This window comes from Nonomuraea sp. NPDC049141 (assembly GCF_040648415.1).
Lineage (GTDB): Bacteria > Actinomycetota > Actinomycetes > Streptosporangiales > Streptosporangiaceae > Nonomuraea.
In genome coordinates this window covers 766,102-819,024 of sequence record NZ_JBEZDR010000003.1, presented here as the reverse complement: position 1 = coordinate 819,024, position 52,923 = coordinate 766,102, and the positions used below count along the sequence as shown (strand labels likewise).

The window sequence follows — 52,923 nt, the reverse complement described above, 5'->3', positions numbered from 1 at the left end:
AGCGTTACATCGCCCGCGACATCTACCGGATCATCCGCCACCCACAGGACTCCAAGGCCGCCCCTTGAACTGCTTGACATCCATAGGGGCATCAAGCTCACCCCGGACGGATCGGACTGGGACGAGGACGCGATGACCGTCGATCGCGGAGACGGCAACGCGGACCTCGCCCCCGGCGGATGGATCTGGCCGGGGCGCGGCCTGTTCCGGGTGCAGGCCAGGGAGCACCATCCCGACTACGACAACGGCTGGAAAGCGGCGCCGCAGAATCGCAAGGACATCTTCGAAGGCACGGTGAACGTGCACTGGAAGGTCGGCGCGAAGCTGAAGAAGAGCGCGAAGTGGGGGGAGGGACTCGCCGCGCGGACAGGCGACATGGAGATCGCCCTGGACGACAACACCAACAGCAAGATCATGGCGAACTTCAAGGCCGGCGCGTACGTGAACATCCGCGCCGCCAACACGATGAAGTTCTACCAGCAGATGGAGGCCGTCCCGACCGAGCACCCACTGCAGAACCTGCACATGCGGCAGCAGATCTTCAAGATCACGGCGGTCAACGGCAAGACCATCACGCTGGACAAGCCGCTGGAGTTCGACGTGCCGGTCAACTCCACCTCCGATGGTTCGAAACCCATTCCCGGGCTCGACAAGCCCTTCGACTCCAAGGCGTCGCCGATCGTCGATCCGGTCCTGGGAGTGGGGATCGAGAACCTGTACTTCACCCAGGACCTGCCCTCCGAGGAGCCAGCCTCGGCCAGCCACAACTACGGCAACATGGATCCGGCCGGGGAGATGCATGGCATCGTGCTGAAGTGGGCGATCAACGGGTGGATCAAGGGAGTCCGGTCGTACATGACCGGTTCCCACGCCATCGTGACCGAAGAGGCCAAGAACCTTTCGGTGATCAACAACTACCTGGAAGGCGCCTGGAACAAGGGCAAGGGCGGCAACGGCTACTTCCGCGGCTCCCGCGTCTGGGACTCGGTGTACGCCGGCAACGCCACCCGTAACCTGCGGCACTTCACCTTCCAGTGGTCCTCGTCCGGCAACGTGGCCATCGGCAACGACTTCGACTCCGACCTCAACCTGCACGGCGGCTGGGAGCGCAACAACATCTTCGAGCTCAACCGGGTCAACACGCCCTACGGGCACCGGCCGGGCAGTTGTTACAGCAACTGCGGCGACGAGGGCGGGAGCCCACCGGACGACTCGCAGTGGTACCCGATCTGGTGGGCCGCCGGGAAGAAGGCGGTGAAGTGGTCGGGATCGTCCGGCTACAACAACATCTTCTTCAACAACATCATGAAAAAACAGCTCGATTCGAGCAATAACGCATCCATCACCTACTACCCCGACCGCACGAGGATGTACTCCTTCGGCAGCACGCTCATCGACGGCACGCTGCCGACCTGGAAGCATCTCGCCGGACCGGCCAGCGCCGGACCGATCGCCAACTGGTCCGGCTACGAGCGGGACGACTTCTGCACGGGCGACCGCGGGGTGTGGTGCGAGCCCTTGAGCGGCAAGTCCTTGTTCCTGAACAACGTGCCGTCGTCGTGGCCGGACAACTCCAACTAGCACTTCCGGTGAGGCCATCACGTGACCAAAAATCACGTGGTGGCCTCTTGACGTGGGCCGATGTGCATGAGGTACATTCCTCGGAAATAGTCTGGGAAGTTCCCAGACTAGTAAGGGAGTGTCCTAAGTGGAACAGCGCGGGGGAAGCCCCCAGCTGCTGCGCCGGATCAATGACCGCGCGGCGCTGCTGGCTCTGCTCGATCGAGGGCCGCTGACCCGATTGGAGCTGGAATCACACATCGGCCTGTCGAAACCGGCGACAGCCGACCTCCTGCTCCGGCTGGAGGAGAGCGGTCACGTACGGCGCGCGGGGCTCCGTGAGGGCGGCAAGGGGCCGCGCGCGCAACGCTGGGCGGTCAACGGCGCGCTGGCCCACGTGGCGGCGGTCGACCTCACCCCGCGCACGGTGGACATAGCGGTGTCCGACATCTGCGGGGAGATCGTCGCCGAGCATCGATACCGTCCCGTCGATGAGGCGGACCTCGACGTCGATGATCTGTGCCGCGCGGTCTCCGTCGCCGCCGGCGAGGTGGGCCTGACCACCGGGCAACTCCACCGGGTCGTCGTGGGAGTGCCCGGCTCCGTGGACGCGCGCACCGGGCACCTGCACTTCGCCCCGCACCTGCCGCCGTGGCAGGGCTTCGACGTCCTGGATCGGCTGTCCGGATCCCTTTCCACGTCAGTGGCCGTCGAGAACGACGTCAACCTGGTCGCCCTCGACGAGATGGCGGTCGGCCAAGCCGTCGGAGTCGACGACTTCGTACTGATCTGGATGGGGCGCGGGATCGGTGCCGCGGTGGTCTCGGGCGGGCGTTTGTTACGGGGCTCCTCCGGCGGCGCCGGCGAGATCGACTGGATGCCCTGCCCGCCCACCGGCGTGACCGGCGGCCGGCGCATCGGTGACGTGCTCGGCACCAGGGCGGTCCTGGAGCTGGCCCACGCGCACGGGCTCGCCGGAGACGATCTGGAGAAGCTGCTCGCGGAGGACCTCGGCACGGACCCTGTAGCACGGTCGGCCTTCCTCCGGGACCTGGCCCGCCGGGTGGCGCTGGCCGTGGCGGGTGTGGTGTCCGTGGTCGATCCCGCGCTGGTGGTCCTCACCGGCGACATCGGCCGGGCCGGCGGCAGCGTCCTGTGCGGCCTGGTCACCGAGGAACTGGGCGAACTCGTCCTTCCCCGCCCAAAGATTCAACCGAGCCTGCTGACCGGTAACCCGGTTCGCTCAGGCGCGCTGCGGCTGGCATTGGCCGCGGCCCGCGAAGAGGTGTTCACAGTAACCCCGACCCCTTGACCTGACCATGGCGGCGGGTCAGCAGTTCACCCCCCTTGGAGGGTATCAATGCGACGAATCGGTGTCGCGGCGGCGTGTGCGGCATTCGCGCTCCTGGCGAGCGCGTGCGCCCCGGAGACGAGCTCATCGGGTACGGCCAATGCGCCGAGCGCCGGCGAGAAGGTCTCCCTGAGCGTCTGGAGCAAGTTCAGCGGTCGCGAGCTGGGAGTGCTCCAGAAGGTGCTGGACGGTTTCCAGGCCAAGCACCCGAACATCACGGTCAAGAACCAGGGAAGCCAGGACGACGACAAGGTCGCCCAGGCGATCAGAGGAGGAAACCCTCCAGACGTCGCCATCTCCTTCTCCACCGACAACATCGGCCAGTTCTGCTCCGGCGGCGCCTGGCAGGACCTCAAGGACTACATCGCCCGCGACAAGGTGGACCTGAACCAGCTTCCCGCCGCCACCCGCGCGTACACCGAGTTCAAGGGCACGCGCTGCGCGATGCCGCTGCTCGCCGACGTCTACGGCCTCTACTACAACAAGGCGATGTTCGCCAAGGCCGGCATCAGCGCGCCCCCGAAGACGATGTCGGAGCTGTTCGAAGCCGCGAAGAAGCTGACGGTGCGGAACCCCGACGGATCCATCAAGGTCGCCGGGTTCGTGCCCACGATCGGCTTCTACGCCAACCACGTGCAGATGTGGGCGGCCAGCTGGGGCGCCCAGTGGGCGGGCCAGGACGGAAAGTCCACCCTCGGCACCGACCCCCAGTGGCAGGCGATGCTGGAGTGGGCGAAGAAGTTCACCGACTTCTACGGGCGCGACAAGCTGGCGAAGTTCACGGCCGGTCTCGGCCAGGAGTACTCACCGGACCATGCCTTTGAAAAGGGGCAGATCGCCATGGCGATGGACGGTGAGTTCCGCACCGCCTTCATCGAGGCGGAAGCGCCCAAGCTGGACTACGCCACGGCTCCGTTCCCGGTCGCGGACAACAAGCCCGACCTGTACGGCGGCGGCTACACCACCGGAACGATCATCGGGATCCCCAAGGGCGCCAAGAACGCCGGTGCCGGCTGGGAGCTGGTCAAGTATCTGTCGACCGACCCCGGCGCCCTGCAGGAACTGGCCCATGGCCTCAAGAACGTCCCGTCCACGGTCCCCGCGCTGCAGGATCCGACGCTGCAGAAGGACGTCCACTTCAAGACCTTCCTCGACATCTTCGCCAACCCGAACCTGGCCACGAACCCGGCCAGCGCGAACGGCGGCGCCTACCTCAAGTCCGCCGAGGACTTCGCCATCTCCTACCAGAGCGGTGGCGTCCCCGACCTGAAGGCGGGACTGGCCAAGACGGGCACACAGATCGACGCCGACGCGCAACTCGGCAGCTGACCGCTGATGACCGCCGCACCGCACACCACGCACGTGGCCGGATCCCCCTTCACCAGGTGGATCCGGCCGCGGCCGGGACACTGGATACGGCCACTGGCCTTCATGGCACCGGCGCTGGCCGGATTGGCGCTGTTCGTCGTCTACCCGCTCGTCGCGCTGGTCTACTACTCCTTCACCCGCTACGACCTGCTCAACGCTCCGGTGTGGGTCGGGCTGCGCAACTACGTCTTCCTGCTCTGGGGCGATCCGCTGGCCCGCAAGGCGGCCTACAACACCGTGTGGCTGGTCATCGTCATCACCGTGCTCCGCCTGGTCTTCGCCACCGGAGTCGCGGCCGTGCTGGTCCGGGTGAGAAACGGCGCGGGGCTGTTCCGGACGCTGATCTACCTGCCCGCGCTGGCTCCGCCGGTGGCGGCCACCCTGGCCTTCACCTTCCTCTTCAATCCCGGCACCGGGCCGGTCAACACGGTGCTGAGCTGGTTCGGCGTCTCCGGGCCACTGTGGTTCAGCGACCCGGCGTGGGCCAAACCCGCGTTGACCCTGCTCACCCTGTGGGCCTCGGGCGAGCTGATCATCATCATCATGGCGGGGATGCTGGACGTGCCCGGCGAGCTCTACGAAGCGGCGTCCCTGGACGGCGCGGGCTCGATGCGGCGGTTCTGGCACGTCACGCTTCCGGCGATCGCGCCGGTGCTCGTCTTCGGGGTGATCAACTCCATCATCCTCGGGCTGCAGTACTTCACCCAGGCGGTGGTCGCGGCCTCGGTGGCCTCCGGGTCGGCCGACATCGCCGGCAGCCGGCGGGTCATCGGCTACCCGGACAACTCGACGCTGACCTTCCCCGTCTGGCTGTACCAGCAGGGGTTCCACTACTACAACATGGGCTACGCGTCAGCCATGTCCATCGCCCTGTTCGTGGTCTCGACGGTGTTCACCGTGTTCTTCGTGCACCGTCTACGCCGTGCTTCCCATGCCGAGGAGATGGCGTGATGGCCACGCTCACCACCACCACAGACCTCGCCACCGGCCCGGCGTCCCGGCGCGGACCGGCGCGCCGCCGCCGGTCGAACCGGCGTGGCCTCATGCGCTGGATCGCGGTGCACAGCGTCGCGCTGGCCATCGGGCTGATGTTCGTCCTGCCGCTGGTCTTCGTCGCGCTCACCGCGTTCATGTCGGACCGGCAGGCGCTGACGGCCGATCTGTGGCCGCGGTCCTGGCATCCGGCGAACTTCGCGGCGGTGTTCAACACCGCGCCGCTGCTGAAGTACCTGGGCAACAGCATGATGTACTCGCTGCTCGCCACCGCCGGGATGCTGTTGTCCAGCGTCCCGGCCGCCTACGCGCTGGCCCGGATGCGCTGGCGGGGCCGCCAGGCGGTGTTCCTGGTGATCATCGCCGCCATGATGATACCGCCGCAGGTCCTGTCGGTCCCGCTCTACCTGCTGTGGGCCCGTTTCCACCTCACGGGCACCCTGTGGCCGCTGATCCTGCCGTACTTCCTGATCGACGCGTTCAGCATCTTCCTGCTGCGGCAGTTCTTCCTCACGGTCCCGCAGTCCTACCTCGACGCCGCCCGCGTGGACGGCTGCGGCGACCTGCGGACGCTGCTGCGGGTGCTGCTCCCGATGACCCGGCCCGGCATCGCGGCGATCTCCCTGTTCTGCTTCATGTACACCTGGAACGACTATTTCGGGCCGCTGCTGTACGCCGGGGAGAACCCGGACCAGTGGACCCTGTCGCTGGCCCTGGCCTCGTTCCGGGGCGCGCACCAGGTGCAGTGGAACCTCACCATGGCCGCGACGGTCGTGGTCATGCTCCCGGTCATCCTCCTCTTCGTCCTCGCTCAGAAGTCCTTCGTCCGCGGCATCACCTTCACAGGAGTCAAGGGTTGAAACTCACCATCGTCGGAGGCGGCTCCACCTACACCCCGGAACTGGTCAGCGGGATCGCCCATCAGTACGCCGATCTCGATGTCGAGGAGATCGCGCTGGTCGACCCGGACACCGAGCGGCTGGAGGTGGTGGGCGGGTTCGCGCGCCGCCTCCTCGATCACGCGGGTCATCCGGCCAAGGTGCGCCTCACCGCCGATCTCGAGGCCGGTGCCGACGGGGCCGCCGCCGTGCTGCTCCAGCTACGCGTCGGCGGCCAGGCCGCCCGCGTGACGGACGAGACCGTGCCGCTGGAGTGCGGCTGCGTCGGTCAGGAGACCACGGGTGCGGGGGGCCTGGCCAAGGCGCTGCGCACGGTGCCGGTGGTCCTCGACCTCGCCGAACGGGTGCGGCGGATCGCCGGCGAGAAAGCCTGGATCGTCGACTTCACCAACCCGGTCGGCATCGTCACCCGGGCGCTGCTCGACGCCGGTCACCGTGCGGTGGGGCTCTGCAACGTCGCCATCACCTTCGAGCGCTGGGTGGCCGGGAAACTGGGTGTCGCGCCGGAGACGATCGCGCTGGACCACGCCGGGCTCAACCATCTGACCTGGGTGCGGGCCGTGCGCGTCGACGGCGTGGACGTACTCCCCCGGCTGCTGTCCGAGCATGCCGACGAACTCGCCGAGCACGTCGGGCTCCCCGCCGAGGTGATGCGCCGGCTCGGCGCCGTGCCGTCTTACTACCTGAAGTACTACTACCGTCACGACGCGATCGTGGCCGACCGGCGCGGCCCGTCGCGAGCCGAGGCCGTGAGCGAGATCGAGCATCAGCTTCTTGAGCTGTACCGCGATCCGAGCCTGGTCGCCAAACCGGCGTTGCTGGAGCAACGGGGTGGCGCCTACTACTCGGAGGCGGCGGTGCGGCTGGTGGCGTCCCTGCTGGGCGACAAGGGAGATGTGCAGGTGGTGAACGTCCGCAACGGCTCCACCCTGCCGTTCCTGCCCACCGACGCCGTGGTCGAGGTCCCCGCCCGGATCACCGGCGCCGGCCCGGTCCCCCTGCCGGTGGCTCCGCTGCCGCCGGCCATCTCGGGGCTGGTCGCGCACGTCACCGCGTACGAGAGCCTCGCCCTGGAGGCGGCGCTGCACGGCGGCCGTGACCGGGTGTTCGACGCGCTGCTGGCGCACCCGCTCATCGGCCAGATCGACCAGGCGGAGACCCTGGCCGACCGGCTGGTCGCCGTCAACCGTGACTTCCTGCCCTGGGCGGCGGCGTGATCGACGGAGTGCTGGCGATCGACGGCGGCAACTCGAAGACGGACGTCCTGCTCGTCGCGGCCGACGGCACGGTGCTGTCACGGGTGCGCGGTCCCGGGGCGTCGGCGCAGCAGATAGGGGTCGCCGCCAGTGCCGCCACCCTCGACGCGCTGGTCCGGCAGGCGGCGCGGCGGTTCGATCCGGCGGCTCGTGCCCCGTACGCCCGGCACACCGCGGCCTACCTCGCCGGAGTCGACTTCCGCCGGGAGCAGGAGGCGCTGACGCGGGAGCTGGCCGTGCTGGGCTGGTCCGAGGAGATCACCGTCGACAACGACATCTTCGCGCTGCTGCGCGCCGGCACCCCCGGGCATGGGGTCGCCGTGGTCTGCGGGGCGGGCATCAACTGCGTCGGTGTGGCGCCGGACGGCCGGACCCTGCGGTTCCCCGCGATCGGCCGGCTGTCCGGCGACTGGGGCGGCGGTTCGTTCCTGGGCGACGAGACGTTGTGGCGGGCGGTGCGGGCCGAGGACGGTCGCGGCCCCGACACCGCGTTGCGGGGGGCGGTGGCCGAGCACTTCGCCGTGTCCTCGGTGGCCGACCTCGTCGAGCGACTCCACTTCGGGGAGGTCGGCCGCGTCCGGCTCCAGGAGCTCAATCCGCTGCTGCTGGCGACCGCGAGCGCCGGCGACGCCGTGGCCAGGGAGGTGGTCGACCGGCTGGCCAAGGAGGTGGTCCTGCTCGCGTCGGCGACGCTGCGCCGGTTGGATCTGCTGCACGTTCCGGTGGACATCGTGCTGGGGGGCGGCGTCCTCGCAGGTGGCGATCGGTACCTGCTCGACCGCATCCACGCCGGTTGCGACCGGGCGGCACCGAAGGCGACGGTCCGGGTGGTGGAGGTGCCCCCGGCCGTGGGCGCCGCGCTGCTGGGCCTGGACAAGCTCGGCGCGAGCGCCGACGCGGAACACCGTCTGCGCGGCTCCTACCGGTAGCCGCCTGCCTTCAGGCATCCCGTGAGCGAAACACGGCGAACGCCACGGCCAGCAGCAGTGCGGTGCAGGCGGCCATCAGCCCCAACCCCACCCAGGGAGTCAGCCGGTCGGGGTTCTGCACGGTGGTGGCGACCTGGAGACCGGCCGAGATGGGCCAGTACGTCATCAGCACCTCTCCGGCCTCCTCGGGCAGGAGCCTGGGACCGATGATCGGGATGAGGAAGTTGACCGCCACCAGCACCGTGACCGCGATCATCGTGCCCCGCAGCAGACAGCCCAGCGCCACGCCCACCAACCCGACCAGCCCCCAGATCAGCCCCATCCCGGCGACGGCCCGCAGCACCCCGGGCTGGCCGAGCGTCGCGCTGGGGGCACCGGAGGCGGCGATGGCCGCCTGCCCGAGAAGGAACGCGGCGAAGCTCGCGACCTCTCCCGCGATCAGGGCGATGCCGCCGAACAACCCGGCCTTGGCGGCCAGCAACCGTCCTCGCCGCGGCACCACGCTCAGGCTCGTCCGGATCATCCCGGTGACGTACTCCGAGGTCACCACCAGCACACCCAGCGCACCCACCACCGTCTCGGCGAACAGGAACCCGCCGTACATGCTGATGTTCGTCGCGTCGAACACGCCACTCGCCCCCGACGCCCGGTATCCCTCGCCCGCGCGGTAGGCGGTGAGGCTGCCGAGACCCGCCATGAGCACCACGGCGATCAGCAGGGTGGACAGGTTCGACGGGATCGTGCGGAACTTGGTCCACTCCGAGTGGAACGTGTCCGCGATGCTCGCCCTCATGCCACGACCGCCTGGTACTCGATGCTGTCACGGGTCAGGTTCATGTACGCCTCCTCAAGGGAGAGCCGTTGAGGTGTCAGCTCCGAAAGCGCCACCTCGGCCTCCGTCGCGACCTTGCCGATCTCTCCGGCCTCCAGCCCGGTGACGACGAGCGCGGCCTCGGGGCCCGGCTCGACGGAGGCACCCGCGCCGACCAGGCGGCGGGTGAGCAGTTCCTGGTCATCCGCGCGGACCAGCACGCCGGAGCTGTGCCGGACGAACTCCCGCATCCCGACGTCCGCGATCAGCCTGCCCCTGCCGATGACGACGAGGTGATCCGCGGTGAGCGCCATCTCGCTCATCAGATGGCTGGAGACCAGGACCGTACGACCCTCGTCGGCCAGCCCGCGCATCAGCTCGCGGATCCATTTGATGCCTTCGGGATCCAGCCCGTTGACCGGCTCGTCGAACAGCAGCACCCGCGGATCACCGAGCAGCGCCGCCGCGATGCCGAGCCGCTGGCCCATGCCCAGGGAGAACGTGCCGGACCGCTTGCGCGCCACCGATTCCAACCCGACCAGGCGCAGCACCTCGTCCACCCGTTTCTCCGGGATCGCGTTGGTGTGGGCGAGCCAGCGCAGGTGGTTGCGCGCCGTACGCGTGCCGTGCACCGCGCGGGCGTCCAGGAGAGCGCCCACTTCGCGCATCGGCAGCGGTGCGTTCACATAGTCGCCGCCGTTGACCGTCACGCTGCCCCCGTCCGGCCGGTCAAGGCCGAGGATCATCCGCATGGTCGTGGATTTGCCTGCTCCGTTGGGCCCGAGAAAGCCGGTGACCCGGCCCGGCTCGACGGTGAACGTCAGCCCGTCCACGGCGGTCTTGCCGCCATAACGCTTGGTCAGCCCCTCAAGCGCGATCATCTCTCAGCCCGCTCACTCGTTGTCATGCTCCGAGGATCACCGGTGCGCGTCGCCACCGGAATCCACCGATCGGTTGATGCGGTGGCCGTCCCGCCCTCTACGATCACGTGGGTGGGAGATCAACTCAGCGGCGTGCTTGCGCCCCTGTATCTGCTCGCGGGCGCTCCGGGCGCCGGGAAGACGACCTTGCTGCCGTACCTGCTGCGGGCGGCGGACGGGTTGGTGGTCATGGACTCCGATGAGCTGCTGGAGGACGGCGCGCTGCTCGGGGTGCCCATCGCGGTGCCGGAAGCCGCGCCCGTGTGGCCCGCGTACGACCGGATGTGGACGCGCATCGTGACCATGGTGCGGCGGGCCGGGCATCCGGTGCTGCTGCTGTCCCCGATCCCCGATCCCGGGGAGGTCGCCCCGGCGGGACGGTGGCACGAACCGGCTCATTGGGCCCTGCTGGACTGCCCCGACGAGGTGCGGCAGGACCGGCTGCGAGATCGCGGCTCACCGCGGGAGTGGACCGAGGAGGCGCTGGCGGACGCGGCGGAAGGCCGCGCGCTGATCCCGACGGTGTTCCACAGCGGGGACGAGGACGTCGCCGACCTGGCGGCGCGGATCCTCTCGTGGATGCGCGGCACTCAGGGGCGGCCCGGAATCCGGGCTTCGTGAGACGCTGACGGCGTGCGGATCGCGCTTCTTGGTGAGCTGGCGTTACGCGACGACGACGGCGTGCGGCTGCGCAGGCTTGATGTGCTGCCGGGCGCCATCGACGGCTACCTTGCGCTAGCCCGGCGCATTGACGCATCCGCCTGAGCCTGGAGGCTCGGCCAGTGCAGGATGCCGCTCCTATCACCACGGCGATCTACACCAACCGCACCCTGGGCCGGGCGGCTTTGTGCGAGCTACCGATCTTCCCCCTGAACATAGGTGAGCCAGGTGGTGGCCACGGGAAGGACCGCCTGAACGATGGTCGCGGCCGCGTGGATCACCACCATCTCCGGTGCGCTGCGCCAGGTCGGCCCCGCGACCGCGACCAGCTCGCGCGGGCAGGAGCGATCAGCCAGTGGCGGGGGTGAGGACACCGTCCAGCGCGTCGAGCGAGTGACCGGCGGCCAGCACCGTGCGGGTCTCGTCGACCAGGAACACCCGGGGGAAGGCCTTCACCCCGAACGCCTTGGCGAGCGGCCCGCCGTCCACATCACCGTTGACGATCTTGGCCACCGGGGAGAGCAGGTCGAGCAGGTCGCCCATCTGATCGGGCAACCCCGCGACCACGGCGATCACCCCGTCCCGCCCGGCGGCCAGCTCGGCGAACTTGGGCGCGAGCTCCTTGCAGGGCGCGCACGAGGGAGAGAAGAAGCCGATGAGGGTCCGCCCACCCAGAGAGGCGGCCGTCAGCGTCTCGCCCTCGCTGGTCGTGGTCTCGAACTCGGCCGCCACCTCGCCGGCCTCCAGCCCGAGCCCCGGGTTGCCGGACCGCTCGTACAGGCCGTCGAGCCGCTGCGTGTGATCGCGCAGCCTCCGGATGACGCCGAGCATCAGCACCAGGTTGAGCACGGTCAACAGAGTGAGGACCAGCACTGCCGCCCACAGAGCGAAAACCATCACGATCTCCTCATCACGAACACATCGCTGATGTCACGGCATGCCGCGGTCCCAGCGGAGACTCCGGGCGCGGCGACAGCAGTGAATTTCGCATTTTTCTATGATGAGACCCGGGAATGCCTGAAATGCGTTTTGGCGACATGTAGGCATGAATCCAGAGCGCTATATGCGCTGGTCCGCTACCCCGCGCTGCACCTCGTTCCGGGCCAGAGCGTGGCAAGCGAGCGGCCCCATCACTCCTTTCCGAACGCGGCGGGCTCTTGATCACCACGGAGTCAAGCAGCGGGGCAATCGTCCGTCAAGACCTCCAAAAGGTGAATTATCGGGCCGCCGAAATTTCCCCAGGTCCTTTCGGTGGTACGGCGTTCAACTTCCGCACGCGGGGCCGCGCCGGGCCGCCGAAGCGGGTGGGCGCCAGAGGGTCGACACTCCAGACGGCCGGCCGGTGGGTCGCGGGGAGGCCCCGGCGTAGTGTGGGAGTATGACGATCATCGTTACGGGGGCGTCGGGGCTGCTCGGCGGGCTGTTGGTCGAGGCGCTTCGGGGTCAGGGGCAGCGGGTTGTCCGGATGGTCCGGCGGCCTCCGGAGGGTGATGAGGAGGCCTACTGGGAGCCTCGGGAGGATGTGATCGATCTTTCGGCGCTCGAAGAGGCCGAGGGGGTCGTCCATCTGGCCGGAGCGCCCATCGCCGACCGCCGCTGGAGTGAGGCGTACAAGCGCGAGCTCGTACGGAGCCGGGTCGACGGGACCCGTGTGCTCGTCAACGCGCTGCGGCAGCTCTCGCGGCCGCCCGAGGTGCTGGTGTCGGCCTCCGGGGTGGACTTCTACGGTGACACCGGAGATCGGGTCATCGACGAGTCCCAGGGGAAGGGCACCGGGTTTCTGGCCGACCTGTGCGAGCTCTGGGAAGGTGAGGCCAGGGCCGCCGGGGAGCTCGGGGTCAGGACCGCGCAGGTGCGTACCGGGCTCGTGTTGAGCGGGCGGGGTGGGGCGCTCGGGCGAATGCTGCCCATCTTCAAGATGGGGCTCGGCGCGCCCCTGGGAAGTGGGAAGCAGTACTGGTCGTGGATATCCGAGGATGATTGGGTGCAGGCCGTACTGCATATCCTGAAAAATCGGGATTTGGTGGGGGCGGTTAATTTGACCGCGCCGAATCCCGTCACCAATGCCGAGTTCACCACCACGCTCGGGAAAGCCCTGCACAAGGGCACTGTGCCGATGCCGGTCCCGGCCTTCGCGCTGGGCATCGGCCTCGGCGAGTTCGCGCGGGAAGGGCTGTTGCCCAGCCACCGGATTCTGCCCCGGAAACTGTCCGATACCAGCTACAGATTCACCCATAGCCACCTCGACGCGGCGTTCGACGCCATAATCTAAAGTGCGTTCGTCCTTTACCACATGGGAGACATCAACATGACCAGGTCCGGCCAGTCACACATTCTTGCCATCGGCGGTGGATCGTTCCGCCCGACCGATCGTCACGGCTTTCTGGAGGCGAGCCCGCTGCTGCGCTACGGCCTCGACCTGACCGGCCAGGACCGGCCGAAGCTGGGGCTGGTCGCCACCGCGACGGGGGACAGCGCCGACTGGCTGCTGAAGATGTACGGCGCCTTCGCCGGATGGGACGTTGAGCTGAGCCATCTGACCGTGTTCCCGATGCCCAATGTCAGGGATCCCCGTGCGTGGATGCTCGAGCAGGACATGATCTATGTCAGCGGTGGCAGCGTGGCCAACCTGGCGGTTCTCTGGCGGTTGCACGGGCTCGACGAGGCCTTCGAGGAAGCGTGGCGGTCCGGTGTGGTGCTGTCCGGGCAGAGCGCGGGCGCGCTGTGCTGGCACGTCGGCGGCAACACCGACTCCTTCGGCCCCGAGCTGAACGTGTGGGCCGACGGCCTGGCCTTCCTGCCCTACTCGTGTGGCGTCCACTACAACTCCGAGCCGCAACGCCGGCCGCTGCTGCACCAGTCGGTGGCCAGCGGGGAGTTGCCCGAGGGCTACGCGGCCGACGAGGGCGTGGCGCTGCACTACGTGGGCACCGAGTTCATCCAGGCCGTAACCACCGATCCGGCTGGATATGCGTACAGGATCGAGCATGACGGGGCCGAAGGGGCGAAGGAGTTCCGGATCGAGCCCCGGCTGCTGACCTCCTGAATTACCCTTGATGCGTGAGGGAACGGCACAATGGACACATGCGCCCCAAGCACGGGGTCGACCCCCACGCATTGGCCATCGTTCGCCTCGGTGTCGACGTCCCCTACGAGCAGGCTTGGCAGCTGCAACGCTGGGTGCACGGCAAGCGAGTCGCCCGTGAGCTGACCGACACGGTCCTGCTTCTGGAGCACGCGCCCGTCTACACAGCCGGCAAGCGCACCGCTCCGCACGAACGTCCCTCTGATGGCACCCCCGTGATCGACGTCGACCGCGGGGGCCGCATCACCTGGCACGGCCCCGGCCAGCTCGTCGCCTACCCGATCATCGAGGTCGGCGACGTGACCCGCTACATCTGCCGGCTCGAAGACACGATGATCCAGATCTGCGCCGACTTCGGCGTGACGGCCAGGCGGGTGCCGGGGTGGGCCGGGGTCTGGGCCGCGGGCGACCCCAGCCTCGGACTGCCCGACCGTCAGCTCGGCGCGGTCGCCATCCGCGTCTCGCGCGGCGTCACGATGCACGGCTTCGCGCTCAACTGCGCCAACGACCCGCGATGGTTCAGCCGGATCGTTCCCTGCGGCATCCCGGACGTGGGCGTCTCCTCGCTGTCCGCCGAGACGGGCAGGCGGATCGTGGTCGAGGAGGTCCTGCCGATCGCCGAGAAACGGCTGGCCGAGGCGCTGGGCCTGGAGCCGTACGACCTCCACGAAGAAGACCTCATGCGCATGACCGGCCGCGGCTAGCCGGCCGGTGACCGAAGCGGTGCGGGAATCACCGTGAAATCTGGCATTTGCCTGTTTACGATCAGGTTGTGAAGCGGCTCGCGGCTCTGGTCCTCGCTCTCGTCGTGCACACACTGACGCTGGCGTTCGTCGTGCTGGGCGGATGGACGATCGTGGTCAACGCCCAGTTCGCCGCGGCGTGGGCGCTCGGCGGCCTGCTGATCGCCATCGGATGGATGCTGCGGCCGCGGCTGGGCCGCCTGCCCGCCGACGCCGAGGTTCTCGATCCCGCCTCGGCCAGGCAGCTGTACGGCATGGCCGATCGGGTGGCCGACCGGATCGGCGTCCGGCGTCCCAAGAAGGTGGCGGTCAGGGATCTGGTCCTGGGCGCCGGCTATTCGCGCAACGGCCTGTTCAGGACGCCGGTGCTGGTCATCGGGCTGCCCTCGTGGCTGGCCCTGTCGCCGAGGCGGCGGGTCGCGCTGCTGGCCGCCGCGTACGCGGAGCTGCCGACCGGCGACGAGCTCATCGTGAACGGCGCACTCTCGACGCTGGGCGAATGGCGGGAGGCCCTCCTCGGAGCGGCACCGCTGCGGGTGCGCGAGGAGGCCCAGACGAAGATCGCCTCATCGCTCGGCACGCTGGACACCGTGAGCACCGGCTACGAGGTGGCCGGCTTCCTGGGCCGGATCGTCGGGCGGGTGCTCGGTGGCCCGGTGCTGCTCACCGAGTACTGCCTGAAACGGCTGGCCCGCTCCGGCGATGCCCACAGGCGCGAACAGCGCCAGGCGAGGGCCCTGCGTGTCATCACGGCCGGGGAACTGGCCGAGATCGACGGACTGCTGGCCAGCGGAAGCTACGTCGCCCCGATGCAGGCGGCCGCGCTGCGCGGCGAGAGCGTGGCGTCGATCAGGCAGGCCGCCCTGTCCCCCGCGCCGCCGGCCCTCGACGGCTCTCCCGCGCCGCTGACCCCCGACCACGTCCTCATCGCCGCGCCCGGCTCCGAGCTGCTCGGCTCGGCGGAGTCGGACCGGATCGACGACGAACTGCTCCGCCACTACACCCGCGCGATCCGAGGCTTCGGCCTCATCATCTGAGGCATCCGCCCACAAGCCGCCCTGGGAGTAGGGCAGGGTGCGGCGCGACGTAAGCTGGGGCGGTGACCGTTGCTCCTGAAGGCCGAAAGCTCCTCCGCCTGGAGGTGCGCAACGCCGAAACCCCTATCGAGCGCAAGCCCCCGTGGATCAAGACCAAGCTGAGGACGGGCCCCGAATACACCGAGCTGAAATCGCTCGTGCGCCGGGAGGGCCTGCACACGGTCTGTGAAGAGGCGGGCTGCCCCAATATCTACGAGTGCTGGGAAGACCGCGAGGCGACGTTCCTCATCGGCGGCGACCAGTGCACGCGCCGCTGCGACTTCTGCCAGATCGACACCGGCAAACCCAAGGAGTACGACCGGGACGAGCCGCGCCGCGTGGCCGAGTCGGTCGAGCAGATGGGCCTGCGCTACGCCACGGTGACCGGCGTGGCCCGCGACGACCTGCCCGACGGCGGCGCCTGGCTCTACGCCGAGACCGCGCGGCAGATCCACGCGCTGCTGCCCGGCTGCGGGGTCGAGCTGCTGGTGCCCGACTTCAACGGCAACCGCGAGCAGCTTGAAGAGGTGTTCTCGGCCAAGCCCGAGGTGTTCGCGCACAATGTCGAGACCGTGCCGCGGATCTTCAAGCGGATCCGGCCCGCGTTCCGCTACGACCGCTCGCTGGGTGTGATCACGATGGCCCGCGAGGCCGGGCTGGTCACCAAGTCCAACCTGATCCTGGGCATGGGCGAGACGCGTGAGGAGATCGTGGAGGCGATGCGCGACCTGCACGCCGCCGGCACCGACCTGCTGACGATCACCCAATACCTGCGCCCGACGCCCCGCCACCACCCGGTGGAGCGCTGGGTCAAGCCGGAGGAGTTCGTCGAGCTCCAGGCAGAGGCCGAGGCGATCGGCTTCGCCGGGGTGCTGTCGGGCCCGCTCGTCCGCTCCTCCTACCGCGCCGGCCGGCTCTACAAGCAGGCCATCGAGGCTCGCCAGAGCGCCTGACGCTCCGGGCCACGTTCAAGACCGTCTCCGCCAGGAGGCGGTCTTCTTCGTATCGCGCGCCGTACGTCACGACCGGGGCGTCCGCTCGTCCTACGATTCGATAACGGCCGATGACACTTCGGTCACGGTGGCGGTGACCGGCACGGGGCCCTGACTCCAGGCTCGCGGCCTTCGACGCGGTGCGGGCCACCTGCTTCTCCTCAGCCCCCGCACCTGGTCACGCTCACGTAGGCCGGGGTCTCACCGTCTCGTCACGGCGCCCGGCCCCGCATCACCGGAGGAGCGTCCCCCTGGACGGAGCCCGGCCCCGGACGGCGACTGGGGCTCACCGTGCTCTGCCGTAAAAGAAAATTGCCCGATTGACCACGGGCGTTTTCGTATCCCGGTCGGTTGGTTTGTATTCTTCGAAGCATGGCAAAGTCCGAGGATCCAGAGAAGCCGGGACGCATCAAGCAGTTCCGCATGATCGCGCAGATCATCAAGCAGGCCAACCCCAAGGGGTTGCCGATCGTCTTCCTTTCGGCGGTCGGCACGCTGGCTGTGGTCGTCGTGATCGGGCTGGTCACGGACTATCTGTGGTACTCGGTGTTCCTCGGCGTGCTCGCCGCGGCCACCGTCGGCCTCGTGGTGTTCGGGCAACTGGCTCAGAAAGCCCAGTATTCGATTCTGCACGGCCAGACCGGCGCCGCCGCCGCGGTGCTGCAGGGGATGCGGGGCAACTGGCAGGTCACCCCGGCCATCGCGGTCAACCGTGACCAGGACCTGATCCACCTCGTGGTCGGGTTCCCGGGTGTCGTGCTGGTGTCCGAGGGGCCCGGCAACCGGGTGGCGAAGATGCTCGCGGCCGAGAAGAAGCGCGTCGCGCGGGTGGTGCTGGGCGTCGAGATCTACGACATCCAGTGCGGCGACGGCGAGGGGCAGATCCCGCTGGGCAAGCTCCAGCGCCACATCATGAAGCTGCCGCGCAACCTGAAGAAGCCCGCGGTCAACGAGGTGAAGGACCGCCTGCGCTCCCTCCCCAAGAACATGCCGATGCCCAAGGGCCCGATGCCCAGGGGCGCCCGCGTGCCGCGCGGCCCCAAGATGCGCTAGTGCCGTTGAGGAGTGCGCCGATGCTGTCGGACTCGTCGCGGGCCAACCGCGGCTGGTGGGACGGCAACGCCGACGACTACCAGGTCGAACACGGCGAGTTCCTGCGTGACTCCGGCTTCGTCTGGTGCCCGGAGGGCGTCGACGAGGCCGAGGCGCGCCTGCTGGGCGAGGTGCGCGGGCGGCGGGTGCTGGAGATGGGCTGCGGCGCGGCACAGTGCGGGCGGTGGCTGGTCGGGCAGGGGGCCGAGGTGGCCGCGTTCGACCTGTCGCACCGGCAGTTGCGCCACTCGCAGCGGATCGACCTCGACACCGGCGTGCACGTCCCTGTGGTGCAGGCCGATGCCGAGGCGCTCCCGTTCGCCGGCGGGTCGTTCGATCTGGCGTGCTCGGCGTTCGGAGCGCTGCCGTTCGTGGCCGATCCGCTGGCCGTGTTCCGGGAGGTGGGCCGGGTGCTCAGACCGGGCGGCCGGTTCGTGTTCTCGGTCAGCCATCCGATCCGGTGGGCGTTCCCCGACGATCCTGGGCCGCGCGGGCTGACGTCCGACCGGTCCTACTTCGACCGTTCGCCCTATGTCGAGATGGACGAGTACGGTACGCCGACCTATGTCGAGCACCATCGGACGATGGGCGACTGGATCGGCCTGATCGTCGCCTCGGGGCTGACCGTGACGGGGCTGCTGGAGCCCGAGTGGCCGGCGGGCCATGACCGGGTGTGGGGCGGCTGGAGCCCGCTACGCGGCAAGCACATACCGGGCACCGCCATCTTCAGCTGCGCACGCGCCTGACCAGCCGACGTCAGCCGTGCCCGTACCTGGCCGCCATCGCGTGGAAGGCCGCCTTGGGCTCCCAGCGGGTCTGGTCGAGCATCCTGACCACGCCGTACGCGCCGAGGTCGGCGTCGCCGGGCCGGTTGTAGGAGGCGAAGGTGAACCACAGCGCCGTGTCGACGCCCTCCCGTTCGAAGACGTCGAGCAGCTCGTTCAGGTAGCGGACCTGCTCGCCCTCGTCGCGCTCCGAGCCGTCGGGCACGACCCACGCCATCCCCCCGCGCTCCCCCGCCCCCTTGTAGGCGCAGGTGCCGAACTCGGTCACCACGACGGGCTTACCGTGCTCGAAGTGGCCGCGCAGCTCCTCCACGAAGCCGCCGGCGTTGTACGCGGCACGGTAGGCGTCCACGCCGACCAGGTCGAACGGCGTCCAGTCGACGAACTCCCACGGCCCGGAGGCATAGGTGATCCGGCCGCCGAACAGCGGCCTGACCGTCTCGGCGGCCTGTCCGAGGAAGCCGTTGAAGCGGCCCATGATCGTGCCCAGCGACTGCCACCACTCCATGTCGGCCGACATCATCGCCCGCATCCGCTCGTGGTAGTCGGCGCCGGGCATGAACCCGTCGCAGAAGGCGCTGGTCTCGCAGCCGGTGACCAGCACCACCTCGGCGCCGCTCCGCCGTACGGCCTCGGCTCGTTCGGCGCAGTCGGCGTAGAGAGGGAGAATCCGTTCCGGCGGCAGGTCGACGGGGAAGGGCGCGAACCAGACCTCCAGCCCGGCCGCGGCGGCCTGCTCGGCCGCCACACTCAGCCGCTCCGGGTCGCCGCCGGAGACGCGTACGACCGCGCAGTGCAGCTCATCGGCTATCACCCGCATCTCGCGCCCGACCGTCTCGGCGTCGAACACCGCGCGGGACAGGCTCTCCCCCGGCAGGAACCCGGTGTCATAGTTGATACCTTTTTTCACGAAATATCTCCCTTAAAGCCGTGCTCGATGAGGTCGAAGGCGAGCTCGACCTCGCCCGCCAGCCGACCGCCCGCCTCCGCGATGGGCGTCCCCGCGACGAGCCGCTGGAAGAACCCCTCCTGCAGCGTCGTGATCACGGCGGTGATCTGCGCGGCCATGAGCTGGTCCCGCAGCTCGCACGCCCCGTCCGGCACGCCCCGCGCGCCCGCCAGCGCGGCGGCCAGCTCGTAACGCTGCCCGGCCTGGGTCTGGTGCAGCCCCGCCATCAGCGCCGGGCTGGCCGAGATCACCCGGATCCGGGTGAGCAGGCCGTCGACGTCGACCTCCCCCATCCCCTCGGCGGCGAACGCCCGGTAGTGCTCGCGCAGCGCCCCGAGCGGCGTCTGCCCCGGCCTCCGCTCGGTGACGATCTTCGCCGTGTCGTCCTTGACCACGTCGAGGACCAGGCACTCCTTGGTCGGGAAGTAGGTGAACAGCGTCACCTTCGCGACCTCGGCCGCCTCGGCGATCTCGTTGACCGTCACGGCCTCGTAACCCCGCTCGGCGAACATCCGCAGCGCCACTTCGGCGATCCGCCGCCGCGTCTGCTCCTTCTTCTTCTCCCTCAGTCCCGCCATCATGAGGGCCAAGCATAAACCGTACCGGGTTAGAAATCTAACCCGGTACGGTTTTTCAGTCCGGCTAGAGACCCTTGCACTGCCCGGCCGACGGCCCGGAGACCGTGTTGGGCAGGCCGTTCCCGGTCGGGGCCGGGGAGTTGCCCGTGCAGGTCAGCGGCCCCTTGACCGTGCTGGCGGCGATCAGTGGCCCGCGGTCGCCGATCAGCGTGACCGGCCCGCCGACCGTCGACTTCTCCAGCGACAGCTCCTTCACCGAGGTCGCCGTGAGCGGTCCGCCCACGGAGGTGTCCACCAGGACCAGCCGGGCGGCGTCCACCGCCGTGACCGGCCCGCCGATGGTGGCGCCCCGCGCGATCAGCGAGGCGCCCTTGCGTACGACGACGGGGCCGGTCACGTTCGCGCCCGCCCTCAGACAGGTCACGCCGGAGCCGACCGTGAGCGGTCCGCTGTGGGTGCCGGTGACGGTCTGCGTGCAGGCCGGATCCGGTACTGCCAGCAGTTCCAGCTCGGCCAGCGTGCCGGAGGTGGTGAGGCGGTACTGGGCGTACCGGCCGGGGCGGGCGACCTTGAAGGGCCGGGTCTGCTTCGCCTGGTCGAACGCCTGGCCGTCACGCTGGTCGATGACCGTCCAGGTCGTGCCGTCGTAGGAGCCTTCGAGCCGCCACGACAGCGGGCCGGGGGCCGCCGAGGTGAGGGTGTAGAAGTCCACCTTCTCCCGCACTCCCGCCTGGAGGGTGATATTTCCGGAAATGGTGGCTTGGGTCAGCGAGGTGTCGTCCGACAGCGCCGCCGGGCCACCGGTGACCGGGATGTCGCGCATCGGCCGGGGCGTCTCGCCGTCAGACGTGATCGACTCCGGCGGCTCGCCCCACGTGGACGGCGTGGACCCCATCGCGAAGTCCAGAACGGCCCCGCGAGCCAGTACGTCGTGCGGCAGCGCGGTGGACTTCCACGCGCTGCCGTTCACCTTGAGGCCCTGGACGTAGACGTTCTTGGCGCTGTTGGCCGGGGCGTTGATCACCAGGTCCTTCCCGCCGGGCAGGTGCACGGTTGCCTTGGTGAACAGCGGCGAGCCGATCGCGTAGTCCTGGCTGCCGGCCTGCAGCGGGTAGAAGCCGAGGGCGCTGAAGACGTACCAGGCGGACATCTCGCCGTTGTCCTCGTCGCCCGGATAGCCCTGGCCGATCTCGCTGCCCAGGTACAGCCGCGACAGCGCCTCCCTGACCTTGGCCTGCGCCTTCCACGGCTGCCCCGCGTGGTCGTACATGTAGATGATGTGGTGCGAGGGCTGGTTGCTGTGGCCGTACTGGCCCATGCGGACGTCCCTGGCCTCGCGCATCTCGTGGATCACACCGTTGTACGAGCCGGGGAAGGTGGCCGTCTCCTGGTCGGCGAAGAACGCGTCGAGCTTCTTGGCCAGGCCCGCGCGCCCGCCGTAGAGGGCGGCGAGTCCGGTGCCGTCCTGGGGCGCGTGGAAGGCCATGTTCCAGCCGTCGGTCTCGGTGTAGTCGTAGCCCCAGACGCGGGGGTCGTAGTCGGCCTTGGTGTGCCGCCACTTGCCCGTGGAGTCGCGGCCCTGGAAGAAGCCGACCTCCGGGTCGAACATGTTGACGTAGTTCAGGGCCCTGTTACGGAAATATTCGGACTCCTCCAGGTAGCGGGTTTTCTCCGGGCCGGTGGCGGTCTTCGCCAGGGACGCGGCCATGGTCGAGATGCCGAAGTCGTTGATATATCCGTCCATGGCCCAGGACAGGCCCTCGCCTACCTCGTTCAGCGCGGTGTACCCGCGGAAGATCGAGGTCTGCAGTCCCTTGCGGCCGACGGCCGGGTTCGTCGGCACGACGGTGGCGTTCTTCACCGCCGCCGCGTACGCCGACTTCGCGTCGAAGCCGCGCACGCCCTTGCTGTAGGCGTCGGCGAAGGCCACGTCCGAGCTGGTGCCGACCATGAGGTCGGCGTAGCCGGGCGAGGACCACCGGGCGATCCAGCCGCCGTCGCGGTACTGCTGGACGAACCCGTCGATCAGCTCGCCCGCCTCGGGCGCGAGCAGCGAGTAGGCGGGCCAGGTCGTCCGGTAGGTGTCCCAGAAGCCGTTGTTGACGTAGATCTTGCCGTCCACGATCTTGGCCCCGGTCTGGGTGGGGGTGTCGGGTCCGGTCCTGGCCGAGACCGGGCTGGCGTACTTGTAGGCGGGCGCGGCGGCCGTGCCGGTGTTCTCGAAGCCCGAGTTCGGATAGAGGAACAGCCGGTACAGGTTCGAGTAGAGGGTGGTGAGCTGGTCGGGCGTGGCGCCCTCGACCTCGACGGTGCCCAGCTTGTCCTCCCAGGCGCGCTGGGCCCGTGCCTTGACCTCGTCGAACGTGCCGTTCTCCAGCTCCAGGCTGCGCTTGGCCTGCGCCACGCCGAGGAAGGAGGTGGCGATGCGCATCGTGACCTGCTTGGCGGAGAAGGCGAGGTAACCCGTCACGTTGTCGCGGCCCGCCCCGGTCAGCTTGCCGCCGGCGGTGGGCTGCTGGTCGAAGACCGCGTAGACGTACATCCGGGTGGCGCCCGCCGACAGGCCGCTCCGCGTGTCGGTGAAGCCGGTGACGACGCCCTGGTCGATGCTCAGCCCGCCGTTGTTGTTGTAGTTGTCGAAGATCAGGCTGCCGCTGTCGCCGGGGAAGGTGAAGCGGAACACCGCCGCGTGGTCCGCGGGCGCGATCTCCGTACGGATGCCGTTGAGCAGGTCGACGCCGTAGTAGTACGGCTTGGCGGTCTCGCCCGAGTGCAGGAACGGGGTGGCCCTGGCGACCCGGTCAGGGTTCGGTGTGGCCAGCAGCGACGGCATGACCTGGAAGGACTGCCGGTCGCCCATCCAGGGGCTCGGCTCGTGGCTGGCGGCGAACGCCTGGATGGTCGGGACGTTGTCGGCGTTTCCGTTGCGGTGGTACTCGTACAGCCACGAGTTCGACCCGGAGCCGGTCATCGGCGTCCAGAAGTTGAACCCGTGCGGCACGGCCGTGGCCGGGAAGTTGTTGCCCCGCGAGAAGCCGCCGGTCGACTGGGTGCCACGCGTCGTCACCACGTGGTCGGCCAGGCTCTCGACCTGCCGCGGCTTGGCGTTGACGAGCGTGATGTCATCGACCCAGCCCTTGAACGGCAGGGGCCCGGCCGGCGCGTCGAAGGCGACCAGGATGCGCTTGATCCGCTTGCCCTTGGCCACGTCGCCGATGCGGGAGCGCTGGAAGTTCCACTGGTCGGCGTAGAGGGTCTTGGACTCGCCCTGCGCCCGTGGTGTCAGCGTGATGCCGTGCTGGTCCTTGGCGTTCAGGTCGCTCAGGTAGGTGCCGTCGGCGAAGGCCAGGTCCACGCTCGCGTACGTGCTGGGGTAGCTCAGCGAGGCGCCGGTGAACTCGGGGAACAGCACATACGACAGTTCGGTGTCGGCCGTGACCTCGATGTCCGTCTCGAACACCTTGTTGGCCGAGTGGCCGCCGCCGCTGGTGGTCGTGCTGCCCGAATAGCGCAGCGCCTTGAGGCCGGTGTAGCCGGCGCGGGGCTTGGCGGTGTAGCCGCTGCCGGGGCCGGGGCCGATCAGGCTGCGCATGTCGGAGGGCGGTTTCGGGGCGGAGTCGCCGTCCGAGAGCTGGAGCTCGGCGAGCTGGACGATCGTGCCCGAGCCGATCCGCGTGACGTTGAGGCGGTAGTAGAGGTAGGAGCCCGGGTTCGCCACGTCGAACTCGCGGGTCTTGAGCCGGGCGTCGAACACCTCTCCGGCCCGCGTGTCCACGGCCGTCCAGCTCTGCCCGTCCGCCGACCCTTCGAGGGCCCAGTCGCCCGGGTCGCGCTGGGGCGCGTCGTTGGCGGAGGCCATGGCGTACCGGGTGACCGCGATGGGCTTGGACAGCTTCACCGACACCCAGCCCGTACTGGTGAACGCCAGCCACTTGGTGTTGACGTCGCCGTCGAGCACGTTCTCCTTCACCTCGCCCGAGGGGGTGTTCTCGCCGCTGGCCGCGATGTCGACGACCTCGTCGGTGATGTTGCCCGGGATGCCGCCCGTGGTGCTGCCGGTGATCCCCTCGGCCTTCCTGCCCTCGTCCACCGTGTTGAGCCAGGCCGGCTGCGGGTCGCCGGTTTCGAGGGAGGAGTAGAAGAGCGCCCCCGGCGGGGCGGTGCGCACCGCCCCCCGTCTCGCGGTCGGGGACGGCGTCACCTCCTCGATGGGCGTCGGCTGCGTGGGTGCCGCCGACGGCGCGTCCGACGGCAGGGGTGACGGAGGCGGATCGGCGACCGCCACCCCCGATAACCCGGCGAATCCCAGTGAGGCCACGGCCGCCACGACCGCAAGATGTGCTCTCCGCATGTCGCCTCCTGACAACGTTGTCAACAGCAGATCCCGCGCAGACAACGTTGTCAATGAGGCTCACATACGAACGACCATCGTGTTGGAGGCGCGGTCGTGGACTCCCCTGTGGTCGCGATCCCAGATGAGCGCGGGCACGGTCAGGCAGAGCAGCAACGTGCGTACCAGGACGGGCAGCAGCCGCGGGTTGCCACCGTCCAGCGCGGCGACCCTGATGCCCGCGAGCCGGTGCCCGAACGTCTGCCCCATGAACCCGACGAGCAGCGCGTACTGCAGCGCGAACACCGCCACGACCGCCCACGGCGACTCGGCCGGGTTCATCCTCAGCACCAACTGCACGACCACCCAGGTGCAGATCATCCAGTCGATGACCAGCGCGGCGATGCGCCGCCCCCACCCGGCGATCGCGCCGCTCCCCTGCTCGGGCAGGCCCAGGCGTTCGCCCGGGTACCCGAGATCGACCCCGGCCGCCCTGACGCCCCCCAGCCAGGTCTGGGTCCAGCGCGGTTCGTTCCTGCTCATGCCCTCCACGGTATCCGGCAGGGGGGCCGGTCGGGATCGTGACCCATTCGCGGCACAAAGATCACTTTTCTCCCCCATCATGTTCGCCATGACGAACGGGGATGACTTAGACGCGCGCTTCAACGAGCTCGTCGCGCAGATCGACGCGGACGAGCAGCGCAGGATGCGCGCGGCGGCCACCCGGGGGAGCCGGCCGCCGCGCTCGGACAAGGCCATGCGGCCTCTGGGGCGGGCCGGCCGCGGGCTGCTGGCCACCGCCGCGGTGATCACGGTGATCGCCGCCGCGGGCGCGGTCGTCGCCTTCCGCCCCGACCTGCTGATTCCTTCAGGTCGGCCGGCGGGCCCGGTCCCCGAGGAGACCCAGCCGGTGATCGCGGCCCCGGAGGGGGCTGGCGCGGCGACCGCGACCCTGGAGACGACCGGCACCGCCATTCCGGAGGCGACCGGCACGACGGGGACGGCGGCTCCGGGAGGGGAGGCCGCCGCGGATCCCTTCGAGGGCTCCCCCGCCGAGAAGTACGCCGACGGCGCGGCGGGCTTCGTGATGCCGAAGGCGAAGGCGATCGGCGGCGTGTCGAAGAAGGACGTCGCGAAGGCTCTGGACCGTACCCGCGAGCTCATGGCCGCGGCCTATCTCGACCACAAGACGCTCATGGGCGGCAAGCCGACCGCCTTCGTCAAGCTGCTCGACCGCGAGCAGCGCGTCTGGTTCCGGAAGAACCTGGATCCGCGGAAGAAGGGCAAGGACGACCCCGACAGCCGCGGCTGGGTGATCAGCTTCGCCCCGAAGACCGCCCAGCTCTCCACCGACGTCATCAAGGTCAACGGCAGGACCACACTGACCAAGGCCCGGAAATACGGACGCAACGGCGCCCTGGTGAAGCTGAACTACATCATCACCTATGCCGTGCACCGCCCAGGAGCGCCCGCCACGACGATCCGTCTCGTCGCCCACCCCACCGGCAGCGTGTTCGTCTTCCGGGAGGCGGGAGAGCTCGTCCTGTGGCTGGCGAACTGGGGTTACAGCAGCACTCCCGCGCGCTGCGACGTGGACGACGCCTTCATCCACCCCGACTACCCGGACTCGGCTCCGGACGCGGTGGAACCGACCGGCCCGCCGTCGGACCCCTACGATCTGGGCAAGGAGAAGGGTGGCGAAGAAGACCGTAAGGATGGGTGTCGCGCTTCGAACCCGACCTGAGCCCGCTTAACATGTGTGAAACAACCGAGACACCGTTCGGAAACGGCCACGACTTAACGTCGGCCTGATAGCCATGTCCCCAGGGAGGTTCGAGAGTGTTCAACTCCGCCGACGACGTCCTGAAGTACATCAGTGACGAAGGGGTGCAGTTCGTCGATGTCAGGTTCACCGACCTGCCGGGGACGACGCACCACTTCACCTTCCCGGTCGAGAACTTCGGCGCCAGCGTCTTCACCGATGGCCTCATGTTCGACGGCTCGTCGATCCGCGGCTTCCAGGCCATTCACGAGTCGGACATGCTGCTGCTGCCCGACCCGTCCAGCGCCGTGATCGACCCGTTCCGCCAGCACAAGACGCTCAACATCAACTTCTTCGTACACGACCCGCTGACCGGCGAGGCCTACAGCCGCGACCCGCGCAACGTCGCCCGCAAGGCGGAGGAATACCTCAAGGGCACCGGCATCGCCGACACCGTCTATTTCGGTCCCGAGGCGGAGTTCTACATCTTCGACGACGTCCGCTTCGAGACGCGGCAGAACGCCGGCTATTACTACATCGACTCCATCGAGGGCGCCTGGAACACCGGTAAGGCCACCGAAGGCGGCAACCTCGGCTACAAGCCCCGTTACAAGGGCGGATACTTCCCGGTCCCGCCGATGGACCACTTCACGGACCTGCGCTCGGAAATGGTGCGCAACCTCATCGAGGCCGGCATCGACGTCGAGATGCAGCACCACGAGGTCGGCACGGCCGGTCAGGCGGAGATCGACTTCAGGTTCGGCACGCTGCTCAAGACGGCCGACAACCTGATGCTCTACAAGTACGTCATCAAGAGCACGGCCCTGGAGTACGGCCACACGGTCACGTTCATGCCCAAGCCGATCTTCGGCGACAACGGCTCCGGCATGCACTGCCACCAGTCGCTGTGGAAGGACGGCTCGCCCCTCTTCTACGACGAGGTCGGCTACGCGGGCCTGTCCGACACGGCCCGCTACTACATCGGCGGCCTGCTCAGGCACGCTCCGTCGCTGCTGGCGTTCACGAACCCGACGGTCAACTCCTACCACCGCCTGGTCCCTGGCTACGAGGCCCCGGTCAACCTGGTCTACTCGCAGCGCAACCGCTCGGCCTGCGTCCGCATCCCGATCACGGGGTCCAACCCGAAGGCCAAGCGCATCGAGTTCCGCGTGCCGGACCCGTCGTGCAACCCGTACTTCGCCTTCTCGGCCATGCTCATGGCGGGCCTCGACGGCATCCGCAACAAGATCGAGCCCCCGGAGCCCGTCGACAAGGACCTCTACGAGCTACCTCCGGAGGAGGCCCGCCAGGTGCCGCAGGTGCCCGGCTCCCTCCCCGAGGTCCTCGCCGCCCTGGAGGCCGACCACGACTACCTGCTCGAAGGCGGCGTCTTCACGCCCGACCTGATCGAGACGTGGGTGGCCTACAAGCGCGAGAACGAGGTCGACCCGATCCGGCTGCGTCCGCACCCGCACGAGTTCGAGCTCTACTACGACATCTAGTCCGACCAGAACGGCCCGGAACCGAACCGACCACGGTTCCGGGCCGTTCCGCGTCCGCGCCTACTCAGGCGGGCGATTGTCTAGGCGCGTGATGTAGGTCCCCTTCACGGGCAACGTGACCACGAATCCACGATCACGGAGTTCCTGTACGGCACGCCTGATCGTGCCGAGCGCGACGCCGTACTCCTCAGCGAGGTCACGCTCTCCCGGCAACCTCGCGCCCGGCGAGAGTTCACTGGCCGCGATGCGCGCGGCGAGAAGGCGGCGAGCCGATCATGACGCGCGAAGAGCTTGCTGCGAGCTACCCGTCTGAATCCCCATGTCCCAAGAGACCTCTGCGGCGCTGAAGTGTTCGTTGCAGCCGTGAACCTCGGCGGCGGCGGTAGCGGTCTCGCCGGCAAGAGGCCGCCGAGTACGGCCAGGCCGAGGGTGGGTTCCACCTCTATGGGCTGGGTGGCGGAGTGAAAATATCGTGCGTGCCTATCCTGCGCCAGACGATGTGGACTTCACCGGGGATCCGCTCGTCACCGTAACCGAAGGTGGCTCGACCGTCAGGGGCCCATGTCATCTCGAACACGCCCGGATATGCAGTCACTCCCTTCACGCGAAGCCCGCGGAAAGGTCCGTCAGCGACGATGTCGGGGATGAACGCCTCGGTGATCACCTTACGGAATCGAGCCTGTTGCTCGGCAGTCAGCTTTCGCCAGTCCCGCTCGAAGCGACCGGCCGTTTCCAAGGTGGGCATCAGGCATCGTCGCCCGGTTCGTCGTCGCCCGAGTCAAGGTGGGCGAACATGTCCTCGGCAGAGCGATGGAAGGTGGTACGGCCAGCAGTGACGTCAGCGGTCGCCTGCCCTTCACCGGCTTGCCATTCAGGCGTCCAGAACCACGCCTGATCAGCGGGGATCGACACGAAGCCGCGAACCGTCACGGTGCCGTCGTCGTGCACAGCGAACTCGACTTCGTCCCCTTCGCCGATGTGCAGCGCTCGGCGGATCTCATCAGGGAGAGTGAGCTGAGCCTTAGGGCGTACCTTGGCACGGGCCACTGACGTGACAGACACGACGAATCCTCTAACTGTCGGATTTTCCAACAGTCCAACTCTACCCGACGGGCGCAGGCCCGCCAGGTGCCGCAGGTGCCCGGCTCCCTCCCCGAGGTTCTCGCCGCCCTGGAGGCCGACCACGACTACCTGCTCGAAGGCGGCGTCTTCACGCCCGACCTGATCGAGACGTGGTGGCCTACAAGCGCGAGAACGAGATCGACCCGATCCGGCTGCGTCCGCACCCGCACGAGAACGAGTTAGACAACCTCGCAACCGCACTCTACGTGCGGATCGATGACGCACTGAAGGCCCAGCCACACCTGGCTCCATGGCGGCCGAAGGTCGGCATTGCACCTACCCTCGGTGATGCCGAATTGGTGACGTCGGCGGTGTTGTCGGCACTGCTGGGATTCATCTCCGAACGCCGATGGCTGCGTCACGCCCGCGCCGAGCTGAGCGGGATGTTCCCGTACCTGCCTGGCCAGCCCGGCTACAACCGGCGGCTGCGTAACGCCTGTGACCTGGTCGTGCACATGATCCGGATGCTGGCCGGGTGGGCGGAGTACGGCTACTGCGCCAGCCGCTCCCGGTATTTCTGGGGGCTGCGGCTGCATCTGTTGTGCACGCTGGGCGGGCTGCCGGTGCTGTTCGCACTCAGCGGCGCCAAGGCCGACGAACGCGAGGTGCTGCTGGGCATGCTGCACGCCGCGCCCGACGTGCTGGCCACCCACCCACAACAGACGATCATCGCCGACCGGCAGTACTACGGCCGATCCTTCGAACGCGACCTCACCGAACGTGAGCTGCGCCTGCTGCGTCCGGCCCGCCGAGGCGAGCCCGAACGACCCGGAGCACAACTGCTCAAGCCACGACGCCAAAGCATCGAGTCGATCAACCAGACCTTCAAGGGCCAACTGGACCTGGAACGCCACGGCGGCCGCACCCAAGCCGGCGTCATCATCCGCGTGCTGGCCCGCATCCTCGCACTGACCACCGTGATCTGGCTCAACGACAAGACCGGCCAGCCGATCAAACGATCCCTGATTGCCTACGACCACTAACCGTAGCCAGAACCCTTGGCATCAATCATCTAGTCCGACCAGAACGGCCCGGAACCGACCACACCGTCGATTCCGGGCCGTTTCTGTTCTGGCTCCGCGTGGGCCAGCCGCGCACATCGCGTTCGCCGCCGGAGGATATGCCGGATGGCAGATGCCCGCGCATGCCGGTCAAGGCAATGCTCGAGCGGTGAAGAAGTTGCGTAGAGCGCTGGCCGGTCTTCTCTTCGGCACGACCATGGCCGCCGCCCCGCAAGCTCCGGCCCAGGCTCTGAGGGCTGAGCCCCCTGTTCCGGTCCAGGTCCTGAGATGGGCTGAGTGCGGGGACGGTATGGAATGCGCCAAGCTGGGCGTACCGATCGACTGGAAGCGGCCCGGCGGCCCGAAGACCCAGGTGGACCTCGCGAGGATGCCCGCACGTGACCCCGCACGAAGCCTCGGCTCACTGGTGGTCAACACCGGCGGTGGCGGGGCGACCATTCAGGACGTGCGGTCCATGCCCGCGGTGGTGTCGGAGCTGACCACCTGGTTCGACGTCGTCCTGATCAATGCGAGGAGCGCGGTCAGCCGGGGCAGCACCTCGATCGTGGAGTGCGCGACGCCGCCGCCCGGCCTCACCGGGCTGATCCTGCGGCCCGACGAGAAGAGCTGGCGCGCACACGCCCGGGCGAACACCGCTTACGACGCCTCTTGCCGCAAATCCATGGGCGCCGCCTACGCGGGACTGACCTCCTGGCAGGTGGCCCATGATCTGGAGGCGCTGCGTGCCGCGCTCGGCGAGCCGAAGCTGCGTTATCTCGGCAACTCCTACGGCACCGTGTTCGGGCAGGCCTACCTGGAGTCGTTCCCCGAGAAGGTCGGCCGGATGGTGCTGGACGGCGTCGCCGACCACACCCAGGCGTCACTGGAGAGATGGCTGTTGGACAACGCGCTCACCGAGGAGCGACAGCTCAGCCGCTTCCGCGACTGGTGCCGGGCCGGGTGCGCGCTGGGCGACGACGACGCGATCGAGGTGTTCGACGGCCTGCTCGCCCGCGCCCGCCATACCCCTCTGCCCGCGGGAGCACGGACGTTGAACGAGCGGGAGTTCCTCGTCGCGGTGCGGGAGGGACTCACCCCGCCCGCCTGGCCGAGGCTGGCCGCAGCACTGCGCAAGGCCTCCGACGGCGACGCCACAGACCTGGCGAACTTGCTGCCTCCTGCCGTCGAAGGCCCCGGATACCCCCATGGTGCCCTGCTGTGCCGCGACTTCATGCCGAAGGTGCCCGGCTACCGCGGTTTCCTGGCGGTCGAGTCGCGCCTGCGCGCGGCCGCGCCGCGGATCGGCTGGATCCAGGGTCGCTACCAGCTCGCCCGCTGTCTCGGCATGGGCAACGCCTCCTCTTATCCGCCGCATCCGCTGCTGGCACGAGGTGTGCCACCGGTGCTGATCTCCATCGGCGACGCCGACGACAACACTCCGAACCTCGCCGCCGAGCACATGGCCGCGCAGCTCCCCGGGGCACGCGTGGTCAGGCACGGTGACGGGCACGCCGCGTACTTCATGCAGAGTGCCTCTGGGCTGGGCGCCACCTGCCTGCGCCAGTACGTCCACGACTACCTGGCCGCCGGGGCACTGCCTCCGTCCGGGGCGCGTTGCCCCGGCGACCTGGTGGCTAGGATCCCTCGGGGGTGAACTGACCGTGATCGGAGCCTGGCGGGCGCTGCCCGCGCTCGCCCAGGACGCCGTGCTGGCGGCCGCGACGGCGCTGCTGACGTTGGGGGTCCCCCTGCTGGACGCCACCATGTCCGGCCTCAACGGCTTCACGCCCCTGTGGGGAATGCTGGTCTGCGCGGTGTGCGCGCCGCTGACCGTACGCCGCCGACTGCCGCTCACCGCGGCCCTGACCTCGGGTGCGGCCGTCCTGCTCGCGATCATTCTGAGCCAGCCGCAGGTCGGCGCCTGGGTGACGGTCGCGGCGTTCAGCTCGGCCGCCTACCACCGTGACGGAGGACGGCTGCTGCCCACGATCGCTGCGACCTGCTGGCTCGTCGTGCTCGACCTCATGCTGGTCGGTACTCCGACATACCCCTCCCAGTTGGTCATGGCGGTGGCCGCCGGGCTCGGCCCAGTCGCGCTCGGCCACGCCCTGCGCCTGCAGCACGACCGGTCCCGGCAACTCGCCCTGGTCGAGCAGGTCCAGGAGCGCGCCCGGATCGCCCGGGAGGTGCACGACGTGGTGGGCCATCATCTCAGCGCGATCCGGCTCCAGGCCGTGGGAGCACGGCGGGGCACTCCCGCGGACGCCGAGCGGGCCCTGGAGACGATCGCCGAGATCTCCGGCACCGCGCTCGGGGAAACCCGGCGGCTGCTCGGTTTGCTCCGCGACGAAGACGCGGGCACCGATCTCGGTTCGCTGGCCGCGCGCCTGTCGCGTCAGGGACTGCGTGTGCGGCTGGACGGTGACTCCCTGCGCGAGGGCGTGCCGTTGCGAGTACGGCACGCCGCCTACCGGATCGTGCAGGAGTCACTGACCAACGTGATGCGGCACGCCGGAGTCTCGCAGGCCGCGGTACGGATCGGCAGAGACGGCCAGGTTGTGGCCGTCGTCGTAGAGGACGATGGGCAGGCGGTGCCCGGCCGATCGGCCGCATGGGAGGGGAGCGGAGTGCGCGGCATGCGAGAGCGGGCGGCGATGCTCGGCGGCACGCTGACGGTGGGGCCACGCGCTCCGCGCGGCTGGCGAGTCACTGCCCGTCTGCCCCTGGACGCGACCCGCGAGACGGGAAACCAGCCGAACGCGATCGACGGCACGCGCGCAGTCGCGGGCCGCCTCCAGCCGGAGACCGCGGACGGCCACGGCACGCGAGGGGCCCGCCGGTGAGCATTCGGGTGATCGTCGCCGAGGACCAGGCGCCAACCCGGGAGGGCCTGCGCCTGCTCCTGTCCTCCGAACCGGATCTGGAGGTCGTGGCAATGGCTGCGGACGGGCTACAGGTGGTCGAGATGGCCCGGCGGCACCGGCCTGACGTGGTGCTCACCGACATCCGCATGCCGCGCATGGACGGACTGACCGCGATTCGTGATCTTCTGGCCCTCGCCTCCGCACCGGCCGTGGTCGCGCTGACCACGTTCGACCTGGACGACTACCTTTTCGGCGCGCTGCAGGCGGGCGCGGTCGGGTTCTTACTGAAGGAGAGCGACCCTGGCCTGATCATCGATGCGGTACGGGCCGCCCACGAGGGACAGGGGCTGGTGGATCCTCAGGTGACCCCGCGTCTGCTGCACCGCTTCGCGGCCACCTCCCCGCGCCCGGCCACCGACGAGATGGGCGCGCTGACGCCACGCGAGACCGACGTACTGCGCCACCTGGCCGCCGGAAACAGCAACGCCGAGATCGCCCAGGCCCTGGTCATCTCACCCGGCACGGTCAAGATCCACATCGAGCGGATCCTCGCCAAGCTCGGACTACGCACCCGCGTTCAGGCCGCCGTCTACGCCCACCGCCACGGACTCATCACCTGGGCGGACCTACCGTGACCGACGCGATGCCCTCACGCCGACATTAATGATCGACTGCTGCTGGCAGCGTTGATCGATGGCGGTTACCGTGATCTCAGATCACGCAATTGGCCTTGGCATTCGCTCTGGCCTGAAAAGCCCGGTGGATCTGGAGGAACGTCCATGAACATCAAGCGAGGGGTTTTAGCGGCGGTATTGGCTGCCGGCGCGCTCGCTCTCGGCTCGACCCCGGCACTTGCTATTCCTCCTCCCCCGCCAGGGGGCGACAACCTCCTCGTCATCAGCTACTACAGCGGAGACCAGATCGTCGGACAGCGCTGGTCCGGGTGCAGTCAGCCTTCGGGCCAGTGGGGGATTCTGGAGGGCACACAGAAAATCTTCTTCACCCCCTGCTGAGCGAGTGGGAAGAGGCTTTCCTGTCTGGCACTAGAAATCGCTCGGACGGTTAGCGAGACACGCGGCCAGCCCCCGGAGTGGCCTTTGGCGGCTCCGGGGTATCACGGAGGACTCCGCGATTACTTCCCGGCGGGAAGTCCGACGTCCACGGTCGGCACCGTCCGTCGGGCGCGGGCCGCGAGGCCGTAGCAGGCGCACGTCAGTGCGGTCAGAGAGGCGGCCACCGGCAGGGGGTGGGACAGGCCGCCGAGTACGGCCACACCGAGGGTGGCGCCGACCTGGCGGGAGGCGTTGAGGACGCCGCCCGCCGTACCCGCCGTACCGGGCGGCGCGCTGGTGACCACGCCCGCCATCAGCGCGGGCAGCACGAACGACAGCCCGAAGCCCATCACGACCAGCCATGGCGCCAGAACATCGGTGAACGAGACGCCCGCCAGGCCGATCGCGAGCAGGGCGAGGCCGCCGAGGATCGGTGGGCGGGGGCCGTAGCGGGCCACCAGGCGGCCGGTGAGCAGCGGGTTCACCGTCATCGGGAGGGTGAGCGGCAGGAAGGCCAGCCCGGTGGCCAGCGGGGTCAGGTGGCGGCTGTCCTGCAGGAGCAGGGTCAGGACGAACAGGGCGCCGGAGAAGGCGAAGTTCGCCACCGCGCCCGCCAGCAGTTCCGGCCAGGTCACCGCGAGCAGGCCGCCGGGCAGGGCAGGGGCGTGGCTACGGCGCTCCACGAACACCAGCGCGCCCAGGGCGGCCAAGGCCGACAGCCCGGCGATCAACGACGAGTCGATCAGGGCTTCGGCGAGCAGGCCGAGGAGTACGCAGGCCAGCGCCTGCACGCCCCAGTCGATGAGGCGGTGCCCCCGGCCTGAACGGACCTTTCGCATGGCCAGCAGGCTGATCAGGGCGAGGGGCGGGTTGAGGAGGAAGACGGCCCGCCAGCCGTACACGTCGACCAGCAGGCCGCCGAGCAGCGGGCCTGTGACCAGGGCGGTGCCGGTGATGGCGGCCCAGAGGCCGGTGGCGCGGGCGCGGGCGGCCGGGTCGGGGAAGAGCTCGGGCAGGAGGCCGAGCGAGCCGCCCGTGCAGAGCGCGCCCGCCACGCCGAGCAGGGCGCGCAACGCGATCAGTGCGCCGAGATGGGGCGCCGCGGCGCTCAGCAGCGAGATCACCCCGAAGGCCAGCACGCCGATCTTGAAGATCCGCGCGGCGCCGTACCGGTCGGCGATCGCTCCCCCGGTGAGCAGCGACGCGGCGAACGCGACGGTGTAGGCGTTCACCGCCCACTGCTGCCCGGCCAGCGAGCCACCCAGGGAGGCACGCAGATCGGGCAGCGCGATGGTGAGCACGGTCGTGTCGAGGATCACCAAGAAGTAGGCCAGGGAGAAACCGAACATCTTCATGCCCCTCAGCCTGCTAAAAGACGATATTTCCCCTCAACAGGCGCGACCGCAGGGGGCATTCGGGAAAACCGTATGCTGACATCTGTGGATTTGCGTCAGTTGCGGGGGTTCGTGGCGGTGGCAGGGGCGGGCACCGTCACCGGAGCCGCGAACACCCTCGGCCTCGCCCCGGCCTCGGTCTCCGAACAGGTACGCAGACTGGAGGACAGCCTCGGCGTCACACTCTTCGAGCGCACACCCCAGGGCATGCGCCTGACCGAACCCGGCACCACCCTGCTCACGCGGGCGCAGGGCCTGCTCGACCACGCGGACGAGGTACGGCGTGCGGTGACCGGCGAGCGTCACCGTGTTCGGATCGGGGCGCTGGAGATGCTGGCCGCGGCCAAACTGCCCGCCATCGTCCGCCACCTGTCCGAACGCCGCCCCGACCTGGAGGTGGATGTACGCTCGCTGACCAGGCAGGCGTTGCTGTCCGAGGTGGCCGGCGGCGGCCTGGACGCGGCGCTCCTGCTCGACTCCGGTCCCCGGATCGGCGGCCTGGGCTTCACCCCTCCGGCCGACCTGGACTTCCTGGACGTGGGCGAGGTCAGGCTGCTGCTGGTCGCGGCTCCGGACGGTGACCGGGAGCCGCTGCTGGTCAGCACGCCGGGCTGCTCGATCCGGCTGGCGGCCGACCAGTTGTTCGGTGCCCGGGTGCCGCGCAGGGAGCTGACCAGCATCGCCACGGCTCGCGAGTGGACCAGGCAGGGCTTCGGGAGAGCGCTGCTCCCCGACTTCGTCCTGGAAGCGGACCTCGCCTCCGGCGCGCTGATCCCGCTCGACCTCGCCCCCGAGACCGATGGTGCGCCGGTCCCGCCCGACTTCACGCCCGAGAAGGACGGCGCGCCGGTCCCGCGCGACGTCCCCCTGGAGACGGGGCCGGACTCCGGCCTACCGGTGGGACCGGACTCCGGCGTACCGGTTCCGCTCGGCTACGAGGCGCCGACGCTGGCCCTGCGGCTGGTCTGGCTGCGCAGCCGCGAGGCCGCCCTGCGCGACGTGCTCTACGCGATGAGCGCCTGACCGCGCTTGGGACGGTAGAGGACGGGATCGCGGTCACATCAGGCCGGACGCCCCCGCTGAGCAATGAGCCGCTGATCAACGGAGGCGTCCTGGGTGGTGGCCGGGAGCGCAGCGGGTCAGGCTGGAACGACCTTGACCGTGAAGTTTCCGGCGCCGCGCGGCTGACTCGAGCGGTCCAGACGCTCCCCGAGGAGCTTTTCCAGGTCGTCCGGGTCGGAGGTGAGAATCCGGGCGGGCTTGTCGGCGGTGGTGATCGCCGTCGCGGCGACCATCGCGTCAATGGCGTACTTGTGACCGTGCAGCCCTGCGGATTTGAGCAGGTCTGACGCCCGCTGGGCGAGGTCCTTGGTGAGCGGTTCCACCGTGAGCCGGGACAGCGTCCAGGCCAGCCGCGCGGGATGGACTCTGTCATGATCGGCCTCGACGATCGTGACGGCGCTGATGACGACACGGATGTCGTCCTCGAGAGCGACGGCAAGCCGGGCGGTCATCTTGCGATCGGCTCGCAAATACCGCGAGAGGGCTTCGCTGTCCAGAACCCAGGTGCCGCTCACGCCACCTCACCGCGGGTACTGAGTCCAAGCATCTCCTCCCGAGCTGCCTGGATCTCCGCCCCGGTGAGCGGGCCATGGATCTCTTCACTGGCTCTGATGAGAGCGGCCAGGTTGTCGCGCTCGATCTGCCGCCGGACTGCCGCCTCCACATACGGAGATACACCACGCTTGCCGACACGCTGGCGCACCGACTCGATCACGCTGGAGTGGAACGAGACCGAAACCGAGACCGTGGGATCCGCCTCGGGCATCTCAGCGACTTCATCCATCCACCGATTCTAGCAAATGTTTTGCCAGAGGCGCTGGCCATGACCGTGCAGCACGGCGGAGGCGAACAAGTGGACGTGCGCCGCCGACTGGTTCCTGCGGTGTAATGGGGAGGAGTCTCCCTTCATGACGTGTGCCCCGGGATGACGCTGACACCCGGCACATCAAGCGGCATGAACGGGAAGCCATGGCAGCGGAGTTCGCGATCGGCGAGTACATCCTGGTGCACGACGGCAGGACCTTAGATGTCTTCCACTGTCTGGCGGAGGCCAAGCGATACCACGTGGCGTTCCTCGGAGTGGACGCGAAACCACACCGGGACGGCTTCAAGGTCACGATCGGCACCAGGTACGACGGCCGGATCGTCAACGGGGTGCCGCTGAAGATGGATCAGCAGCACTTCGCGCGTTTCCAGGAGTTCATGGCCGCCGTGATCGAGGCGCGCGATGGCACGACCGCCCAGTAGCCGCGCAGGACAGCTCCCGAGCCCTATGAGCGGGCGAGGAACCGGCCGCTGAGCTGCGCGATACAGGGTCGGGGTCATGGCGGCGGGCCGCTCATGCGCGGGTGATGTGCCTCTCCACGAGGTCGACGGTGGCGCGGGGGTCGTCGACCTCGACGACCAGGCGGGTGTAGCGTTCGTCGGCCAGTTCGATGACGACGGCTTTGGCCGCGTCGTGGACGTCCCAGAAGACGCGCTCGCCGTCGAGATGGAAGGTGCCCGCGGTGATCACTCCGGGGATGTGGGCGCCGGGTGCGCGGATGCCCTTGGGACTTTAGATCATGCCGGGGTCGGCGGTCGCGCCGCGGATGTTGGCCAGCGGGATCGTCAGGCGGCTCTTCAGCGCCCAGAGCTTGTCGAGTCCTTCGATCTCCACGACCAGCGTGTCGCCGTCGACGTGCAAGTACGCCATGTCAGTACTCCTTAGATGGTGGGTGAACTGTCGAGGTCATCCGGGGCGAGGCGTCGCACCAGAGCCGCCGCCGCACGGTCGGATTCGGTGGCGGCGGTGGTGGCTCTGGCGCGTAGCCGGAGCCCGATCAGCGCCGCGGTGAGCGCCTCGGCCAGCGCCGGCGACGGCTCGGCGGCGCGGCCGGGTGCGGCGCCGGTCAGGACGGTGCCGATGGCCTGGTCGAGAGCGTCCAAGGCGGCGCTGACCTCGGTGCGGACCTCCTGATCCACGGGTGCTCGTTCGGCCGCCGCCATCAGCAGGAGGTCCAGTGCGCCTCCGTCGTCGTGTACGGCCAGCGTGCCGCGCACCGCCTCGGCGAGGTCGCCGGCCGCGCCGACCGCGGAGACCAGCGGGCGCACCTGGTGCTCCACGTGCCATCGCAGTGCGGCCAGGTAGAGCCCCCGTTTGCTGCCGAAGGTCTTGTACAGGCTGTTGCGGTGTACGCCGAGGTGGGTGACCAGGTCGTCGACGGAGACACCGTCGTAAGCCCGGTCCGCGAACAGCGCCGCCGCCGCCCGGATCACCTCGGTTTCGTCGAACCCTCTCGGCCGTCCCATGTGCCGACCATACGCGTTAAGGAACGAATGGTCAAGAACGACCATTCCTAAATAACATCGTGAACGCCGCCGGCTACGCCACCGAAGGTGGCAAGCATCGAGGGCGCACTGAACACTAACGAGGGCCGAGCGCCTGACCTCGCTTGAGCCGGTACAGGACGTGCGGGCGGAGCGGGTTGTCCTCCGCGATGCCCGGGAAGTAGAAGTCGTCGGCTATGTCGCGGGTCATGCCCAGGCGTTCCATGACCTTGCGTGAGCGGGTGTTCCGCACAGTCGTCATGGAGACGATCTCGTCCAGCCCCGCCTCTTCGAACCCGTACCGTACGGCCCGCCTGGCCGCCTCGATCGCGTACCCGTGCCCCCAGGCCACCTTCGCCAGCCGCCAGCCGACCTCGACGGCCGGCGTGAACGGCGCCTCGAACGTCTGCAGGACCAGCCCGGTGAACCCGATGAACGCGCCGCTCTCGCGCACCTCCAGCGCCCAGAGCCCGTAACCGTGAGCCTCGAAGCCCTCCTCGATCCGGTCGACGAAGCTGTCGCTCTGCTCCCTGCTCAGCAGGGCCGGGAAGTGCTCCATCACCTCGGCGTCGGCGTTCATCGCCGCGAATGGATCCCGGTCTTCGTCGCGCCATCTGCGCATGATGAGCCGTTCTGTCTCCATCCGATGAACACTAACCCAGATCTAACGCTGGCCGCGGATGCCGGTGAGGCGGCGGAGCAGGTCCCACCAGAACGACGCGCCGAACAGCAGCGCCACGAACGTCAGCAGATAACCGGGCCAGTGGCTGAGCGTGGTGAGGCGGTCCCACCACATGCGGCCGTTCCAGTTGACGCTCGGCTCGCCCTCGGCCGGGATCACGACGTTGACGATCGCGTGGTCGAACACCTTGACCAGCGCGGGCTGGCTCAGCGTGTCGGTGATGCAGGGCACCGGGTTCGACTGCGCGCACTGCGCCTTGAGCTCGCTGTAGGCGTCGGGCCCCGCCTCGGACACGGCCGTGACCGAGGCGCGGAAGGCGTTGTCGCGCAGCAGGGTCTTGCCGTATTCGAGCCCGTCCATCGTGAACAGCAGCACCACCACGACGCCGAGCAGGGCGACGACCCACTTGACGTAGCGCTTGTAGAGCATCGACAGCCGCTGCATCTCGCCGTCGAACCAGGTCTCCACGCCCTGCCGGAAGCGGTCCATGTCGCGCTGCGCGGAGTCCCACACGCCCTTGAGATGGCCGTGCAGCGGGCTGCCCATCGCCTTGAGCTTGGCCAGCAGCCCCTCGACGCCGTCCTTCTCGACGGCCGCCATCTCCATCAGCGCCACCGCGAAACGTTCCGGCGGGATGTTGGCGATGCTGGTGCGGCCCCTCTTCGGGTGGTCGATCTCCTGGACCCGCTGGTAGAGGAGTTTCGTCATGGCGTCTTCGGCCTTGGTCTCGTGCTCGGGCGCCTGCGCCGCCTCGACCGGGGCCGGCTGGTCGCTGTGGACCGGCCGTGGATCGCGGACGAACGGCAACGACGCGAACACGTCCGCCACCTTGGCGGGCAGCCAGGACTTTCCCTGCGCGTCGCTGCCGTCCATGGTGTCGCGGAGGTAGGCCCACAGGAACTTGCTGCGGATGCCGAGCAGCCGTACGAAAGCCTCGTTCAGCCCGCTCACCAGCAGCGAAAGCATGAGGAACGCGAGCACCAGACCTAAGGCCAGGTCAACGTAGATGGAAAGCACAATCGATCACCCCGCGCCTTGATACACCCGCGAGGCACCGTCCGCACGGCTTGTAGCCAAGCTGTGACAGCCGGGGTCAGGAGTCGTAGAAGACCCGGTGGACCACCTGGCGGGCGCGGCGGGTCACCCGGCGGTAGTCGTCGAGGAAGTCCTCCGAGCCGTCGGGAGCGTAGCCGAGCATGCGAGCGATGAGCCTGCGCTCCCTGACGTCGGCCGGGACGCTGTCGCCGGGTCGGCCCTTGACCAGCATGACCGCGTCCCTGATGCGGGAGGCGAAGCGCCAGGCCTCCGCCAGCACCGCCTCATCGGCGCGCGCGAGCAGGTCCTCCGCCTCGGCCGCCCGCAGCGCCTCCAAGGTACGGGTGGTCCGCAGCGCGGGGTGCCCGGCCGCGAAGCGGAGCTGCAGCAGTTGCGCCACCCACTCGACGTCCGACAGGCCGCCGGGGCCCAGCTTGGTGTGCAGGGCGGGGTCGGCGCCGCGCGGCAGCCGTTCGGCCTCCATGCGGGCCTTGATCCGCCTGATCTCGCGTACGACGTCGTCGGGCAGGCCGTCAGGCGGATAACGCAGCTCGTCGATCATGGAGATGAACTCGGCGCCGAGCGCGGCGTCACCGGCGGAGAAGCGGGCCCGCAGCAGCGCCTGCGCCTCCCACGGAGACGACCAGCGCGCGTAGTAGGCGCGGTAGGAGGCCAGCGTACGGACGAGCGGGCCCTGCCTGCCCTCGGGGCGCAGGTCGGGGTCGATGAGCAGCGGCGGGTCGGGGGCGGGCAGGGCGAGCAGCCGGCGCAGCTCGTTGGCGACCGCGTACGCGGCGTCGGTGGCGTCGCGTTCGGTGGCGCCGGGCACGGGCGAGTGTACGAACATCACGTCGGCGTCGCTGGCGTAGGAGGACTCCATGCCGCCGAGCCGTCCCATGGCGATCACCGCGAACCTGGTCGGCAGCTCCGCCCGCCGCTCGACCTCGACCTTGCCGATCGCCACGTCCAGCGCGGCCTGAATGGTCACGTCGTTCAGCGACGACAGCGCCACCCCGACGTGCTCAATGCTCATAAGTCCGGAAATGTCGGCTACGGCCGTACGGAACAGCTCCCGCCGCCGCAGCGCGCGCACCGCCGCCACCGCCGACTCCATGTCGGTCCCGTGTCTCGACACGGCGGCCGACGCCTCCTTCAGCAGCGCGTCCGGCGGGCGCGGGGACAGGCCCTCGTCGGAGCCCAGCAGCCCGACGGCGTCGGGCGCGTTCAGGAGCAGGCCGGTCGCGTAGCGGCTGGTGCCGAGCATCCGCGCCATCCGCGCCGCCACGGCCGTCTCATCGCGCAGCAGCCGTAGGTACCACGGCGTGGCACCGAGCTTGTCGCTCACCTGGCGGAACCCGAGCAGTCCCGCGTCCGGGTCGGGCGCGTCGGCGAACCAGCCGAGCATGACCGGCAGCAGCGTCCGCTGGATCGCCGCCCGCCGCGAGACGCCCGTGGTCAGGGCGGCGATGTGACGCAGGGCGCCGTTGGGGTCGACATAGCCGAGCGCCTCCAGCCGGGCGGCCGCCGCCGTGGTGGACAGCCGGGCCTCCGACTCGGGCAGCCGGGCCACCGCCTGCAGCAGCGGCCGGTAGAACAGCTTCTCGTGCAGCCGCCGCGCCTCCCGCGCGTGGCGCCGCCACCTGGCGGTGAACTCCCCCACCGGGTCGGCGTGCATGCCGAGCGCGCGGCCCAGCCTGCGCAGGTCGTCGGGGTCCGACGGCAGGATGTGCGTACGGCGCAGCCGGTGCAGTTGCAGCAGGTGCTCCACCTGGCGCAGGAACGTGTACGCCTCGGCCAGCCCGCGCGAGTCCTCGCGCCCCACGTAGCCGCCGCGGGAGAGCGCGGCCAGGGCGGGCAGCGTGGCCTTGCGCCGCAGCAGCGGATCGAGCCGCCCGTGCACGAGCTGCAGCAACTGCACCGCGAACTCGATGTCACGCAGCCCGCCGGGGCCCAGCTTGATCTGGCGCTCGCCCTCGGCCCGTACGTGGGACTCGACGCGGCGGCGCATGGCCTGCACGTCCTCGACGAAGTGCTCCCGGGTCGCCGCCGACCAGACGAACTCGTTGACCGCCTCGACGTAGGCCGCGCCCAGCGCGAGGTCGCCCGCCACCGGCCGCGCCTTGAGCAGCGCCTGGAACTCCCAGGTCTTGGCCCAGCGCCGGTAGTAGGCCAGATGGCTGCCCAGCGTGCGTACCAGCGGTCCCGCCCGGCCTTCCGGCCGCAGCCCGGCGTCGACCTCCCACAGCGAGCCCTCCGGGGTGGTCGTGGTGCAGGCCCGCATCATGGCCTGGGCCAGCCGGGTGGCGCCGCGCAGGGCCGCCGTCTCGTCGGCGCCCTCGCGCGGCTCGGCCACGAAGATCACGTCAACGTCGCTGATGTAGTTGAGCTCCCTGGCGCCCTGCTTGCCCATGCCGACCACCGCCAGCCGTACGTCACTCGCGTCGACCTCGGCCCGCGCGATGGCCAGCGCGGCCTCCAGCGCCGCGCCCGCGAGGTCGGACAGCTCGGCGGTGACGTCGGGCAGCCCGATCTGCCCGGTGAGGTCCCGGGCGGCCAGATGCAGCAGCCGCCCGCGGTAGGCGACCCGCAGCGTCACCAGCGCGTCGGGATCCGACGCGCGCGGCTCGTCATCCTCCGGCTCGGCGCCGACCGCGCGCAGCAGCTCCGTCCGCGCGTCTCCGAGCTCGGGCACGGCCATCAGCCCGAGCTGCTCGGGATGGCGTACGAGATGCTCCCCCAACGCGGCGCTCACCCCGAGCACCGCGAGCACCCGGGCCTGGAGGTCTTCGTCCGCGCGCAGGGTGTCGAGCACGGTGGGCTCGCGCTCGGCGAGCCGGGTCAGGGAGGCGAGCGCCAGATCGGGGTCGGCCACGGCTACCAGTCCTTTGAGCAGGTCGTCCAGCTCGGTCCCCGACTGTCGTACCAGGGTCGCGGCCCGTGCGCCGTCGGCGAAGCCGAGCTTTGCCAGGCGGGCGGCGGTGGACTCGATCCTTGGCACACCCCCATCTTGACAGCCCTCTGGTTCCAGAGCCTAAAGTTAAACGCAACGTTGCGTTGCATTTTGGGCAGGGAGGTTCCTGGATGGACGGCGTGCCGGCGGCGGTGACGTGGGGTCTGCTCGCGGCGTGGGCGGTGCACGACGCGGAGGAGCTGGCCACGATGGCCCGCTGGACCCGCGAGGCCCGGCCGGAGCTGGAGCGGCGCTACCCGCGTGTTCCGTGGCGGCGGCTGGAGCTGTCGCAGCGGCAGGTCACCGTGGCGATCGGGCTGATGGGCGGCGTCATGGCCGGGGCGTCGGCCGCGGGGGCGCGCACCGGAGGGCGTAGCCCGGTGTTCCAGGCGGTGCTGGCCGGGTTCGGCCTGCATGGGGTGGGCCATCTGGCGCAGTCGGCGGTCGCGCGTGGCTACACGCCTGGCGTGGTGACGGCGCCGGTGGTGGTGATCCCGTTCACGGTGTGGGCGTGGCGGCGGCTCAGGGCGGCCGGCGTGCCGGCGGCGAGCGGCCGGTCGGCTCTGGCCGGGCTGGCCGCCCTGCCGCTCGTCCTGGGCGGCGTCCACGCACTCGCCCACGCGCTCACCGAACAGCGCGTCCGATCACTCACCCCGCCCCGCGCCCGCCGCCGGTAACCCGCCGAGCACTCACCCCACGCCGCGCCCGCCGCCGGTAACCCGCCGAGCACCGCGTGCCGCGCGGCCGCCGGAAGCGCGCCCGGCGACCGGCGCCCGGCGACGGCGTGTCAGTCGACGCAGACCAGGAACTGGTCCGTGTCCCAGGGGCCGGCCAGGCCGGTCTCGTCCTCGGCCGCCCGCGTGGTCGCCTCGTTCAGCGCGGCCGACGGGAAGACGGCCGTCGGGATGACCTGGTTCTGCTGGCCGCCGTTGCCGACGCCCGTTCCCACGATGCGCTGGGCGGGGTTCGGGCAGGCGACGAGGGAGCTCTTGGGGCTGGCGGAGTTGCCCTGGAGCTGGGCGGGCATCTCCACCGCGTAGCCCGGCGGCTGGTCACCGCACACGGCGAAGGCCGTCACCCGCCACCTTCCCGCGAACCCGCCCTCGGCCTCGTAGGCGTTGGCGAAGGTAAAAGCGTCCTGGAGGCCGATCTCCGTCAGGAAGACCTTCCCGTCGCCGCCGTCGATCCGGCCACCGGTGCCCAGCGCGACCTTGCCCGCCGGGCAGTTGACGGTCTGCGCGTCGCTGGGCGGCGAGCCCGGCGTTCCTGGCTGCCTGAGATAGACGAGCCCGGGAAGTTTCCCGCACACCGCGTACACCTTCAGCCGCCACTGTCCGCCGAAGCCGTTGAAGTCCTCGTGCGCGGCGGCCTCGAAGTAATGCCCGGAGCCGTGGGCCACCGGCTCCAGCCGGGTGAGCACCACCTGCGCGGTGGCGTTCGGCGCCTGACCCGCCGTACCCCCCTCGATGGAGGCGCCGCCGCTGATCACCCGCGTTCCGTGCGGGCAGCGGGCGCGGGCCGATTTCGCTTTCGCGGAGTCCTTGCCGGTCTGCGCCGAGACCCTGACGACCTGCGGGGCCGAACGCGCCGCCGCGTCCGCCACCGGCCCCGCCAAGGTCAGACCGATCGTCGCGCACACCGCCAGGGCCGCGCGCACTGCCGTGCGTCGTTTCATGACCGTCCTACCCCCCTCGATCGATGAGGCAGCGTAGGACGGCCCGGGAGCCGATCGCGTCAGGGAAGGACCTAGTGCATCCCCTGAATCGGCTCCCGATCACGATCCAGGACCACGCGCCCGAACGCCTCCGCCATCGGCCGCCAGGTGGCGACCAGCGCCTCCTCGGCCGCGGCGACCGCCGCGTTGAGCTCGCGGGCCGAGTCGAGGCCCGAGGCCGTGGTCCACGAGGCGAAGATCTCCGGCGTGGCCTCCGGGTGGAACTGCACCGCCCAGGCCGCCTCGCCGAGCCGGTACGCCTGGTTCGGGTACCGCTCACCGGTCATCAGCGGCACCGCCCCCTCGGGCAGCCGGGCCATCACGTCCTGGTGGTACTGGACGGCCACGGCCGTGCCGGCACCCGACAGCAGCGGATCGGCGGCCGCGGCGGGCAGCGCGGCCACCTCGCAGAGGCCCACCTCCAGCCCGGCGCCGCCCCGCTCCACCGTGCCGCCGCAGGCCAGGGTCATCAGCTGCGCGCCGAGGCAGATGGCCAGCGTGGGCGTCCCCTCCTCGACGGAGCGGGCCAGCAGGTCACGGGTGGCGGGCAGCCACGGGCAGCGCTCGTCCTCCCACGCGGCCGACTCCCCGCCGAGCACGATCAGCCCGCCGGCGGCCCGCTCGGGAACCTCCTCGCCCAAGTACGGACGGACGACGTCGCAGACCGGCCCCAGCCAGCCGCCCAAGTAGCCGAGCGGCGCGTCCGCCTCATGCTCGATAACCGTGATGCGCATAAGGAGTAATTTATCCGCCCAAAACTTTCACCACACCATTCGCATCAAACAGCCCGTGAGCGAACTGATCGACGGAGACCCTCAGCGGCTGGGCGGTTACTGGCTGGCCGGACGTCTCGGCACGGGCGGCCAGGGCGTGGTCTACGAGGGCTACGCCGAGGACGGCCGCCGCGTGGCGATCAAGGTGCTGTACGGCGACCAGCCGGCGCAACTGGCCAGGGAGGCGGCCGCGGCACGGCGGGTGGCCGGGTTCTGCACCGCCAGCGTCCTGGAGGCCGAGCTGGAGGGGCCCAGGCCGTACATCGTCAGCGAGTACGTTCAGGGCCCCAGCCTGCGCAAGGCCGTCATGGAGGGACGCCGCTTCGGCGGCGGCGACCTGCACCGGCTCGCCACGGCCGTGGCCACCGCGCTGACCGCCATCCACGACGCCGGCGTGATCCACCGCGATCTGAAACCCGACAACGTGCTGCTCGGCCCGGACGGCCCGCGAGTGATCGACTTCGGCATCGCGCGGACCGCGGAGATGTCGCTCACCGCGACGGGCATGGTGACGGGCACGCCCACGTACATGGCGCCCGAGGTGTTCGGCGGGCAGCGGGCCGGGACGCCCGCCGACGTGTTCGCCTGGGGCGCGATCATGGTGTACGCGGCCACCGGCGCCGACCCGTTCGAGGCCGAGAACCTGGGCGCGGTCATGCACCGGGTGCTGTCGGCCCGTCCCGACCTGAGCGCGCTGCCCGCGACGCTGCGGCCGCTGGTGGCCGCGGCGCTCAGCAAGGACCCGCTGGAGCGCCCGTCCGCTCGCGAGCTGCTGCTGGCCCTGGTGAGCGCGGAAGGCGGCCTCGACACCGGCCTGTTGCTCGCCGCAGGCGGCAAGGAGGCCGCGCGGGCGGGCGTCCCCGCCCACGATCCCGCGCTGGGCACCCTGGCCGAGGAGGCGTTCGCGCTGCTCGCCCCGGACGAGCGCGAACTCGCGCCCGAGGTCTTCCTCCGGCTGGTCACGCTGAGCGAACAGGGTGGCCTCGTGGTACGGCGGGCCCAGCTGGCCGAGCTCGTCGAGGGCCGGCCGCTGCCCGAGGTCTCGTCGGTCACCCGGATCCTGGAGGTGTTCGGCTACCTGCTGTCCAAGGAGGGCGAGGAGGTCTGGCTGGCCCGCCCCGCCCTGCCACTCGCCTGGCCGCGCTTTCGCCGCTGGGTCGACGCCAACCGGGACGGCCTGGCCGTCCACAGGGAGATCCTGAGCGCCGCGCAGCGGTGGAACCGGGCCGGGCGCCGGGACGGCGACCTGTTCCAGGGCAGCAGCCTGGAGAACGCGCTGCGGTGGGCGGCCACGGCCCGCCGGAACATCACCCTGTCCACCGCCGAACGCGACTTCCTCGACGCGGGCGCCGGTCTGTCCAGGCGCAGGAGCAGGCGGACCAGGCTCGTCTCCGTCAGCCTGGCGGCCCTGCTGCTGATCTCGCTGGTGGCGACCGGCGTGGCCGTCCAGCAGAACGCGGTCGCCGACGAGCGGGCCGACCGGATCGCCGCGCAGCGCGACCAGGCGGAGGCGGCGCGGCTGGCGCAGTTCGCGGGCACGCTGCGCAAGAGCGACCCGAGGGCGGCGATGCTGCTGAGCGTGGCCGCCTGGCGACTGGACCGGACCCCACAGACCAGGGCCGCGCTGACCGCTTCACTGGCGCAGCGCGAGGTCGCCGTGTTCAAGGATCCCGTCGCCTCCGGTGACGCGCTGCGGCTGCTGAGCGGCGGCGGCAGGACGCTGGCCAGCGTGAGCGACGGCGCGGTGCGGCTGTGGGACGTACGCACCGGCGGACGGACCGGCGGCATCGCCCGGCTGGGCATGGCGGGCGAGCGGCCCCTGGCCGCCGCCCTCTCCCCCACCGGCCAGAACCTGCTGGTCGCCACCGGCAAGCGGGTGCGGGTCTGGGACCTGCGTACCGGCAAGACCATCGGGACGTGGACGTTCGGCCATGACGTGGGCGACGACACGGGCACACCGGTCGGCGTCCGGTACGGGACGACCGACCGCTACGCGCTGATCCGCCTCGACCAGCACGAATACACCTGGGACCTGCGGACCGGCACCCGGACGAAGGGCCCACTCACCGCGCACCCGGTCGTCTCACCCGACGGCAGGTCGACGGTGCGGCGGGTGGGCGGAAAACTGCGGATCACGGACCGCGCGGGCGGACCGGCGGCGACCCTCGGGAACGAGACGGACAGCTGGAACGGCGGCGAGGTGACCTTCAGCGCCGACGGGCGGCTGCTCGCCTCGGCGAGCGGGCAGAACATCCAGGTCTGGCGGGCGTACGACCGGCTGCTCACCACGCTGACGCTGCCCGGTGGCACGGAGGACGATTCCGTGCCACTGCCTCAGGTCGGCTTCGACGGCCACACGCTGCGCTATCTCAGCGAGGACCGCGTCTTCACCGTGGACCTGAGCGACCTCGCGGTGCGCGCGCCGAAACAGGCGCCCTCGTGGTCGTGGGCGAAGTTCGGTCCCGGCGGGCGGCAGGTCCTGAGCTCCGCGGACGGCTACCAGGTCTCCCTCGCCGATCCGCGCGGGCCACTCGGCGCCCCGGTGCTGAAGAGGCCCGATTCCGACCCGGCGGAGGCCGCGGCGATCAGCCCCGACGGGCGGCTGGCCGCGGTGGGCGGCATCAGCGGGTTCACGGTCCTCGACACTGGCACGCGGCGCCCGCTCGCGAAGGCGGCGCCCCGCGGTGACCTGGCGGAATACGAGACCTCCTTCCTGGCCTTCAGCCCCGACGGCACGAAAGTGGCCACCGGGCTGCGCTACGTCGACGGGGGCGTGTCCACCCGCTACGCGGTGAGCGTCTGGGACTGGAAGTCGAAGCGCCAGCTGTGGTCGGCCACGGTGGGCGAGGTGCACGACGCCGACTTCTCCCCCGACGGCAAGGTGCTGGCGGTGGGGTCCGGCGAGCAGCACCTGTTCGACGCGGCGTCGGGCCGACGGCTGGGCAAGCCGTTCGGGGGCACCGGCCAGGGCACGACCGTCACCGACGTGGTCTTCACCCACGACGGCAGGTCGCTGGCGGTCGTGGACTCCCGCGGTCGGATGAGCATCTACGACACCGCCACCAGGCAGCGGGTACGCCAGGCCGCGCTCGGCCCGCTCGCGGGCGGGGACGTCGCGGCCAGGTCACCCCGCGAGGACGTGGTCGCGCTGGTCACGCACGACCATCGGGTACGGCTCGTCGACCTGGCCGCCGGCGCGGACCTGGGCACGCTCGGCGACGGCGCCGACCACGGCGACCTGTACGGCCCGGCGTTCACCGCCGACGGCTCGGGGGTGAACATCCTGGACGACGAGGGGACCGTGCGCGAGCAGCCGGTCGAGCCGGGCAAGGTGGTGGCCGCGATCTGCGCCCGCGCCGGCCGGTCGCTGAGCCCCGGGGAGTGGCGAAGCTTCGTGCCAGGAGTGCCGTACCAGAAGGTTTGTCCATAAGATCCGGCTATGAGACTCGACGAGGTCGACGGCATGCGGGTCGCCACGTTCGGCACGGGATCGCGCCTGATCATCGCGGTGCACGGGATCACCGGCTCGCTGATGGCCTGGGCCACGGTGGCGCGGCGGCTGCCCGGGGACTGGTCTCTGGTGGCGATGGACCTGCGGGGCCGTGGGCACAGCGCGACGCTGCCCGGCCCGTACGGACTGGCCAGGCACGCCGAGGACGTGCTGCGCGTGGCCGACCACGTGGGCGCGGGACCCGAGACCGTGCTGACCGGGCACTCCATGGGCGCCTACATCGCGGCGCTGGCCGGCGCCGGACGCGAGTTCGCGCGGGTGGTGCTGGTCGACGGCGGGCTCCCGCTGCCCATGCCCGAGGGCGCCGATCCCGACGCGGTCCTGGAGGCCACCCTGGGACCGGCCGTGGAGCGGCTGCGCCGGACGTTCCCGTCACCGGAGGCGTACGTCGGCTTCTTCAAGGCGCACCCGGCCTTCCGCCACGGCTGGACCGCCGACGCCGAGGCGTACGTGCGTTACGACCTGACCGGGGACGAGGGCGCGCTGCGCTCGCGCGTGGCCGGTGACGCGGTGCGCGAGGACGGGCGCTGGATGTTCACCGAGTCGGAGCGCATCGGCGCGGCGCTGACCGCGATCCGGGCGCCGCTCTCACTGATCAGGGCGCCGCGCGGGCTGCTCGACCAGGACACCGGCATGCTGCCCGACGCGCTGGCGGCCACGTGGACGGCGCGCCTGCCCGGCCTCGCCGACGAGGTGATCCCGGACTGCAACCACTACACGATCATGTTCGACGACCGCTGCGCCTCGATCGTCGCCGATCGGCTGACGTCCGGCTCCCGCTGAACAGGCGGACGGCCCGGCACGATTCCGTGCCGGGCCGTCATGCCTTTCTCACGCTTCGCGTGGAGCGATCCAGGTGGCGCGCGCGGCCGCCACCAGCGTGCCGTCCACCTCGTAGATCGCGCTCTCGCCGAACAGCTTGCGGCCCTCACGGCCGGTCGCGCGGGCCACGACGGAGTAGGCCCCGCCCGCGTACAGCCGCCGATGGATCTGTACGGCCAGCCGTCCGAGCAGCGCCGACTCGCCGGGCTGGAAGTGGGCCCAGCCCGTGATGCAGTCGAGCGCCGCGCCCACGACGGAGGCGGGCACGCCGTCCTCATCGGCCACCGTGTACGGCACCACCCACCCGGCGGCCACCAGGTCGGTGCCCTCCACCGGGCCCGGGAAGATCCGCAGCCCGTCACCCGGCTCGCGCAGCCCGCAGGCGAAGCACTCGGGGAAGGCGTGGCCCCGCCAGCCGGCGAACCCGGCCTCGGCGCGGGCGGCGTCGTTGAACGGCACGAACTCGGGCGCCGTCAGGTCCTCGGCCACCGGGATGGCCTCGACCAGGAGCCTGTCACCCTCGTGGAGGTACACCGTGTTGGCGACGTGCTCCAGGCACAGGTCGGTCTCCAGAGGGGTGGGCGCGTGCAGCGTGACCTCGACCGCTGATCGATTGCCGCCCATCGCCTCCGCCATGGTCCCGGCTATCCAGCCGCCATTGGCGACTCCCGCCGGCCCCCTGAAGCGCTCAGGAACGGTCAACACGGTCTGCAGGGCAGCCGTCGTCATGCCACACCCTCCAACATCGCCCTATATGGCGAAATATCCGAAAAGTCTCTTTGGAACGGACCGATTTTAGCGGACGATCAGTTTCCTCACGCCCTCAGGAGGCTCTCGCCCCACCTCGTAACACTCCACAGGGGAGCAAAACTTCCCAGCGGCGACCCGGGCTGCGCCAGGTTCTCCATGTCCGTAAGATACGACGCCTACTTTGCACGGACGTTACCTAGGAGCCAGAAGTGACGATGCTCACTCGCAGGAGTCTGCTCAAGGCGGGGGCCGTCGCCGTACCCGCCGCCGCTATGACCGCTCGGCCGGCGCTCGCCGCGCCCGTCCCGGTGGTGGAGACCTCGGGGACCGCTCCCGCGTCGTTGGCCGGGTTCGACAATGTGATCAAGACCTTCGTGAAGGAACGCGAGATCTCCTGCGCCCAGTTGGCGGTCATGAAGAGCGGCAAGATCGTCCTGGCCCGCGGCTATCGCTACAACACCGGTGCCCAGGCGCTGCCCACCGTGACGCCGACGTCGCTGTTCCGCATCGCCAGCCTGAGCAAGAACATCACCTCCGCCGCCATCATGCGGCTGGTGCAGGACGGCAAGCTGAGCCTTTCCGCCAAGGTGACCACGCTGCTCGGCCTCACCCCGGCCGACACCCGGATGAACCAGGTCACCGTGCTCAGGCTGATGCAGCACCTGGGCGGCTGGGACCGTGACACCTTCAAGCAGGACCAGCTCTGGCTGGACCACACGATCTCGGCCGCGCTGGACGTGCCGCTGCCGATCAGCCACGCCGACATCATCAAGTACGCCACGGGCCGGCAGCTCGACTTCGCCCCCGGGTCGAAGATGGTCTACAGCAACTACGGCTACATGCTGCTGGGCCGGATCATCGAGAAGGTGTCGGGCCTGTCGTACGAGACGTACGTCAAGACGAAGCTGCTCAAGCCGCTCGGCATCACGCGGATGCGGCTCGGCAGGAGCCTCAGGACCGAGGCCGCGTCCGGCGAGGTGATCTACCAGTCCCAGTACACCAACAAGACGGTCATGGACGAGTCGGGCACCGTCGTGCCGTACCCGTACGGCGGCTTCAACATGCCCAACCAGGACGCCAACGGCGGCTGGCTGGCCTCGGCCGTGGACCTCGTCCGGTGGACGCTCGCCTTCGACAGGCCGGGCACAGTGCTGAGCTCGGCGTCGATCGCCAAGCTGTTCGCCAAGCCGGAGATCGGCGTCAACTCCTCCGGCGCCTGGTACGGCGGCGGCTGGTGGGTCAGGCAGGTGACCGGGCACCTCAACACCTGGCACAACGGCTCGATGCCGGGCACGTTCTCCTACCTGGCGCGGCTGCAGAACGGCTGGAGCTACGCGGCGGTGTTCAACCGGCGCGAGGAGACCGGGACCCCGGACTTCGACGTGATCGACGACCAGATGAACAACGTCAAGATCACCACCTGGCCGACGACGGACCTCACCTCGAAGTACTTCTGACCTGACGACGCGGCGGCCGAGCCGGCCCGGCACCGGGCGATCGCTTCCGCACGTACGGCGGAGCTGGTCGTACGCAGGATCAGGGCGGCCATCGGCCGGCCGCCGCCGCCGAACCGGGTGCCGACCTCCCCGCTTTCTGGGACCGCGTCGCCAGGAACGCCCGCACGCTCTGAGGACCCGGCCCGCGACAGCCAGCCACCATCAGGCCACGACCTGCGACTGAAGTATCCTGACAGGGGTAGCTGATGTGGACTACGACTTCTCCCCGCCAGTACTTCACGTGTGTTGGAGGGAAGCCCATGAAAATCATCATCGCCGCCGCCGGATTGTCGCTGATCCCCATGTTCGGAATGGCCTCCACCTGGGATGGTAGCGACCGGCACGAGGTGAGCAGGTCCCAATATCAGGTCCTGATCGGGCAATGCCGTTATGCCGACTCCTCGCACGCACGGTTGAGGTGCCGCACCGCGGTCAGGGCGAACTACCGCGTGGGAAGTCGTGACCCCATGCTGGATTGCCGGACCTATTCCAGCGTGACCGTGTGCGGCACGTTGAACCTGAGCAGTGGCGAACGCGCCTGTGTGCGCGACTCCGTGGCCAAGCACCTGTCTTTCCGCCGGGCCGAGGTCGAGTGCTACGCGTTCCAATGATCGCCGCGTTGCGGACATAGTCGTGGGGGGGGGGGGGGGGGGCGCGCCGCCCCCCGGGGCGCCCCCCGGGGGGGGGGGGGGAGATAGTAGAGGCCACGGCTGTGGCGGGGGGGGGGGGCGCGGGGGGCGGCGC

General features: G+C 69.8%; 51 protein-coding genes and 2 pseudogenes. 31 read left to right on the top strand and 22 right to left on the bottom strand.

Annotated elements, in window-relative coordinates; genetic code table 11:
- The 7 genes from AB0B91_RS12220 to AB0B91_RS12190 all read left to right on the top strand — a co-directional run.
- Positions 1-1,581, top strand: a 1,581-nt coding sequence (locus AB0B91_RS12220) for a hypothetical protein (RefSeq protein WP_358318326.1), incomplete at its 5' end; no start/stop codon positions are given.
- Between the two features lie 127 nt (positions 1,582-1,708).
- Positions 1,709-2,872 (top strand): ROK family transcriptional regulator, encoded by a 1,164-nt coding sequence (locus tag AB0B91_RS12215; protein WP_358318325.1) that lies wholly within the window; start codon positions 1,709-1,711, stop codon positions 2,870-2,872.
- 48 nt (positions 2,873-2,920) lie between these two features.
- Entirely contained in the window at positions 2,921-4,240 is a 1,320-nt protein-coding gene (locus AB0B91_RS12210) for an ABC transporter substrate-binding protein (protein WP_358318324.1), read from the top strand.
- Between the two features lie 6 nt (positions 4,241-4,246).
- The gene (locus tag AB0B91_RS12205; RefSeq protein WP_358318323.1) at positions 4,247-5,230 is read left to right on the top strand and encodes a sugar ABC transporter permease; all 984 of its coding nucleotides are present in this window, start codon (positions 4,247-4,249) and stop codon (positions 5,228-5,230) included.
- Positions 5,230-6,132 (top strand): carbohydrate ABC transporter permease, encoded by a 903-nt coding sequence (locus AB0B91_RS12200; RefSeq protein WP_358318322.1) that lies wholly within the window; start codon positions 5,230-5,232, stop codon positions 6,130-6,132. The genes AB0B91_RS12205 and AB0B91_RS12200 overlap by 1 nt, the downstream gene beginning before the upstream one ends.
- Positions 6,129-7,388, top strand: coding sequence for a 6-phospho-beta-glucosidase (locus AB0B91_RS12195; protein WP_358318321.1), 1,260 nt, complete (start codon positions 6,129-6,131; stop codon positions 7,386-7,388). The genes AB0B91_RS12200 and AB0B91_RS12195 overlap by 4 nt, the downstream gene beginning before the upstream one ends.
- Complete coding sequence (locus AB0B91_RS12190; RefSeq protein ID WP_358318320.1) at positions 7,385-8,356, top strand: BadF/BadG/BcrA/BcrD ATPase family protein; 972 nt, start codon at positions 7,385-7,387, stop codon at positions 8,354-8,356. The genes AB0B91_RS12195 and AB0B91_RS12190 overlap by 4 nt, the downstream gene beginning before the upstream one ends.
- 10 nt (positions 8,357-8,366) lie before the next feature.
- Here AB0B91_RS12190 and AB0B91_RS12185 read toward each other — a convergent pair whose 3' ends face one another.
- On the bottom strand, positions 8,367-9,149 hold the full coding sequence (locus tag AB0B91_RS12185; RefSeq protein WP_358318319.1) for an ABC transporter permease: 783 nt from the start codon (positions 9,147-9,149) through the stop codon (positions 8,367-8,369).
- Positions 9,146-10,048, bottom strand: coding sequence for an ABC transporter ATP-binding protein (locus AB0B91_RS12180; RefSeq protein WP_358318318.1), 903 nt, complete (start codon positions 10,046-10,048; stop codon positions 9,146-9,148). The genes AB0B91_RS12185 and AB0B91_RS12180 overlap by 4 nt, the downstream gene beginning before the upstream one ends.
- A 111-nt stretch (positions 10,049-10,159) precedes the next feature.
- Here AB0B91_RS12180 and AB0B91_RS12175 point away from each other — a divergent pair, with 111 nt between their 5' ends.
- A complete protein-coding gene (locus AB0B91_RS12175) occupies positions 10,160-10,708 on the top strand; it encodes an AAA family ATPase (protein WP_358318317.1) in 549 nt (182 codons plus the stop codon).
- 12 nt (positions 10,709-10,720) lie between these two features.
- The gene (locus tag AB0B91_RS12170; RefSeq protein ID WP_358318316.1) at positions 10,721-10,852 is read left to right on the top strand and encodes a hypothetical protein; all 132 of its coding nucleotides are present in this window, start codon (positions 10,721-10,723) and stop codon (positions 10,850-10,852) included.
- 243 nt (positions 10,853-11,095) lie between these two features.
- Here AB0B91_RS12170 and AB0B91_RS12165 read toward each other — a convergent pair whose 3' ends face one another.
- On the bottom strand, positions 11,096-11,644 hold the full coding sequence (locus AB0B91_RS12165; protein ID WP_358318315.1) for a TlpA disulfide reductase family protein: 549 nt from the start codon (positions 11,642-11,644) through the stop codon (positions 11,096-11,098).
- 481 nt (positions 11,645-12,125) lie between these two features.
- Between AB0B91_RS12165 and AB0B91_RS12160 the strand changes: the two genes are divergently transcribed.
- From AB0B91_RS12160 to AB0B91_RS12130, 7 genes are all read left to right on the top strand, one after another.
- A complete protein-coding gene (locus tag AB0B91_RS12160) occupies positions 12,126-13,019 on the top strand; it encodes a TIGR01777 family oxidoreductase (RefSeq protein ID WP_358318314.1) in 894 nt (297 codons plus the stop codon).
- 36 nt (positions 13,020-13,055) lie between these two features.
- Positions 13,056-13,793, top strand: coding sequence for a peptidase E (locus AB0B91_RS12155; RefSeq protein ID WP_358318344.1), 738 nt, complete (start codon positions 13,056-13,058; stop codon positions 13,791-13,793).
- 38 nt (positions 13,794-13,831) lie between these two features.
- A complete protein-coding gene (gene lipB, locus AB0B91_RS12150; protein ID WP_358318313.1) occupies positions 13,832-14,536 on the top strand; it encodes a lipoyl(octanoyl) transferase LipB in 705 nt (234 codons plus the stop codon).
- A 68-nt stretch (positions 14,537-14,604) separates the two neighbouring features.
- A complete protein-coding gene (locus AB0B91_RS12145) occupies positions 14,605-15,612 on the top strand; it encodes a hypothetical protein (protein ID WP_358318312.1) in 1,008 nt (335 codons plus the stop codon).
- A gap of 62 nt (positions 15,613-15,674) precedes the next feature.
- Positions 15,675-16,604, top strand: a complete 930-nt coding sequence (gene lipA / locus AB0B91_RS12140; protein ID WP_219532704.1) for a lipoyl synthase — start codon at positions 15,675-15,677, stop codon at positions 16,602-16,604.
- 411 nt (positions 16,605-17,015) lie between these two features.
- Positions 17,016-17,696, top strand: a complete 681-nt coding sequence (locus AB0B91_RS12135) for a DUF4191 domain-containing protein (RefSeq protein WP_358318311.1) — start codon at positions 17,016-17,018, stop codon at positions 17,694-17,696.
- 20 nt (positions 17,697-17,716) lie between these two features.
- Entirely contained in the window at positions 17,717-18,481 is a 765-nt protein-coding gene (locus AB0B91_RS12130; RefSeq protein ID WP_358318310.1) for a methyltransferase domain-containing protein, read from the top strand.
- Positions 18,482-18,491: 10 nt separating this feature from the next.
- Here the strand turns inward: AB0B91_RS12130 and AB0B91_RS12125 are convergent, their stop codons facing one another.
- The 4 genes from AB0B91_RS12125 to AB0B91_RS12110 all read right to left on the bottom strand — a co-directional run bounded on the left by AB0B91_RS12125 (position 18,492) and on the right by AB0B91_RS12110 (position 24,920).
- Positions 18,492-19,430, bottom strand: a complete 939-nt coding sequence (locus AB0B91_RS12125; protein WP_358318309.1) for a hypothetical protein — start codon at positions 19,428-19,430, stop codon at positions 18,492-18,494.
- Complete coding sequence (locus AB0B91_RS12120) at positions 19,427-20,050, bottom strand: helix-turn-helix domain-containing protein (RefSeq protein ID WP_358318308.1); 624 nt, start codon at positions 20,048-20,050, stop codon at positions 19,427-19,429. Before AB0B91_RS12120 ends, AB0B91_RS12125 begins: the two co-directional genes overlap by 4 nt.
- A gap of 61 nt (positions 20,051-20,111) precedes the next feature.
- Positions 20,112-24,398 (bottom strand): GH92 family glycosyl hydrolase, encoded by a 4,287-nt coding sequence (locus AB0B91_RS12115; protein ID WP_358318307.1) that lies wholly within the window; start codon positions 24,396-24,398, stop codon positions 20,112-20,114.
- Positions 24,399-24,458: 60 nt separating this feature from the next.
- On the bottom strand, positions 24,459-24,920 hold the full coding sequence (locus AB0B91_RS12110; protein ID WP_358318306.1) for an RDD family protein: 462 nt from the start codon (positions 24,918-24,920) through the stop codon (positions 24,459-24,461).
- 88 nt (positions 24,921-25,008) lie between these two features.
- Here AB0B91_RS12110 and AB0B91_RS12105 point away from each other — a divergent pair, with 88 nt between their 5' ends.
- The gene (locus AB0B91_RS12105) at positions 25,009-26,121 is read left to right on the top strand and encodes a hypothetical protein (RefSeq protein ID WP_358318305.1); all 1,113 of its coding nucleotides are present in this window, start codon (positions 25,009-25,011) and stop codon (positions 26,119-26,121) included.
- Positions 26,122-26,216: 95 nt separating this feature from the next.
- Positions 26,217-27,641, top strand: coding sequence for a type I glutamate--ammonia ligase (glnA, locus tag AB0B91_RS12100; RefSeq protein WP_358318304.1), 1,425 nt, complete (start codon positions 26,217-26,219; stop codon positions 27,639-27,641).
- A gap of 60 nt (positions 27,642-27,701) precedes the next feature.
- Here the strand turns inward: glnA and AB0B91_RS12095 are convergent.
- The 3 genes and pseudogenes from AB0B91_RS12095 to AB0B91_RS12085 form a co-directional block, all read right to left on the bottom strand.
- Positions 27,702-27,893 (bottom strand): annotated as a pseudogene (locus AB0B91_RS12095) (winged helix-turn-helix domain-containing protein); the annotation flags it as partial.
- Between the two features lie 190 nt (positions 27,894-28,083).
- Positions 28,084-28,386: a hypothetical protein gene (locus AB0B91_RS12090; protein WP_358318303.1), complete on the bottom strand. Its 303-nt coding sequence runs from the start codon at positions 28,384-28,386 to the stop codon at positions 28,084-28,086.
- Positions 28,386-28,733, bottom strand: a complete 348-nt coding sequence (locus tag AB0B91_RS12085; protein WP_358318302.1) for an AbrB/MazE/SpoVT family DNA-binding domain-containing protein — start codon at positions 28,731-28,733, stop codon at positions 28,386-28,388. Before AB0B91_RS12085 ends, AB0B91_RS12090 begins: the two co-directional genes overlap by 1 nt.
- Before the next feature lie 24 nt (positions 28,734-28,757).
- On the opposite strand from AB0B91_RS12085, the pseudogene AB0B91_RS12080 reads away from it, so the two are divergent.
- The 6 genes and pseudogenes from AB0B91_RS12080 to AB0B91_RS12055 all read left to right on the top strand — a co-directional run.
- Positions 28,758-28,942, top strand: a pseudogene (locus AB0B91_RS12080) (type I glutamate--ammonia ligase); the annotation flags it as partial.
- Between the two features lie 27 nt (positions 28,943-28,969).
- Positions 28,970-29,746: a transposase gene (locus tag AB0B91_RS12075; RefSeq protein WP_358318343.1), complete on the top strand. Its 777-nt coding sequence runs from the start codon at positions 28,970-28,972 to the stop codon at positions 29,744-29,746.
- Positions 29,747-30,074: 328 nt separating this feature from the next.
- The gene (locus tag AB0B91_RS12070) at positions 30,075-31,418 is read left to right on the top strand and encodes an alpha/beta hydrolase (RefSeq protein ID WP_358318301.1); all 1,344 of its coding nucleotides are present in this window, start codon (positions 30,075-30,077) and stop codon (positions 31,416-31,418) included.
- Positions 31,419-31,425: 7 nt separating this feature from the next.
- Entirely contained in the window at positions 31,426-32,607 is a 1,182-nt protein-coding gene (locus tag AB0B91_RS12065) for a sensor histidine kinase (RefSeq protein ID WP_358318300.1), read from the top strand.
- Entirely contained in the window at positions 32,604-33,263 is a 660-nt protein-coding gene (locus tag AB0B91_RS12060; protein WP_358318299.1) for a response regulator transcription factor, read from the top strand. The genes AB0B91_RS12065 and AB0B91_RS12060 overlap by 4 nt, the downstream gene beginning before the upstream one ends.
- Positions 33,264-33,407: 144 nt before the next feature.
- Positions 33,408-33,641 (top strand): hypothetical protein, encoded by a 234-nt coding sequence (locus AB0B91_RS12055; protein WP_358318298.1) that lies wholly within the window; start codon positions 33,408-33,410, stop codon positions 33,639-33,641.
- A 119-nt stretch (positions 33,642-33,760) separates the two neighbouring features.
- Here the strand turns inward: AB0B91_RS12055 and AB0B91_RS12050 are convergent, their stop codons facing one another.
- Positions 33,761-35,035 carry an MFS transporter gene (locus AB0B91_RS12050; protein ID WP_358318297.1) on the bottom strand — a complete coding sequence of 425 codons (1,275 nt, stop codon included), beginning with the start codon at positions 35,033-35,035 and terminating at the stop codon, positions 33,761-33,763.
- Positions 35,036-35,119: 84 nt separating this feature from the next.
- On the opposite strand from AB0B91_RS12050, the gene AB0B91_RS12045 reads away from it, so the two are divergent.
- Positions 35,120-36,097 (top strand): LysR family transcriptional regulator, encoded by a 978-nt coding sequence (locus AB0B91_RS12045; RefSeq protein ID WP_358318296.1) that lies wholly within the window; start codon positions 35,120-35,122, stop codon positions 36,095-36,097.
- A 116-nt stretch (positions 36,098-36,213) separates the two neighbouring features.
- On the opposite strand, the gene AB0B91_RS12040 is transcribed toward AB0B91_RS12045, so the two are convergent.
- Both AB0B91_RS12040 and AB0B91_RS12035 read right to left on the bottom strand, forming a co-directional pair.
- Positions 36,214-36,651 (bottom strand): PIN domain-containing protein, encoded by a 438-nt coding sequence (locus AB0B91_RS12040; protein WP_358318295.1) that lies wholly within the window; start codon positions 36,649-36,651, stop codon positions 36,214-36,216.
- Positions 36,648-36,920 (bottom strand): CopG family transcriptional regulator, encoded by a 273-nt coding sequence (locus tag AB0B91_RS12035; RefSeq protein ID WP_358318294.1) that lies wholly within the window; start codon positions 36,918-36,920, stop codon positions 36,648-36,650. The genes AB0B91_RS12040 and AB0B91_RS12035 overlap by 4 nt, the downstream gene beginning before the upstream one ends.
- A 185-nt stretch (positions 36,921-37,105) precedes the next feature.
- Here AB0B91_RS12035 and AB0B91_RS12030 point away from each other — a divergent pair, with 185 nt between their 5' ends.
- Complete coding sequence (locus tag AB0B91_RS12030) at positions 37,106-37,384, top strand: hypothetical protein (protein ID WP_358318293.1); 279 nt, start codon at positions 37,106-37,108, stop codon at positions 37,382-37,384.
- 91 nt (positions 37,385-37,475) lie between these two features.
- Here AB0B91_RS12030 and AB0B91_RS12025 read toward each other — a convergent pair whose 3' ends face one another.
- The 6 genes from AB0B91_RS12025 to AB0B91_RS12000 all read right to left on the bottom strand — a co-directional run bounded on the left by AB0B91_RS12025 (position 37,476) and on the right by AB0B91_RS12000 (position 43,161).
- Positions 37,476-37,652, bottom strand: coding sequence for a hypothetical protein (locus tag AB0B91_RS12025; RefSeq protein WP_358318292.1), 177 nt, complete (start codon positions 37,650-37,652; stop codon positions 37,476-37,478).
- A gap of 42 nt (positions 37,653-37,694) precedes the next feature.
- Positions 37,695-37,832 (bottom strand): hypothetical protein, encoded by a 138-nt coding sequence (locus tag AB0B91_RS12020; RefSeq protein WP_358318291.1) that lies wholly within the window; start codon positions 37,830-37,832, stop codon positions 37,695-37,697.
- A gap of 11 nt (positions 37,833-37,843) precedes the next feature.
- Entirely contained in the window at positions 37,844-38,428 is a 585-nt protein-coding gene (locus AB0B91_RS12015) for a TetR/AcrR family transcriptional regulator (RefSeq protein WP_358318290.1), read from the bottom strand.
- Between the two features lie 115 nt (positions 38,429-38,543).
- The gene (locus AB0B91_RS12010) at positions 38,544-39,089 is read right to left on the bottom strand and encodes a GNAT family N-acetyltransferase (RefSeq protein WP_358318289.1); all 546 of its coding nucleotides are present in this window, start codon (positions 39,087-39,089) and stop codon (positions 38,544-38,546) included.
- A gap of 21 nt (positions 39,090-39,110) precedes the next feature.
- Complete coding sequence (locus tag AB0B91_RS12005) at positions 39,111-40,145, bottom strand: hypothetical protein (RefSeq protein ID WP_358318288.1); 1,035 nt, start codon at positions 40,143-40,145, stop codon at positions 39,111-39,113.
- 76 nt (positions 40,146-40,221) lie between these two features.
- The gene (locus AB0B91_RS12000; RefSeq protein ID WP_358318287.1) at positions 40,222-43,161 is read right to left on the bottom strand and encodes a bifunctional [glutamine synthetase] adenylyltransferase/[glutamine synthetase]-adenylyl-L-tyrosine phosphorylase; all 2,940 of its coding nucleotides are present in this window, start codon (positions 43,159-43,161) and stop codon (positions 40,222-40,224) included.
- A gap of 83 nt (positions 43,162-43,244) precedes the next feature.
- On the opposite strand from AB0B91_RS12000, the gene AB0B91_RS11995 reads away from it, so the two are divergent.
- Complete coding sequence (locus AB0B91_RS11995; RefSeq protein ID WP_358318286.1) at positions 43,245-43,790, top strand: HXXEE domain-containing protein; 546 nt, start codon at positions 43,245-43,247, stop codon at positions 43,788-43,790.
- Between the two features lie 110 nt (positions 43,791-43,900).
- On the opposite strand, the gene AB0B91_RS11990 is transcribed toward AB0B91_RS11995, so the two are convergent.
- Positions 43,901-44,788, bottom strand: a complete 888-nt coding sequence (locus AB0B91_RS11990; protein ID WP_358318285.1) for a hypothetical protein — start codon at positions 44,786-44,788, stop codon at positions 43,901-43,903.
- A 71-nt stretch (positions 44,789-44,859) separates the two neighbouring features.
- On the bottom strand, positions 44,860-45,561 hold the full coding sequence (locus tag AB0B91_RS11985; protein ID WP_358318284.1) for a type 1 glutamine amidotransferase: 702 nt from the start codon (positions 45,559-45,561) through the stop codon (positions 44,860-44,862).
- Between the two features lie 55 nt (positions 45,562-45,616).
- Here AB0B91_RS11985 and AB0B91_RS11980 point away from each other — a divergent pair, with 55 nt between their 5' ends.
- Positions 45,617-49,030, top strand: coding sequence for a serine/threonine-protein kinase (locus tag AB0B91_RS11980; RefSeq protein ID WP_358318283.1), 3,414 nt, complete (start codon positions 45,617-45,619; stop codon positions 49,028-49,030).
- Between the two features lie 9 nt (positions 49,031-49,039).
- On the top strand, positions 49,040-49,894 hold the full coding sequence (locus AB0B91_RS11975) for an alpha/beta fold hydrolase (protein WP_358318282.1): 855 nt from the start codon (positions 49,040-49,042) through the stop codon (positions 49,892-49,894).
- A 48-nt stretch (positions 49,895-49,942) separates the two neighbouring features.
- On the opposite strand, the gene AB0B91_RS11970 is transcribed toward AB0B91_RS11975, so the two are convergent.
- On the bottom strand, positions 49,943-50,662 hold the full coding sequence (locus AB0B91_RS11970) for a hypothetical protein (RefSeq protein ID WP_358318281.1): 720 nt from the start codon (positions 50,660-50,662) through the stop codon (positions 49,943-49,945).
- Between the two features lie 236 nt (positions 50,663-50,898).
- Here AB0B91_RS11970 and AB0B91_RS11965 point away from each other — a divergent pair, with 236 nt between their 5' ends.
- Both AB0B91_RS11965 and AB0B91_RS11960 read left to right on the top strand, forming a co-directional pair.
- Entirely contained in the window at positions 50,899-52,140 is a 1,242-nt protein-coding gene (locus AB0B91_RS11965; protein WP_358318342.1) for a serine hydrolase domain-containing protein, read from the top strand.
- A 299-nt stretch (positions 52,141-52,439) separates the two neighbouring features.
- Positions 52,440-52,790: a hypothetical protein gene (locus AB0B91_RS11960; RefSeq protein WP_358318280.1), complete on the top strand. Its 351-nt coding sequence runs from the start codon at positions 52,440-52,442 to the stop codon at positions 52,788-52,790.
- The last annotated feature ends 133 nt before the right edge of the window (positions 52,791-52,923 follow it).

Excerpts from the sequence above, each read along its gene's own strand:
- AB0B91_RS12050 (WP_358318297.1), bottom strand. The coding sequence starts at position 35,035 with ATGAAGATGTTCGGTTTCTCCCTGGCCTACTTCTTGGTGATCCTCGAC.
- AB0B91_RS12115 (WP_358318307.1), bottom strand. The coding sequence starts at position 24,398 with ATGCGGAGAGCACATCTTGCGGTCGTGGCGGCCGTGGCCTCACTGGGA.
- AB0B91_RS11995 (WP_358318286.1), top strand. The coding sequence starts at position 43,245 with ATGGACGGCGTGCCGGCGGCGGTGACGTGGGGTCTGCTCGCGGCGTGG.
- AB0B91_RS12070 (WP_358318301.1), top strand. The coding sequence starts at position 30,075 with ATGGAATGCGCCAAGCTGGGCGTACCGATCGACTGGAAGCGGCCCGGC.
- AB0B91_RS12035 (WP_358318294.1), bottom strand. The coding sequence starts at position 36,920 with ATGGATGAAGTCGCTGAGATGCCCGAGGCGGATCCCACGGTCTCGGTT.
- AB0B91_RS12120 (WP_358318308.1), bottom strand. The coding sequence starts at position 20,050 with ATGATGGCGGGACTGAGGGAGAAGAAGAAGGAGCAGACGCGGCGGCGG.
- AB0B91_RS11985 (WP_358318284.1), bottom strand. The coding sequence starts at position 45,561 with ATGCGCATCACGGTTATCGAGCATGAGGCGGACGCGCCGCTCGGCTAC.
- AB0B91_RS12205 (WP_358318323.1), top strand. The coding sequence starts at position 4,247 with ATGACCGCCGCACCGCACACCACGCACGTGGCCGGATCCCCCTTCACC.
- AB0B91_RS11990 (WP_358318285.1), bottom strand. The coding sequence starts at position 44,788 with ATGAAACGACGCACGGCAGTGCGCGCGGCCCTGGCGGTGTGCGCGACG.
- AB0B91_RS12010 (WP_358318289.1), bottom strand. The coding sequence starts at position 39,089 with ATGGAGACAGAACGGCTCATCATGCGCAGATGGCGCGACGAAGACCGG.
- AB0B91_RS12030 (WP_358318293.1), top strand. The coding sequence starts at position 37,106 with ATGGCAGCGGAGTTCGCGATCGGCGAGTACATCCTGGTGCACGACGGC.
- AB0B91_RS12200 (WP_358318322.1), top strand. The coding sequence starts at position 5,230 with ATGGCCACGCTCACCACCACCACAGACCTCGCCACCGGCCCGGCGTCC.
- AB0B91_RS11975 (WP_358318282.1), top strand. The coding sequence starts at position 49,040 with ATGAGACTCGACGAGGTCGACGGCATGCGGGTCGCCACGTTCGGCACG.
- AB0B91_RS12015 (WP_358318290.1), bottom strand. The coding sequence starts at position 38,428 with ATGGGACGGCCGAGAGGGTTCGACGAAACCGAGGTGATCCGGGCGGCG.
- AB0B91_RS12135 (WP_358318311.1), top strand. The coding sequence starts at position 17,016 with ATGGCAAAGTCCGAGGATCCAGAGAAGCCGGGACGCATCAAGCAGTTC.
- AB0B91_RS12020 (WP_358318291.1), bottom strand. The coding sequence starts at position 37,832 with ATGGCGTACTTGCACGTCGACGGCGACACGCTGGTCGTGGAGATCGAA.
- AB0B91_RS12105 (WP_358318305.1), top strand. The coding sequence starts at position 25,009 with ATGACGAACGGGGATGACTTAGACGCGCGCTTCAACGAGCTCGTCGCG.
- AB0B91_RS12110 (WP_358318306.1), bottom strand. The coding sequence starts at position 24,920 with ATGAGCAGGAACGAACCGCGCTGGACCCAGACCTGGCTGGGGGGCGTC.
- AB0B91_RS12185 (WP_358318319.1), bottom strand. The coding sequence starts at position 9,149 with ATGAGGGCGAGCATCGCGGACACGTTCCACTCGGAGTGGACCAAGTTC.
- AB0B91_RS12155 (WP_358318344.1), top strand. The coding sequence starts at position 13,056 with ATGACCAGGTCCGGCCAGTCACACATTCTTGCCATCGGCGGTGGATCG.
- AB0B91_RS11970 (WP_358318281.1), bottom strand. The coding sequence starts at position 50,662 with ATGACGACGGCTGCCCTGCAGACCGTGTTGACCGTTCCTGAGCGCTTC.
- AB0B91_RS12210 (WP_358318324.1), top strand. The coding sequence starts at position 2,921 with ATGCGACGAATCGGTGTCGCGGCGGCGTGTGCGGCATTCGCGCTCCTG.
- AB0B91_RS12165 (WP_358318315.1), bottom strand. The coding sequence starts at position 11,644 with ATGGTTTTCGCTCTGTGGGCGGCAGTGCTGGTCCTCACTCTGTTGACC.
- lipB (WP_358318313.1), top strand. The coding sequence starts at position 13,832 with ATGCGCCCCAAGCACGGGGTCGACCCCCACGCATTGGCCATCGTTCGC.
- AB0B91_RS12055 (WP_358318298.1), top strand. The coding sequence starts at position 33,408 with ATGAACATCAAGCGAGGGGTTTTAGCGGCGGTATTGGCTGCCGGCGCG.
- AB0B91_RS11965 (WP_358318342.1), top strand. The coding sequence starts at position 50,899 with ATGCTCACTCGCAGGAGTCTGCTCAAGGCGGGGGCCGTCGCCGTACCC.
- AB0B91_RS12090 (WP_358318303.1), bottom strand. The coding sequence starts at position 28,386 with ATGCCCACCTTGGAAACGGCCGGTCGCTTCGAGCGGGACTGGCGAAAG.
- AB0B91_RS12160 (WP_358318314.1), top strand. The coding sequence starts at position 12,126 with ATGACGATCATCGTTACGGGGGCGTCGGGGCTGCTCGGCGGGCTGTTG.
- AB0B91_RS12180 (WP_358318318.1), bottom strand. The coding sequence starts at position 10,048 with ATGATCGCGCTTGAGGGGCTGACCAAGCGTTATGGCGGCAAGACCGCC.
- AB0B91_RS12130 (WP_358318310.1), top strand. The coding sequence starts at position 17,717 with ATGCTGTCGGACTCGTCGCGGGCCAACCGCGGCTGGTGGGACGGCAAC.
- AB0B91_RS11960 (WP_358318280.1), top strand. The coding sequence starts at position 52,440 with ATGAAAATCATCATCGCCGCCGCCGGATTGTCGCTGATCCCCATGTTC.